Source organism: Bradyrhizobium sp. dw_411, from assembly GCF_018449695.1.
In the GTDB taxonomy this organism is placed as follows: domain Bacteria; phylum Pseudomonadota; class Alphaproteobacteria; order Rhizobiales; family Xanthobacteraceae; genus Bradyrhizobium.
Window position 1 is genome coordinate 230,686 of sequence record NZ_JAAVUY010000003.1, and the last position, 57,671, is coordinate 288,356.

Genomic DNA, 57,671 nt, shown 5'->3' on the forward strand with positions numbered 1-57,671 from the left:
CTGGCGTCGAAGGCTTCGAGCCGATACTGAGCGCGACGACAAAAAGCCTCGGCAACCAGGTCGAGATCCGGATCCGCGACAACGGCACGGGGATCCCGCTGGAGGTGAAGGAGAAGATGTTCAATCCCTTCTTCACCACCAAACCCGCGGGCGAGGGCACCGGACTTGGGCTGTCGATGAGCCACGACATCGTCGTGAAACAACATGGCGGCAAGATCGACGTTGATACGACACTTGGCGCATTTACCGAATTCATTATTACGCTGCCGCGAACGGCGGCTCAGTCGCAAGCTGGAGGCAAAAATTGAGCGTTTATATCCTCGTCGTGGATGACGAGCCCGATGTCGAAGAGCTGTTTCGTCAGCAATTCCGCAGAGACCTCAAGTCCGGGCGCTTTACGATGGAGTTTGCTCCCTCGGCGCCTGACGCCCTGATCCGGGCAGCCGAGATCAAGGACCCGTCGCTGATCCTGATCCTGTCCGACATCAACATGCCGGGCATGAGCGGGCTCGAAATGCTGCCGAAGGTGCGCGCGGAGCGGCCTGACGTCCCCGTCATCATGATAACAGCCTATGGCGACGCCGAAACGCGGCGTAAGGCGATCGAGCAAGGCGCGGTAGGCCTGCTGACTAAACCGATCGATTTCGCGCTCCTGCGTCACGAGATCGACACTCGTCTTGGACAGGCCGCATGACCGCCACCATCCTTGTCGTCGATGATGAGCCAGATCTGGAGGCTCTGGTCTTGCAGAAATTCCGCAAGCAAATTCGTGACGGCGCGGTGTCGTTCATGTTTGCGCATGATGGAATCGAGGCGCTGCAGTCGATATTAGACCATCCACATGTCGACATGGTGGTTTCCGACATCAACATGCCGCGGATGGACGGCCTGTCATTGCTGCAGAAACTGCAGGAGGCCGAGGACAAGAAGTCCACCATCATTGTTTCCGCCTATGGCGATATGAGCAATATCCGCACCGCGATGAACCGCGGCGCGTTCGATTTTCTGACCAAGCCGATCGATTTCGGCGATCTGGAAATGACGATCGACAAGACCATTCGTCACGTCGAGACGATGCGCGAGGCGCGCCGCCGCCAGCTCGAGGCCGAGCGTGCGCATGCGTCGCTTTCGCGGTACTTCTCGCCGCAGATCGCCTTGCGGCTGGCTGCCGCCAGCGAGAGCAACGGCATGGAGGTGCATCGCCGCGAGGTCGCGACCATCTTCACTGACATCACCGGTTTCACGTCACTGGTGGAAACCGCGACACCCGAAGTGCTCGGTGCGCTGCTCAACGAATATGTAGGTGGCATGACCGATATCGTCTTCACGCATGAGGGCACGGTCGCAAAGATTATCGGCGATGCGATCCAGATTCTCTTTAACGCTCCAGGCGAGCAGCCGGACTATGCGACGCGTGCCGTCGCCTGCGCCCATGATCTGGATATCTGGGCCGAAGAATTCCGCGAACGCTGGAAAGCCAAGGGCGTGAATTTCGGGATAACCCGCATCGGCGTTCACGCCGGCCCTGCGCTGGTCGGCAATTTCGGCGGCAGCCGCTTTTTCGACTACACCGCCTATGGCGATACCATCAACACGGCGGCGCGGCTGGAAGCCGCCAACAAATATCTCGGCACCCGTATTTGCGTCAGTGCCGCGGTCGCGGAGGGCGCCAGCGAGTTCCGCGGCCGGCCGGTCGGCGATCTCCTGTTGCGCGGACGCAGCGAACCGTTGCGGGCTTACGAGCCGCTGGAGGAGACGACGTTCAAGGGACCGGCGACGACGCAATATTCCGAGGCCTTCGCCAAGCTCGAGGCCGGCGACGCCGCGGCGATGCCGGCCTTTGCGGCGCTGGTGGGGTCGCATGCGAGCGATGCGCTGGCCGGATTCCACCTGCGGCGGCTCTTGAACGGCGCCAAGAGCGTCCGTATTCAATTGGAGTGATTGCGCGCCGCGTGGGCCTGCGATTGATGCCGGGTGGCGTGACGGTCAGCCGGCTGTTGCGGCCCGGCGTTCTTCGGCATCCTTGGCCTTCAGCAACGCGATCGCTTCGCGGACATTCGGATCGAGGTCCGCGCCACCGGAGTCGAGGTGAGCGTAGATCCCGGCGAGCATCCGGGGATCCCAGAACTTCTTGATATGGTCGGCAACGCCTGCGACCGCTTGGTCGTGGCCCTGGCTCTGGAAAAACTTTCCGATTTGATTGGCCATATAGACCAGGCGGCCATCATGCGACGACATGGATGACTCCATCGGCGGCGTCGCCGAAGTTAATTCGCTCGGGGTGGGTGAAGACTTCGAATCCGTCGGCCCGCGCGATGGCAGCGAGCGTGATGCCGGCCTTGTCCGCCATGCTCACCGCCAGCGCGGTCGGCGCAGAAACCGCCACCATCATGGGAGCGCCCATGGCGGCGGTCTTCTGCACCATCTCGACCGAGACCCGGCTGGTCAGCAGCACCATGCCTTCGCCCGCGGATATGCTGTCCTGCGCCACCGCGCCGGCCAGCTTGTCGAGCGCATTGTGGCGGCCGACGTCCTCGCGCAGCGCGACAATCCCGCGTGCCGGCGTCCAGAACGCCGCGGCATGGACCGCGCGGGTCTCGATGTTGAGCGTTTGCAGCGGCGGGAGGCTCTGCATCGCCGTCATGATATCCTGCGACGAGAACGACCGGCCGGGTGCCACGATGGCGGCCGGGCGAACGGCTTCCGTGATGGAATCGATCCCGCACAGGCCGCAACCGGTGGGGCCTGCGATATGCCGGCGGCGCTCGTTGAGCCGGTCCGCCCTGGATTGCCCGAGCCACATGCGCAGCTCAACGCCGTCGTCGAGTTCCACGACCTCAAAGGATTCGATGTCTTCGGCCGAGCCCACGATGCCCTCGCTGAGGCTGAATCCGATCGCGAAATCCCTGAGATCCTGCGGCGTGGCCATCATGACGGCATAGGTGCCGCCATTATAGGTCAGGGCGACCGCGGTCTCCTCCGGGATCGCCCTGGAGCCCTCGCTGAGGCGGCTATCGCGCCAGACCTTACGATCGACCGTGCGAACCGGATGAGGCATCGCTACTCCGCAGCTTCCACAACAGGCGCAATACGCCGGGAATGGCGCGCCTGTTCGTCATACGCCTTCTGCCATTCGGACGGACCGTTCGATGGCGAGATCTGCACCGCCGTGACCTTGTATTCCGGGCAATTGGTGGCCCAGTCGGAAAAGTCGGTGGTGATGACGTTAGCCTGTGTGTCGGGATGATGGAAGGTGGTGTAAACTACGCCCGGCGCGACCCGGTCGGTGAGCAGGGCGCGCAGCGTGGTTTCGCCGGCGCGGCTCTGCAGCCGCACCCAGTCCCCATCGCGCACGCCGCGTTGCTCGGCATCGTGTGGATGAATTTCCAGCCGGTCCTCGCTATGCCAGACGACATTCTCGGTGCGGCGGGTCTGGGCACCGACATTGTACTGGCTGAGAATGCGCCCGGTGGTCAGCAGCAATGGATAGCGCGGCCCGGTTCGCTCGTCGGTCGGAACATATTCGGTGATGACGAACTTGCCCTTGCCGCGGACGAAGCCGTCGATATGCATGATCGGCGTGCCGAGCGGCGCCTTGTCGTTGCAGGGCCACTGCACCGAACCGACTTCCTCAAGCTTGGCGTAGGAAACACCGGTAAAGGTAGGCGTCAGTGCGGCGATCTCATCCATGATCTCCGAGGGATGATTGTAGTGCATCTCCAGGCCCATCGCCTTGGCGAGCCGGATGGTGACTTCCCAGTCGGCCAGTCCGTTGCGCGGGCTCATCACCTTGCGCACGCGCTGGATGCGGCGTTCGGCATTGGTGAAGGTGCCGTCCTTTTCGAGGAAGGTCGAGCCGGGCAGGAAGACGTGCGCGTAATTCGCGGTCTCGTTGAGGAAGAGATCGTGGACGATGACGCATTCCATCGCCGACAGCGCCGCCACGACGTGCTTGGTGTTGGGGTCGGACTGCAGGATATCTTCGCCCTGCACATAGATGCCCATGAAGGTGCCCTCGATCGCGGCATCGAACATGTTGGGAATGCGCAGCCCAGGTTCCTTGTTGAGCTTGACGTTCCACATCGCTTCGAACTGGTCGCGCACCGCTTCGCCGGAGATGTGGCGATAGCCCGGCAATTCATGGGGGAATGAGCCCATGTCGCAGGAGCCCTGCACGTTGTTCTGGCCGCGCAGCGGGTTCACGCCGACGCCAGGACGGCCGATATTACCAGTCGCCATCGCGAGGTTGGCGATCGCAATCACCGTGGTCGAGCCCTGGCTGTGCTCGGTGACGCCGAGCCCGTAATAGATCGCGCCATTGCCGCCGGTGGCGAACAGCCGTGCTGCCGCGCGCAATTCCCGGGGATCGACACCAGTCATGATCGCGGTCGACTCGGGGCTGTTTTTCGGCTGCGCGACGAACGTCGCCCAATCCTCGAACTCGCTCCAGTCGCAGCGTTCGCGCACAAAGGCCTCATCGACAAGGCCTTCGGTCACGATGACATGGGCCATGGCGGTCAGCACGGCGACGTTGGTGCCCGGCATCAGCGGCAGATGTTGTTCTGCCTTGATGTGGGGCGATTCCACCATCTCGGTGCGCCGCGGATCGATCACGATCAGCTTGGCACCCTGACGCAGCCGCTTCTTCATGCGCGAGGCGAACACGGGATGCGCCGATGCGGGGTTGGCGCCGATGACCATCACGACGTCGGAATACTCCACCGAGTCGAAATCCTGGGTGCCGGCCGAGGTGCCGAATGTCGTCGACAGGCCATAGCCGGTCGGCGAATGGCAGACGCGGGCACAGGTGTCGACGTTGTTGTTGCCGAAGCCGGCGCGGATCAGCTTCTGCACCAGATAGGTCTCTTCGTTGGTGCAGCGCGACGAGGTGATGCCGCCGATGGAATCGCGGCCGTATTTCGTCTGGATCCGCTTGAACTCGGAGGCTGCGTGGTTGAACGCCTCGTCCCACGACACTTCGCGCCAGGGATCGGAGATCTTTTCGCGGATCATCGGGTTGAGGATGCGCTCCTTGTGATTGGTATATCCCCAGGCGAAGCGGCCCTTGACGCAGGAATGGCCGCGATTGGCCTTGCCATCCTTGTAGGGCACCATGCGCACGACTTCCTCGCCGCGCATTTCCGCCTTGAAGGTGCAGCCGACGCCGCAATAGGCGCAGGTGGTCACGGCCGAATGTTCGGGCTGGCCGATTTCGATCACGGACTTTTCGGTCAGCGTTGCGGTCGGGCAGGCCTGCACGCAGGCGCCGCAGGACACGCATTCGGAGCCGAGGAAGCTTTCGCTCATGCCGGGCGAAACGCGGCTGTCAAAGCCGCGACCGGAAATCGTCAGCGCGAAGGTGCCTTGGACTTCCTCGCAGGCGCGCACGCAGCGCGAGCAGACGATGCATTTCGACGGATCGTAGGTGAAATAGGGATTGGATTCGTCTTTCGGCATCCAGGCGTCGTTCGCGGCACCATTGGATTTCGCGAAGACGTGATTCTCGCCCTCATAGCCGTAACGCACATCGCGCAGACCAACCGCGCCGGCCATGTCCTGCAATTCGCAGTCGCCATTGGCGGCACAAGTCAGGCAATCCAGCGGATGGTCAGAGATGTAGAGCTCCATCACGCCCTTGCGGATTTTCTTCAGCCGCTCGGTCTGCGTGTGCACCACGAGGCCCTGCATTGCGGGTGTGGTGCAGGACGCCGGCGTGCCCGCGCGGCCTTCGATCTCGATCAGGCACAGGCGGCAGGATCCGAAAGCATCCACCATGTCGGTGGCGCAGAGTTTCGGAATCTGCGTGCCGGCTTCCATCGCCGCGCGCATGATCGAGGTGCCCTCGGGCACCGTCACGCTCTGGCCGTCGATGGTCAGGGTTATGGTCTTCTCGGATTTGGAGAGCGGCGTTCCGAAATCGGTTTCCTGGATCAGCGACATGGCGATCTCCTTTATTCTATTCCGCCGCCTGCAGGCCGGTCGGGGCCGGGCCAAAATCTTCCCGGAAGTGTTTCAGCGCGCTCGATACGGGGTAGGGCGTGAAGCCGCCCAGCGCGCAGAGCGAGCCGAATTTCATGGTGTTGCAGAGGTCTTCGATGACGGCGATGTTTTCCTTGACCCGTTCGCCGGCGCGGATCTTGTCGATGGTCTCGACGCCGCGGGTCGAGCCGATCCGGCAGGGTGTGCACTTGCCGCAGGACTCGATCGCGCAGAATTCCATCGCGAAGCGCGCCTGCTTCGACATATCGACGCTGTCGTCGAAGATCACGACGCCGGCATGGCCGATCAACCCGTCTCGCGCCGCGAAAGCCTCGTAATCGAAGGGGGTGTCGAACAATGCGCGGGGGAAATAGGCTCCCAATGGTCCGCCGACCTGCACGGCACGAACCGGACGTCCGGTAAAGGTACCGCCGGCAATGTCGTCCACCAACTCGCCCAGCGTGATGCCGAAGGCGGTCTCGAACAGGCCGCCGTACTTCACGTTTCCTGCAAGCTGGATCGGCATGGTGCCGCGCGAGCGGCCCATGCCGTAGTCGGCATAGGCTTTCGCGCCGCCGGCCAGGACGAAGGGGATCGCCGCGAACGACAGCACGTTGTTGATCACGGTCGGCTTGCCGAACAGACCCCTATGTGCGGGCAGCGGCGGCTTGGCGCGAACCAGACCACGTCGGCCTTCGAGGCTTTCGAGCAGCGAGGTCTCTTCGCCGCAGACATAGGCGCCGGCGCCGACGCGGACTTCGAGATCGAAGCTGTGTGTCGAACCGCCAATGCGCGCGCCAAGATAGCCGGCGCGCTTTGCGGCCGCGATTGCCGCGTTCATCGCTTCGACGGCGTGCGGATATTCCGAGCGGATGTAGATGTAACCTTTGGTGGCACCGACCGTGATGCCCGCGATGGTCATGCCCTCGATCACCACCAGGGGATCGCCTTCCATGATCATGCGATCGGCGAAGGTGCCGCTGTCACCTTCGTCGGCGTTGCAGACGATGTATTTCTGTTCGCCACTGGTCGTGGCAACGGTCTTCCACTTGATGCCGGTCGGAAAACCGGCGCCGCCACGGCCGCGCAGTCCGGAGGTGGTGACATCGGTGAGAATTTCGTCCGAGGTCAGCGTCAGCGCGCGCTCGAGCCCCTTGTAGCCGTCATGGGCGCGGTAATCCTCGACCGAGCGGGGATCGATGACACCACACCTGGCAAAGGTCAGACGGGTCTGTCGCTTCAGCCAGGGAATTTCGTCGGTGAGACCGAGCCGCAGTGGATGTGCGCCGTCAACAACCATCGCATCGAATACGGAATTCGCATCGGATTCGGTGACCGGGCCGAAGGCAACGCGTCCTTGCGGCATCGCAACTTCGATCAGCGGCTCCAGCCAATACATGCCCCGCGAGCCCGTTCGCACGATTTCGATGTCGACGCCGCGCTTGTTCGCCGCCTGTGCGAGCGCAGCCGCGACTTCATCGGCGCCAACCGCAACCGCACCGGCATCGCGTGAAACGTAAATGCGCACACTCATCGCTGTGCCTCCGCGACCAGCGCGTCGATGCGCGCTTCGTCCAGCCGTCCGACGACGCGGCCATCCAGCATCGCCGAGGGCGCCGTGGCGCACAGGCCGAGGCAATAGATCGGCTCCAGCGTCACCCGTTCGTCGGCGGTGGTGTGACCCATGGTAACACCGAGCTTAGCTTCCGCGCGCGCCGCGAGTGCATCGCCGCCGGCCGCCTGACAGGCTTCGGCGCGGCACAGTTTCAGTACATGGCGGCCCGCGGGCTGATGACGGAAATCATGATAGAACGTGAACACGCCATGGACCTCGGCGCGGGACAAATTGCGCGCCTGGGCGATCATCGGAATCGCCGGCTCCGGCACATAGCCAAAGGCTTCCTGCAGGGCATGCAGCATCACCAGCGTCGCACCTTCGAGGTGGTTGTGCTCCGCTATGATTTCCTCGCCGCGCTTGGCATCCCATGGTTCGTAAACTGGCGCCATCTGCCTTCTCTGTCAGTGACTTATTACAAGACAAATGAGTATTGGAATGGGTCCAAATATCAATAAAGCTGTCTCATGCTGCGATACGGAAATGCGATTAATGTGAAAATCAAATCGCTTGATACGAAAGTACGATGAAGCGAGGCCAGCCCGGCGGTTTTTTGGTTATTTGTTGCCGCATGACCGTGGTATTTACCTTGGATGGCGAGGTTTTCTTGATCGACAAGCTTGAACTGCTACTGGCGCTGGCCAAGGAACGCCATTTCGGGCGGGCCGCCGAAGCCTGTGGCGTTACCCAGCCGACGATGTCGACCAGCCTTAAGCAGCTAGAGGAAATCCTCGGAGTCATGCTGGTGCAACGTGGCTCCCGCTTTCAAGGTTTTACGCCGGAAGGAGAGCGCACGCTCGACTGGGCACGGCGCATTGTCGGCGATGCCCGCGCGATGCGGCAGGAGATCAATACGCTTAAGGAAGGCCTGTCCGGAGAGATCGCTATCGCGGCGATTCCGACCGCGCTCGGGATGGTTGAATCGCTCACCACTCCGTTTCGGGCTCGCCATCCGAATGTGCGTTTCCGCATCGTGTCCAGCACTTCGATCGCGGTGCTCGGCTTGCTGGAAAATCTGGAGGTCGATGCCGGCCTGACCTATCTGGAGAACGAGCCGCTCGGCAAAGTGCGCTCGATCCCGCTCTACAACGAAAGCTATCGGTTGCTGACCTCGCCGGACGGCATGTTCGGCGATCGCGATCAGGTGACGTGGAAGGAAGTCGGGCAGGTGCCGTTGTGCTTGCTGACATCGGACATGCAGAACCGCCGGATCATCGATCGCGCGCTTCGATCCGCGGGTGTTGAGGCGACGCCGACGCTGACGTCCAACTCGATCATCGTGCTTTATACCCACGTCAAGACAGGGCGTTGGGCCAGCGTGATGCCGTCACAACTTGCGCGGACGCTGGGCCTGTCGGACGCCGTCCGGACCATCCCTATTGTCGATCCGACAGTTACTTACAGCGTCGGATTGGTGGTCCCGCAGCGCGATCCGTTGACGCCGCTGATTGCAGCCCTTGCGCAAATCGCGCGGGAAGTGGCTCCAACGCTGGAGTCTTAATCGCGTGGCTTATGATGCCAGTGCGTTTTCCTGCAGCAGGCTGAAATCGATCTTGCCGGAAAGTGTCCGAGGCAGTGTGGTAACCTTGGCTTCGGGATTTCGCGCATCGCGGGGCAGGGAGACGCAGACCACGGTTCCGGTGCCGAGTTTCGAGCGCAGTCGCATCGATCCGCCGTGCAGATTGGTCAATGATCGTGCGATCGCCAGCCCAAGCCCGGAGCCGTGATAGGTTTTGGTGAGCTGGCTCTCGACCTGTTCGAACGGTCTGCCGAGCCGCCGCAACGAGTTCGGCGCAATCCCGATGCCGGTATCGGCGATCATCAGCACGATCGAATCCTTGAGCAATCGGCTGCGGACGACGATCTTGCCGCCGTCGGGCGTGAATTTGACCGCGTTGGAGAGCAGGTTGACGATGATCTGCTTGGTGGCGCGGCGATCGGCGACCACCGGAATGATCCGCTCGATATCCGCATCGAGCAGCAGGTTCTTGTCGTCGGCGCGCCCGGACACCACGCGCAGCGATTCCGCCAGCGTCTTCGACAGGTCGAGCGGCTCCATGTCGAGCTTCATGCGGCCGGCTTCGATCTTCGACATGTCGAGGATGTCGTTGATCACTTCGAGCAGATAGTGACCGCTGGTGAGGATGTCGTGACAATATTCCTGGTATTTTTCCGAGCCGAGCGTGCCGAACATCCCGCTCTCCATGATCTCGGAGAATCCAATGATGGCATTGAGGGGTGTGCGCAGCTCGTGGCTCATATTGGCGAGGAATTTGGATTTGGTCTGGTTGGCTTCCTCGGCCCGGGTTTTTTCTTCGGAATATTTTTCCGCGAGATCGGCGAGTTCGATGGCCTGCCGTTCGAGCGCGCTCTGCGAGCGTTTCAGGTCGATCACGGTGGCGCGCAGGCGCAGATCGTTGTCGACCAGCTTCTGTTCATGCTCCTTGATGCGGGTGATGTCGGTGCCGACCGAGACATAGCCGCCGTCCTTGGTGCGGCGTTCGCTGATATGAAGCCATTTGCCGTCATCGAGTTGCGCCTCGAAGGTACGCGCGCCCGGCGCCTGGGCGCCGGCTTCATGCAGCCGGGTGCGAACTTCCGGCATGCTGCCGACTTCGATCACGGTTTCATATGAGGTGCCGGGTGTCACGGCCGAATCCGGCAGCTTGTGCAGCCGCTGGAAGTGCGAGTTGCACAGCACCAGGCGATCTCCGGCGTCCCACAATACGAAGGCTTCCGGGATGGTCTCGATCGCATCGCGCAGCCGCAGGTCGGCTTCAACCGTCTTCTCGGCCAGGCTCTTCTGCTCGGTGATATCGACGGCGATGCCGATCAGGTGCAGGCCGGCATCGGCCGCGCCCTGGCTGAGTTCGCAGCGAACTCGCAGCCAGATCCAGTGGCCATCGGTGTGCTGCATGCGGAAGGTCTGGTCGATGTGATTGATCTTCGCGGAAATCAACTGATCGGCGATCTCGAACAAATCGATATCGTCCGATTTCACCAGCGCGTTGACTTCGCCGAACGTCAGCAGGTCGCTGCGGGTGTCGAGGCCGAGCATCGTGAACATCGATTGCGACCAGAAGATGCGTCCGCGCGACAGATCCCAATCCCATAATCCGCAGCGGCCGCGATTAAGCGCGGTATCGATACGGCCACGCACGGCGTCATTGATAAGATCGCCTTCGCGCGCCCGGGTCGATTGCCAGTGGAACGCAAAGCCCAGGATCAGCACGACAAAGCCGGTCGTGGCCGAGAGCGTCACCGAGAGGGCGGCGTCCGATCGCCAGAGTGTATCGAGTTTTTCCTGGATGATGATGACCTGGCCGGGCAGTGATTTGACGATATGCGCAACCGCAAGCGCGCCGCTGCCGCTTGGCAGGGTGATCTCGGTTACACTGGCGGGCTGTCCGGGAGCGCTCAGCGAATGCGCCGCGCTGACGGCATCGAGAATGCGGCTGGTGTCGCCAAGCGCATCCTCGATCGGAACGCGGGCGAGAATGCGCTGGTCGGCGCCGGTGATGATAACGTGCCGGCCGGCGGCGATGGCCCAGGATGGGATGAGGCTGGGCAACAGAAGTTGCAGGCGCTCGAACGTCGCCGCGCGATCCTGCCGGACCGAAGCGATGCGATCGATACGTTCGGCGAGCAGATCGGCAACGGCCGCGAGATCGCGCTTGATCGCGGCCTGCTTTTGCCGACTCTGGTCGACCACCTGCACGAAAGCGCCGAGGCAAATAGTAATCAGGAACGCGATGATCAGGGTAGGCACGGCCCGGCGGAGCGCAGGCTCCGCTATGAGCAGCCTATGATAGGCCGGTTTTGCGATCGATTGCGCCAATCCCTTGATCGAATCGGATTGGACGCACGCGTTCGCCGCGTGTGCACGCGCCATGCCTTTAGCCCCCTTGGAAAACTTGTATGCACCCCGTCCAGAAGAGCCCCAGCCGCTTCCGAATCAAGAGTGATTTGAATCCAGTTTTCGCAGGCTGTCGAGAGTCAACGATTCGTTAATGCAAATAAATCTTGTCCACGGAGAATCAGAACTCCGAAATGCCCGCGAAAATACCGTTGAAGTGAGTCCGAAACGAGAACGCGCGCGGTGAAGCGGATTCAGACTGCGCCCGGGGGCTCGGCGTGACTGATCACGCGCTTCACGGTCGGAAATGCGCGCCGCAATGCGCGCTCGATCTCATCGACGCTCTCGTGAACCTTGATCACGCTCATCGATGGCGCGGCGCGGCAATGGAAATTAACGATTTCGCCGGCGTCGGTGTCGCGCACCCGGACATTGTGGATGTCATGGATCGCGCCGTCGGCAGCAAAGCGCACCAGCGCCGTCCGTATGGTTTCGACACGGTCGGGCGCGGCATCGGTGCCGAGCGGCAATTCCGGTTCCAGCGGCTCGATATGGGTGTCGACTTCGACATCGTCGCCGAATTCCTCGCGGATGTTGCGCTCCAGCTCATGGGCGATGTCATGGGCGGCCAGCAGCGCCATCTCGCCATCGACTTCGAGGTCGATGCTGACGGTGAGCTTGCCGCCGAGATCGTGCACGGTGACATGATGGATGGCGAGACCGGAATTGCGGGCGATCACCATGATGCGTTCGCGTACACTCTCATTGTCGCGGGCGACCGGCACGGCCGTGAATGTCAGGTCGGCATCGTCGAGCGCCTTGGTGATCGCTTCCTGTGCCTTGCGCTTGATCTCGTCGACGCGGTCGATCGGGTAGGTGCGCGGCACCTGCACAATGGCGTCAATGAAGTGGGTTGAACCCACCATCCGTACCCGCAGCCGTTCGATGTCGACCACGCCAGGCACCGCCCTGATCACGGCATCGGCTTTTTCCGTTACGCCTTCCGGGGCACGATCGACCAGGGTCTCGACGGTGGAACGTGCCATCCGCATGCCCAGCGCCGCGATCATCACCGCCACGCCGATCGCAGCGGCGGCATCGCCCCAAGGATAGCCCAACCCTGAAAGAATTAGTCCGATGATAACGGCGACCGAGCCCAGCACGTCTGAAGCGAAATGCAGCGCGTCGGCGGCCAGGGCCTGGCTTTTGGTGTCGTGCGCGGCCCGGTGCAGCGCCCGGGCGCGCCAGAAATTCACGGCAATATCGACCAGCAGCACGATGAACGGAATCGCCGACAGGGCAGGCGGCGACGCACCTTCGCGCAGGCGGCTGTAGGATTCGACCAGAATGCCGCCGGCCAGCACATAGAGCATCGCGATGATGCCGAGCGCCGACACGCTCTCCAGCTTGCCGTGGCCGTAATGATGTTCCTCATCTGCCGGTTTGTCGGAAACCCGCACCACCAACCAGGTGATAATTGTCGCGACCACATCGACCGAGGAGTGCAGCGCTTCGGAGATCAGCGCGAGACTGCCGATGGCAATACCGACCACGAATTTGGCCGCGGCCATCCCGGCACTGGCAAAGATCGAGATGGCTGCGACACGGGATTTAACGGCGTTATCAGGATGACTCATGGGCGCGGTTTAGCAGCCCATCATGCAACATTAAAGACGCGCGTGAGGCGCAATCGCCACTCACTTGCAACAGTGATTGTTGCGAATTGTTCTGACTAAAAAGAAGCTGATTTTTTGAGATCTGCGGACGCTGCGCAAAGGCACAGCGTCACGCTGTCGATCTGGCTTGGCGGTATTGGCGATGTCTATCCCGGCTGCGGAGCTCTGTGTTCCGCGCCGGGATACCTCCAGCCTACAGCGTCACGACGATCTTGCCGAGATGCTTGTTGGCTTCCATGTGTTCGAACGCCTTGCCGATATCGTCGAATGCAAAAACCTTGTCGATCGGCATCTGCAGCTTGCGCGATTCCACCGCCGGCCAGATATCCTTGCGGACCTCGTCGAAAATCTCGCGGATTTCCTCGATCGAGCGGGTGCGGAAGGTGACGCCGATATAGCTGATCCGGCGCGCGGCATGCAGGTCGAAGTTGAAATCGGCATGGGTGCCGCCGAGCCTGCCGACATTGACGATGCGGCCCTTGACCTTGGTTGCCTTGAGATTTTGGTTCGCGACACTGCCGGAGACCTGATCGACGATCAGGTCGACGCCTTCGCCACCGGTCGCCTGCAACACCTGATCGACCCAGCCAGGATCGCTGGAGTCTACCGCCTGATCGGCGCCGAATTCCTTCAGCCTGCCGCGGCGCGTCGCATCGGTGGAAGAGCCCACCACAAGTTTTGCGCCCTTGAGCTTGGCGATTTGCATGGCCATCAGGCCGACGCCGGAACTGGCGCCTTGAATCATGACGGTCTGGCCGGGCTGTAACGCGCCGTTAGTCACGACCGCGTTGTGCATGGTCGAGATTGCAATGGGGAGTGTGCAGGCTTCCTCGAAATTCATGTTCGAGGGCGTGCGGAACAATCGGCCGTGATCGGCCAGAGTATATTCGGCAAAGGCAGCGCTGCCCGACCCCATTACCTTGTCGCCGATCTTGACACCCCTAGCGTCGGGACCGACCTCGGCGACTTCGCCCGCCCATTCCATCCCGAGCACGGTGCCGGCGCCGCCGGCGCTGCCATGGGCGTGCCCCTTGGTCATGCCGAGATCGGCGCGATTGAGACCGCAGGCATGCACGCGGATCAAAACCTGCGTGCCTTTTGGCGAGGGCTTGGCGATATCGGCGATTGCGGCGCCATTGGCGCTGTAGACATAGGCCTTCATGCGATCATTCTCGGTTGTCTGGGGGGAATAGCGGTCTGTTCGGCAGGATGCCGCCGCGACCGGTAAATGTCCACCGGGCGCGGCGCCGATCAGGGCGACAGGGTCATGCAAAAGCGGGCGCGTTCGCCTTTGCCGGCGGGCTGGCATCGCGCAATCCGGCGATCTGCGCGCGCTGAACGATCAAGGCCAGCACGGTGTCGAGCGCCGGGGTAGGGGTCTGCGTCAATCGGCCCATTTCCTGAACCACGGAGACCAGCGGGTCGATTTCCATCGGGCGCCCCCGTTCCAGATCCTGCAGCATCGAGGTCTTGTGCGCGCCGACCTTGCGCGCGCCTTCGATCCGCCGCTCGATATCGACCCGGAACCTGACGTCGAATTTTTCGGCGATGGTCTGGGTTTCCTGCATGATGGCTTTCGACAGCGCACGCGTTGCCGGATCGGAGCAGATCACATCGAGTGTGGCGTGGGTCAGTGCGCTGATCGGATTGAGGCAGACATTGCCCCAAAGCTTGAGCCAGATTTCGTCATGAATGCGCTCCAGCACCGGCGCCTGCATGCCGGCCTCCGTGAACAGCGCGGAAAGCCGCTCCACGTCGGGACTCTTCTCGCCCGAGGGTTCACCGATCGGGAAGCGGTTGCCATAGACATGGCGGATCACGCCGGGCGCTTCGATCTCGGTGGCGGGATAGACGATGCAGCCGATGGCGCGCTGCGGGCCCAGTTCGTGCCATTGCCGGCCGCCGGGGTCGATGCTCTCCAGCGTCGAGCCTTCGTAGCGGCCGCCATGCTTGTAGAAATACCAATAGGGAATGCCATTGACCGCCGTGACGATGCGGGTGTGCGGCCCGAGCAATGGCTGCATCGTTTCAATCACGCCGGTGATGGAATGGGCCTTCAGGCAGATGATGACGAAATCCTGATGCCCGAGTTCGGCGGGATTGTCGGTGCAACGCGGATGCACCACGCGCTCCTCGTCGTCGATCAGGAGTTTGAGCCCGTTGGCGCGCATGGCGGCGAGATGCGCACCCCGTGCGACCAGGCTGACATCGGCGCCTGCGCGCGCGAACTGTACCCCGAGATATCCGCCGATCGCGCCGGCGCCGTAGATGCAGATTTTCATGGCGTCCCTCAATGGTTGATCACTGAAAATGTCAGCCGTCCTCACGCGCGGGCTTTTGAGCGTCACTCAAAGCCCGCGTGATTGCGGTTGAAGCGGAGAGGGTGGTCAGGCGGGAACGGATCGTTCCGTCGCGGTCGCTTCGTCGTCGAACGCGGTTGAAATGTCGCGGATGCTGATGACGCCGATCAGGCTGTAATTGTCGATCACGGGCAAATGCCGGATGTGGTGCTTGTTCATGAGATGACGAACATGTTCCAGCGTGTCGGTCGCTGCACAGGAAACCAGTTGCCCCACTGAGATCAACTGCGAAATCTTCAGATTGACGCCGGCGGCGCCGTGCTCGGCGATAGCGCGCACCACGTCGCGTTCGGTGAACATGCCCGCCGCGGTGTTACCCTCGGTGCGAACGACATCCTTCACCACCAGCGCACTGATATTGCTGGCGCGCATCAATTGAGCGGCGATGGCCACGGTCTCATTCATTCGAACGGTCGCGACGCGGGCAGTCTTCTTGCGCAGGATGTCTTCGACTTTCATTGCCTCCTCCTTCATGTCAGCCGCAGGGAAATTTCTGTCGTCCAAGACTGGTATACATTATTCCAATTGTCAATTTAATATCACAAGTAATTTCCGACATAAAGCGGCAGTAATGCTGACGTTTTACGACTATGCACGTCCGCGTGCCTTGACTGAGTGGCAGCAAAAATCGTTTATTGGTATTTTGTATTCCAATGGAAGAGGGCAAAAAAAGAGGCGTACCGGGGCACGCCTCTTTCCTGGATTTTTGCTGACGAAGGTCAGGCGGCTCTGACGTCTCGCGCTCTGGCGTCCGACGTCGCTTCATTGCCGAGGATGAACGCGCGCCGCATCGGCTTGATGACGAACAAGGCCAGCAGCGCCGCGGTGGCGTTGAGCGCAACGGCGATCACGAACACGGCCTGCCAGCCGTAATGCGAGGCGACCAGGCTTGCCAGCGGCACCAGCAGCGAGGCGGTGCCTTTTGCCGTATACAACATGCCGTTGTTGGTGGTTGCGAATTTCGAGCCGAACGTGTCGCCGCTGGTCGCCGGAAACAGGCTGTAGATCTCGCCGAACACGCCGAAATAAACCGCGGTCGCCAGCACGAAGACGATCGGTATGTGACCGTATGCCGAGAGCGTCAGCAGCATGATGGCGGCGGTTCCGAACGCGATGAACATCGTGTGTTCGCGTCCGATCGTGTCGGAGACCCAGCCGAAAAACGGCCGGCCGAAGCCGTCGAAAATACGGTCGAGCGAAATCGCAAAGGTCAGCGCGGCCATCTGGAAGCCGGCGATGCTGACCGGTTCATTGTCGATCTTGAAGTCGTGAGCGATCGGCGCAATCTGCGCCGCCGTCATCAGGCCGCCAGCCGCGACCATCACGAACACCAGATACATCATCCAGAAGATCGGGCTGCGCAGGACCTGCGGCGGCGTGAAGTCGATTTTGGTCTGGGGAAGATTGAGCTGCTTCTTCTTCGGCGGCATTGCCTGTGACGGTTTGCGCAGGAGGAAGGCAAGCAGGCAGACGATGGCGCCTTGTCCGATGCCAAAGGTGAAGAACGCGCTCTGGTAGCCGCTCGCCGCAATCATGTTCGCGATCGGCACCACGGTAATAGCCGCGCCCGCGCCGAAGCCGGCGGCGGTAGCGCCGGCGGCCAGGCCGCGGCGGTCGGGAAACCATTTGAGGGCATTGCCAACGCAGGTGCCGTACACCGAACCGGCGCCGATCCCGGCGATGATCGCGGAGATATAGAGCAGCACCAGCGAGTCGGCGTAGGAATTCATGACCCAGGCGATGCTGATCATGATGCCGCCAAACATCACGACGACGCTCGGGCCATATTTATCGACAAACCATGCCTCGACCGGCACCAGCCAGGTTTCGGTCACTACGAAAAGCGTAAAGGCGAGCTGGATCGCGGCGCGGCCCCAGTGATATTTCGCGTCGATCGGATCGACGAACAGCGTCCAGCCATATTGCAGGTTGGCGATCATCGCCATGCAGACGATGCCCATCGCCAATTGCAGCCAGCGGAAGTGCTTGCCTTCCGCCATTGGGGTCGCCGTGGTTTGTGGTGTGGCGGTCATGGTCCCTCCCGTGGCACGCCCTCTGTTTTTATATGGGAGCGTTGCCGTCTGCGCATATTGGTATGTGATATGCCAGAGCGCAAGTCATATTATGGCTGGGGACCTTGCGCGTTCAATATGCCGCAGTCTAGGGCGCAGGATAGGTCTTGCGCGACAAAATGCAGGCAAAAAAAGACCCCAGAAAACCGGGGTCGAGGCTGGGAGGATTGGTCTAGGGCAGTGTCGGGCGGCCGGTTAGATAACGGTCGCAACGCTTGTCAGAGCCCGAAATAGGGAGTGTCGCCGTTGCGGATAGCGATGCGGGCGCTGGCCATCAACAGGCGGTCAATGGTCGCCATCAGGCGGCCGAACAAAGTGGGGGAAGGCACGAGGCCGAAGGCGGCGGTCTTGGACATATCGGTTCTCTTTGCGGGTCAGCAGATCAAGTGTTGTCCATAACTTAGGTATACCAGATGCCAACAGCAATGCATTTGTTTGCATGGCAGCATAACCAATACCGCAATGCAACATAATGGTTTCTTAAGCGACGCGCCCTCAAGCCAAAGCCTTAAAGCCAAGCCTTAAACAAAAAGGCCGCCGGAAACCGGCGGCCTTAGAACTTAAAAGCAGTCTGGAAACGTCGCTTATTCGGCGGCGACTTTGCGCGGCGGGTCGAGTGCGCCGGAATCATGGATCTCGGCCACCTGATGGTCGCTGAAGCCGAGAACCTGACGCAGGATTTCGTCGGTGTGCTCGCCGAGCAACGGGGAACGCTTCACCTCGGTCGGGCTGTCCGACAGCTTGATGGGATTGCCGACCGACAGATATTTGCCGCGCTCGGGATGATCGACTTCGACCACGGTGCCGGTCGCGCGCAGCGACTGGTCTTCCGCCAGTTCTTTCATCGACAGGATCGGACCGCAGGGAATGTCGTCCTTGTTGAGAATGTCCATCGCCTCGAACTTGGTCTTGGTCATGGTCCACTGTTCGATGCGCGCGAAGATCTGGTTCAGGCGCGACAGCCGGGCCGGAGGCTTGGCGTAATCCGGATGGGTCTTCCAGCCGGGTTCGCCGATGATATCGCAAATCTTCTCCCAGACCGGCGCCTGGGTGATGAAGTAGATGTAGGCGTTCGGATCGGTTTCCCAGCCCTTGCATTTGAGGATGCGGCCCGGTTGTCCGCCGCCGGAATCGTTGCCTGCGCGCGGCACGGCATCGCCAAACGGAATGCCTTCACCGAACTGGCTGTATTCCTTGAGCGGGCCATGGGCGAGGCGCTGCTGATCGCGCAGCTTGACGCGCGCAAGGTTCAAGACACCATCCTGCATCGCGGCGGTGACTTTTTGTCCCTGGCCCGTGACCGTGCGCTGATAGAGCGCGGTGACGATGCCGAGCGCCAGATGCAATCCGGTGCCGCTGTCGCCGATCTGCGCGCCGGTGACCAGCGGCAGGCCGTCGCGGAAACCGGTGGTGGACGCGGCGCCGCCGGTGCACTGCGCGACATTCTCATACACCTTGCAGTCCTCGTAGGGACCGGGGCCGAAGCCCTTGATCGACGCGACGATCATCTTCGGGTTGATGGCGTGAATCTTTTCCCAGGGGAATCCCATGCGGTCGAGCACGCCGGGACCGAAATTTTCCACCAGCACATCGCAGCTCTTGATCAGCGCGGTGAGAACTTCCTTGCCCTTTGGATTCTTGGTGTCGAGCGTGATCGAGCGCTTGTTGTGGTTGAGCATGGTGAAATACAGGCTGTCGACATTGGGGACATCCTGCAACTGGCCGCGCGTAATGTCGCCGACGCCGGGTCGCTCGACCTTGATCACGTCGGCGCCGAACCATGCCAGCAATTGCGTGCAGGTCGGGCCTGACTGGACGTGGGTGAAATCGAGAATGCGAACGCCCTTCAGCGCCTGGGTCATCGTGTTGCTCCGTATCGTGTCTGCTCCTGCATCAGCAGGAAGGAAATGAGGGCGAGGCCGTGACCCCGCCTGGACGTGACTATTTCTTCTTCAGCTTGCTTTGCGGATTGAGGTTGCCGATGCGGCCGCTCTCGCTGCCGGCTGCGGGATCGAGCACAGCGTTGATCAGCGTGGGCTTGCCGGAGTCCATCGCGGTGTTCACCGCGCGCTTCAGCTCGTCCGGTGTCGTGGCATTGACGCCGACGCCGCCGAAGGCTTCCATCATCTTGTCGTAGCGCGAGCCCTTGACGAATACGGTCGGCGCGACATCCGAACCGCCCGATGGATTGACGTCGGTGCCGCGATAGATGCCGTTATTGTTGAAGATGACGACGCAGACCGGCAGATTGTAACGGCAGATGGTTTCGACCTCCATCCCGGAGAAGCCAAAGGCGCTGTCGCCTTCGACCGCGAGCACGGGCTTGCCGGTCTCGATCGCGGCGGCGATGGCGAAGCCCATGCCGATGCCCATCACGCCCCAGGTGCCGACGTCGAGACGCTTGCGCGGCTGGTACATATCGATGATGCCGCGCGCGAGATCGAGCGTGTTGGCGCCTTCATTGACCAGAATCGCGTCCGGCCGCTCCTTGATGATGGTGCGCAGCGCACCGAGCGCGCCGTGATAATCCATCGGCGAGTTGTTGTTCATCAGCCGCGGCGCCATCTTTGCGATATTGTCGTCCTTCTTGGTCCGCACCGCATTGGTCCAGTCGGCCGGCGGCGCAGGCCACTTGCCGTCGATGCCTTCCAGCAGCGCTGAAACGCAGGAGCCGATATCGCCCACTACAGGCGCGACGATCTCGACGTTCGAATCCATTTCCTTGGGCTCGATGTCGATCTGGATAAACTTCTTCGGTGCGTCGCCCCAGGACTTGCCCTTGCCATGCGACAGCAGCCAGTTGAGGCGCGCGCCGATCAGCATCACGACGTCGGAATCTTTCAGCACCGTGGAACGCGCAGCACCCGCGCAGAGCGGATGCGTATCCGGCAGCAAGCCTTTGGCCATGCTCATCGGCAGGAACGGAATGCCGCTCTTCTCGACCAGCGCGCGGATTTCAGCGTCGGCCTGCGCATAGGCGGCGCCCTTGCCGAGGATGATCAGCGGACGCTTGGCGCTCTTGAGCACATCGAGCGCGCGCTTGACCGCGGCCGGGGCGGGGATCTGGGCAGGCGCTGCGTCGATCACCTTGACCAGCGACTTCTGACCGGCTTCCGCATCCATCAACTGGCCGAAAAGCTTCGCGGGCAGATCGAGGTAGACGCCGCCCGGACGTCCCGACACCGCGGCGCGGATCGCGCGGGCCAGACCGATGCCGATGTCGGCGGCATGCAGCACACGGAACGCCGCCTTGCAGAGCGGCTTGGCGATCGCGAGCTGATCCATTTCTTCGTAATCGCCCTGTTGCAGGTCGACGATCTCACGCTCGGACGAGCCTGAGATCAGGATCATCGGAAAGCAGTTGGTCGTGGCATTGGCGAGTGCGGTGAGGCCGTTGAGGAAGCCGGGCGCAGAAACCGTCAGGCAGACGCCGGGTTTCTTGGTGAGAAAGCCCGCGATCGCGGCGGCGTTGCCGGCGTTTTGCTCGTGCCGGAACGAGATGACGCGAATGCCCGCGGCCTGGGCCATGCGGCCGAAGTCGGTGATCGGAATGCCGGGCACGCCATAGATCGTGGTCAGGCCGTTGAGCTTGAGCGCATCGATGATGAGATTGAAGCCATCGGTCTGCTCGCGCTCGGCGTCAGCCTTGTTCACGTCAATGCTCTGTACTGCTGCGGACATTCCGCTTCTCCCTGATCTTCTCGATGCGGACGAGTTCGTCGTCTTCTCGGTTGGCGTCCCGCAAAGGACTGTTGTTGATTGTTGCGACTAAAAGAGTTCCTGGCCGTGCGCTTCCACATAGGCGGCGAGGCCGAGGGTGTGGTCGCGGGCGCGTTTTTCAGCAAGCTCGGTATCGCGCATTTCGAGCGCTTCGATCATCGCGATATGTTCGGGCAGCGACGTTGCGGTGCGGTCGACGCGTCCGATCGTCAGCTGCCGGTAGCCGCGCACATGCAACAGAATGTCGTTGGTCATATCGACCAGAACAGGCGATTCGCTGAGCGAGATCAGCGCCTGGTGAAAGGCGATGTTGGCTTTCGAGTATTCCTCGACGTGATCCTGCGGCAGGCGATCCTTGCCGAAATCCTTGAAGAAATCGCGCAGCGCGGAGATGTCCTTTTTGCGCGCAATGGTCGTGATCAAGCGCGCAGCCATGCTCTCAAGCGCGGCCCATGCGCGGATCATATCGACGATCTCGCTCTTGGTCCGGCGCACCACGACGATGCCGCGGCGTGGCACGGTTTTGACGAAGCCGTCCTGCTCCAGCATCGCGATCGCTTCGCGGATCGGGGTCCGGCTGACGCCGAGACGTTCGGACAACGCGCGCTCGTCGAGCATCACCGGCTCGGGCGTCGCGTAGATGTCCATCTTCAGGATGGCTTCCTTCAAGGCCTCGTAAGCCTTGTTCTTGAAACTCGTCTCCGGCACGATCCGGACGATTGCAATATCTGCCTCGGCCATGGTGGGCGGCGCCTTGGTTTGTTTCCGTTGGGGTAGGGCTGGTCTCCTCAGCGGGGGAGCCCTTATCAAAACAATAACTGAATTATTTTTGGCATACCAAATGCCAGCGTGTCAAGTTACCTATGATTTCAATACTTCGACACCTTGACAAGATCGTTTCTGGCATACCAAATGCCATCGTGAGCTAATCCGTCGGTGGCCGGAAAAGGGCCGCAGTGGACGCTAATCCGCGTCTGCCGTCACCGTGAACCAATCGAATGTGCGCTGGCAAGTGCGGTCCTGATGCCCGCATGTGCTGCCGGCGAACCAAAAATAGACCCTCAAGGAGGAACTGATGTCGAATTCCAAAGATGCGGTCCGCAAAATACTCGATGCGGTTAAAGCGGACAAACGCACCAGCCTGACAGCTCCGGAAGGCAAGCTGGTATGCGATGCCTATGGTATCCCCGTTCCCAAAGAGGGCGTTGCGAGATCAGCCGAGGAAGCCGCCAAGATCGCGAGCGCGATGGGCTTCCCGGTGGTCATGAAGATTGTTTCGCCTGATATCCTGCACAAGACCGAAGCCGGCGGTGTGGTGGTCGGCGTCAAGACCGCCGCCGATGTCGCGACCAACTACGCGACCATTCTGGCCAACGCCAAGAAGTACAAGGCCGACGCCAAGATCGAAGGCATCCAGATCCAGCAGATGCTGCTGGGCGGCACCGAAGTCATCATCGGCTCGATCACCGACGGATCGTTCGGCAAGCTGGTGGCTTTCGGCCTCGGCGGCGTGCTGGTGGAAGTGCTGAAAGATATCACCTTCCGCCTCGCGCCCGCGACCAAGGACGACGCTCTGTCGATGCTCGACGGCATCCAGGCCCATGACATGTTGAAGGGCGTGCGCGGCGGCGACGCCGCCAATCGCGACGCGCTGGCTGACATCATCGTGAAGGTGTCGCAGCTCGTCAGCGACTTCCAGGAAATCGTCGAACTCGATCTCAATCCGGTGTTCGCGACCAAGAAAGACGCGATCGCGGCCGACGTGCGTATCGTTGTCGACTTCGACTACAAGCCCCGTCCGGCGCCGCGCCCGACCGAGGAAATCGTCACCGCGATGAACCGCATCATGCAGCCCAAGGCGGTTGCCGTGATCGGCGCCTCGACCGAAGACGGCAAGATCGGCAACTCCGTGATGAAGAACCTCATCAACGGCGGCTACAAGGGCGACATCTATCCGATCCATCCGAAGGCTGCCGAGATCCTCGGCTACAAGGCCTACAAGAGCGTCAAGGACGTTCCCGGCGTGATCGACACCGCGGTGTTTGCGATCCCGGCAAAGTTCGTCGCGGGCGCGCTGATCGAATGCGGCGAGAAGAAAATTCCCGGTGCGGTCCTGATTCCCTCGGGCTTTGCCGAAGCCGGCGCGCCGGAATTGCAGGCCGAGATCGTCGAGATCGGCAAGAAATACAATGTCCGCCTGATGGGGCCGAACATCTACGGTTTCTATTATACGCCCGCCAATCTCTGCGCGACCTTCTGCACGGCCTATGACGTCAAGGGCTCGGCGGCATTGTCGTCGCAGTCCGGCGGTATCGGCATGGCCATCATCGGCTTCTCGCGCTCCGCCAAGATGGGCGTCTCCGCGATTGTCGGCCTCGGCAACAAGTCCGATATCGATGAGGACGATCTGCTGGCGTTCTTCGAGCAGGATCCGAATACGGCCATCATTGCGCAGCATTGCGAAGACTTGAAAGATGGCCGCGCGTTTGCCGAAGCCGCCAAGCGCGTCTCCAAGAAGAAGCCGGTGGTGGTGCTCAAGGCGGGCCGTACGTCCGCCGGCGCCAAGGCCGCGTCGTCGCATACCGGTGCGCTCGCCGGCAACGACAAGATCTATGAGGATGTGCTCAAGCAGTCCGGCGTGATCCGCGCCCGATCGCTGCGTCAATTGCTCGAATTCGCACGCGGCGTGCCAGTCTTGCCGACACCAAAAGGCGAGAACATCCTGATCATCACCGGTGCGGGCGGTTCCGGCGTGCTGCTGTCGGACTCGGTAGTCGACAACGACATGTCGCTGATGGCGATGCCGCCGGATCTCGACGCGGCATTCCGCAAGTTCATCCCGCCGTTCGGTGCGGCCGGCAACCCGGTCGATATCACCGGTGGCGAACCGCCGATCACCTATGTCAACACCGTCAAGCTCGGCCTGTCGGATGAGCGTATCCATGCGCTGATCCTCGGCTACTGGCACACGATCGTGACGCCGCCGATGGTGTTCGCGCGCAATATGGTTGAAGTGAAGAAGGAGATGGAGGCCAAGGGCTTCGTGAAACCGATCGTGGCCTCGCTTGCGGGCGACGTCGAGGTCGAGGAAGCCGCCGAATATCTCTACCAGAACGGTATCCCGTCCTATGCCTATTCGACCGAATTGCCGGTCGAAGTGCTGGGCGCCAAGTACAAGTGGGCGCGCGGCGCGGGCCTTCTGTAAAATCCCGATACCGGACGTCGCCCCAAGGGGCGGCGTCCATCGTTCTGACTAAGCGACACTTCAATAACCCAGCAGCGAACGCATCTTCACGTCCTCCGATAAAAGCAGGCCGCAATGAAGCGAAGCGTGATCCGGCGCAAAGTCGTCGAGCCGAGAGCTGTCACGGATGGTGAACCCGATGGCCGGGATGGCGGCGTACAATCCGTTGACCGCGCGCTGTCCATCATCGAGACCCTCGCCGAAGACGATGAGGGATATCGCCTGAGCGATCTCGCCGTTCGCACGGGCTTGTCGACTTCGACGGTCCATCGCCTGCTCGCAACTTTGGAAAAACGGCGCTTCGTCCAGTTCGATCGTGACGGATCGAAATGGCATGTCGGCGCCCAGAGTTTTTCGGTCGGCGCGACATTCGCCCGGCGCCGCAATTTCACGGCGCAGGCGATGCCCTATCTGCGCAAACTGCGCGACCAGACCCGTGAAACCGCGAATCTGGCCGTGGTCGACGATGAGGCGATCATCGTGCTGACGCGGATCGAAAGCCGCGAGATCATGCGCTCGCTGACAAAGGTCGGCGGCAGGGTTGCGATGGTGGCGTCCGGCGTCGGCAAAGCGGTGCTTGCCACCTATTCGGACGAGGACGTCAACGGCATCATCTGCCGGCAGGGCATGCCGCGCCTGACCGAGAAGTCGATCGTGCGGCCAAGCGAATTGTTCCGTGAACTCCAGATCATTCGCCGGCAGGGTTATGCCGTCGACGACGAGGAAGCGCGCATGGGGCTGCGCTGTGTCGCCGCGGTCGTCTACAGCGATTGCAGCGAACCCCTGGCGACGATTTCCGTGTCCGGGATGACCAGCCGGATCACCGACGAGCGGTTGCCCGTTCTCGGCTGTATCGTGCGCACGGTTGCGGCCGAACTGACGCTTGTGCTGGGTGGCGTGATGCCGCCTGCGCATCAAGACTGATTCAACCGACGGAACCTGGCAAAGCTCTGCTTCCTGCCCCAATTTGCTCCTGCCCAATGGGTAAGCAGGCCTGCCGTCATATTTGAGCTTGCTCCCGCCCGCGCGGAGAGCAAGCATCGGTACAAACCGATCGTCCCAGCAGCGAGAAGTCCCATGACCAGATTGACGCGTTTTGCGGTCGCGCCCTTGCACACGATGACCCGCCGTCTCGCCGATGTCGCATCGGGCCGCCTTGCGCCCGATCTTGTCGTCACCGGCGCACGGGTGCTTTCGACTTACTCCGAACGTATCCTTGGGGGTCGCGAGGTCTGGATCACAGGGGGGCGTGTCGCGGCGGTGAAACCGGCGGGGGCCGCGCGAAAAATCTGGAATAGTGTCCCGGTCTATGATGCCGCCGGTGGCATCGTAGCACCAGGTCTTGTCGATCCGCACATCCACATCGAATCCTCGATGGTGACGGCTTGCGCCTATGCGGAGGCCGCGCTGCTCAACGGCACCACCACGATCTTCTGCGACAGCCATGAGATTGGCAACGTGATGGATGTCGCCGGCGTCGAGGCGATGCTGGAAGATGCGCGCGAGGCGCCGCTTTCGATTTTCCTGACCGTGCCGTCCACGGTTCCTGCCACATCCGCAGCCATGGAAACCGCGGGTGGCGATCTCACGCCCGACAAGATCGCGGGGCTGTTCGACCGCTGGCCGGAGGCTGTCGCGCTTGGCGAGAAGATGGATTTTGTCCCCGTCACCATGGGAGACGAGCGCAGCCACGCTATTCTGGCCGCCGCACTCAAGCGCGGCCGCCCGGTGTCAGGTCATGTCTATGGCCGTGAGTTCGTCGCGGCCTATGCCGCAAGCGGTGTCACCGACACCCATGAGGCGATCGATCGCGATATCGCTGACGATCTGCTCGATGCCGGCGTCTGGGTGTTCCTGCGCGGCGGACCGCCGACTACGCCCTGGCACAGCCTGCCGCAGGCGATCCGCACCATCACCGAACTCGGTGCCTCCCATAAGCGCACGGCCGTGTGCACCGACGATCGCGATGCCGACGATCTCTTTCTGTTCGGTCTCGACTGGGTGGTGCGCGAGGCGGTGAAAGCGGGGATGTCGCCGGAGCAGGCGTGGTCGATGGGCTCGCTGCACGGCGCCACGCGCTTTGGCATGGACAATGATATCGGCGGGCTCGGCGGTGGCCGCCGCGCTGACCTTGTGCTGATGGACGACAATCTGAAGCCGCAATGCACCTGGTATGGCGGTGAACTCGTGGTCGAGCATGGCGAGATCACGCCGCGCCTCGATCAGGCGCTGTCGCAGCGTTACCAATACCCGAAGGCCGCCTACGCCACCGTGAAACTGCCGGCGCAAGTCAAGCTGACGCCCGCGATGCCAGCCCAAGCCTGCACCGTCAACGCGATCAAGACCGCGCTGCCCGGTATCACGCTGATCCATGAGAAAATCAAAATCGAGCCTGCCAAGGACTGGCTGACATTATTCGAACGCCATGATCTCTGCTTTGTGACGGTGGTTGAGCGTCACGGCAAGTCGAACGGCAATGTGGCCTACGGCCTCCTTAGTGCTTTCGGCCTCAAGCGCGGCGCGGTCGCCTCCAGCGTCGGACATGACAGCCATAACATCATCATCGCGGGAACCAACGAGGCGGACATGCAGGTCGCACTCGTCGCGATCAAAGAAAAGCAGGGCGGCGTTTGCGTCGTTGCCGACGGCAAGGTGAGGGCGCTGGTGCCGCTGCCGATTGCGGGGTTGCTCTCAGACAAGCGCATTACCGAAGTCGCCGAAGAAGTCAGGCAGCTCAAGATCGAATGGGTCGAGGCCGGGTGCACCATTCCCTATATGGGATTCAACCTGATCCCGCTGTCGGTGATCCCGGAAATCCGCATCACCGACAAGGGTCTCGTGTTGGTCCCGCAGATGGAACTGGCGCCGCTGTTCGAATAGCGCAGATACGAAGGCGCATCGTTTTCAACGGAATCCCGAGACAACCTATTGAGCGCGCCGCGTTTTCCGTAACCCTGCCGCATCGTGGGAAATAAATTCAAATCGATTGAGATGCCAAGTCATTTCCCCTGATGATCGCACCGCGACGAACAGGGGAATACAGATGGCGAAGATGCGAGCAATCGATGCTGCCGTGCGTATTCTGGAACGGGAAGGCGTGGTCTGCGCCTTCGGCGTACCCGGCGCGGCAATCAATCCGCTGTACTCGGCCCTGAAGAAGCGCGGTTCGATCAACCACATCCTGGCGCGTCATGTCGAAGGCGCCTCGCACATGGCGGAGGGCTATACCCGCGCGAAATCAGGCAATATCGGCGTCTGTATCGGCACGTCAGGCCCCGCCGGCACCGACATGATCACGGGGCTTTATTCGGCGATCGCCGATTCCATTCCGATCCTCTGCATTACCGGACAGGCGCCGCGCGCGCGCCTCTATAAGGAGGATTTTCAGGCCGTCGATATCGAATCGATCGCCAAGCCCGTGGCGAAGTGGGCAGTCACCGTTCGTGAGCCCGCGCTGGTGCCGCGGGTCTTCAGCCAGGCGTTTCATATCATGCGATCAGGACGCCCCGGTCCGGTGCTGATCGATCTGCCGGTCGATGTGCAACTGGCCGAAATCGAATTCGACGACGAGACCTATGAGCCGCTTGCGGTCTACAAGCCCGCCGCGACGCGCCGGCAGATCGAAAAGGCGCTGACGATGCTCAATGCTGCCGAGCGTCCGTTGATCGTGGCCGGCGGCGGCGTCATCAATGCCGATGCGTCCGACTTGCTGGTGGCCTTCGCCGAGATCGTCAATGTTCCCGTGGTGCCGACGCTGATGGGGTGGGGCGCCATTCCGGATGATCATGTGCTGATGGCTGGCATGGTTGGGTTGCAGACCAGCCATCGCTATGGCAACGCGACCATGCTGGAGTCAGATTTCGTGCTTGGGATCGGCAACCGCTGGGCCAACCGACACACCGGTTCGATCGAGACCTACACCAAGGACAGAACCTTCGTGCATGTCGATATCGAGCCCACCCAAATCGGACGCGTCTTCAACCCCGATCTTGGCATCGTGTCCGATGCCAAGGCCGCGCTCGAATTATTCGTCAGCGTCGCGGAGGAATGGCGCAAGTCCGGCAAGTTGAAACAACGGCAGGCGTGGCCGGCGGCGTGCCTGGATCGCAAACGGTCGATGCTGCGCAAGAGCCATTTCGACAACGTGCCGATCAAGCCGCAGCGCGTCTATGAGGAAATGAGCAAGGCGTTCGGGCGCGACACGTGCTTCGTCAGCGTGATCGGTCTATCGCAAATCGCCGGCGCGCAGTTCCTTGGCGTCTATCGTCCGCGCAACTGGATCAATGCCGGGCAGGCCGGCCCGCTGGGCTGGACGCTTCCCGCCGCGCTCGGTATACGCGCCGCCGATCCCGATCGCGAGATCGTGGCACTCTCAGGCGATTATGATTTCCAGTTCCTGATCGAGGAGCTTGCGGTCGGCGCCCAGTTCAAGCTGCCCTATATTCATGTCGTCGTGAACAATGCCTATCTCGGTCTGATCCGCCAGGCGCAGCGCGGATTCGATATGGATTACCACGTGCAATTGTCGTTCGAGAATATCAACGCACCTGGCCTGGAAAGCTATGGCGTCGACCACGTCGCGGTTGCCGAAGGTTTGGGCTGCAAGGCCATCCGCGTCACCGACCCCCGGGATGCGCAGGCCGCGTTTACAACGGCGCGCGAATGGATGGCGCAATACAGCGTGCCGGTGGTGGTTGAGTTCATCCTGGAGCGCGTCACCAACATCGCGATGGGGACCGAGATCGATAACATCGTCGAATTCGAGGAGGTCCTCGATCTGCCGCTCGATGATTTGCCGACAGCCGAAACCTCGCGATCGCGCGATAAATTGCTGCCGGCCTGAAGTTCTACACGCCGGCAGTTACATCGCTTCCCGCACGCCGAGGCCTAGCATGAAGCGCTCGCGGATCTGCACGGGATCACGGCGGGTGGCCCCGGTGCCGGGTCTGTCGTCGATCCGCACCCCGATCAGCGTCGGGCCGGAAGCCGTCAGCGCTTGATCGACCAGGCGTTCGAAATCCTCTTCATCCGCCGCCCAGGCGCTGTTGGCTAATCCGGAACCGATCGCGATCGCGATGATGTCGGCTGAAGCCGCCGCCGGCGTCGGTTGCGCACCGGTGATCTGGTAGACGCCGTTGTCCATCACGATCATGGTGAGGTTCTTCGGCTTGAGCGTCGCGATGGTCGACAGACACCCCAATTGCATCAGGATCGAGCCGTCGCCTTCCAGCGCGAAGACGTGTCGCTTCGGCTGGGCCAGCGCCACGCCGAGTGCGATCGGGAAGGCGAGACCCATACTGCCCAGCATGTAGAAATTCTGCGGGCGCTGGCCGGTGGCCCAGAGGTCGAAATTGGTATTGCCGATGCCGCCGACGACGGCTTCCTCGTTCTTCAGTTTGGCGACCAGCCGCGAGGTCAGGTCGAACCGGTTCATTATCTTGGTGTTGCGGGCGGGGGTGTTGGTTGGCTGGTTCATGTGGCCGCTCACTTCTCGAACACTTTGCCGCCGGTCAACAGCGGCGACAGGATCAGCGCCACCGGCGCTTGCGTGGTGATCGCCTGCTTGATCGATCGATCGACGATGAACTCGAATTCATCGAGCCGCGTTGCGGTGTGATGCTCCATCGCCAGCGAGTCCAGCACCGGCCGCATGGTGCGGCAGACCAGCGCCTGCCCGTAATTGAATTCGCCGAGGGTGCCGCGTTCGGATACGAACATGATCAGCGGAATCTGATAGGGTATCGCCAGCGATGCCAGCACATTGGCGAGCGTGGCAAATCCGGAGGTCTGCATTAGCACCGCGCCCTTCAGGCCGGCCATCCAGGCGCCGGAAACGATGCCGACGGCTTCTTCTTCCCGCGCCGTGGGGAATGTCGTGAAGAACGGATCGGCATGGATATTCTTGATCAGCGTCGTCAGCACGCGGTCGGGAACGTAGGGCACCAGCCGGATATCGTTGCGCTTGAGCGTTTGCAGCACGATCTCATGCCAGCTCCTTTCGTGTGGAGTCCTGTCATGCGAAGCCTTGTCATGAGAGGTCTGGGACGATGTTTGTCCCTCGGCGGCCGCCATCGAATTCTCCCTTCGCTTCACCGGGATCTTGGTCTGCAAAAATCGTCGCGACCGTCCTGTTGAGGCGCCGAAACTTGACGCGATCGGCGGGATTGTCAACATGTCCCGATCGGTACCGTGATCTGCGCGAGTGCAAGATGTTCCCGGTGTTGAAGTGTGCGATAAGACGTCGGATAAAAAGAAGTAATGAGACGATCGGGAGGGATGCCTTGAAGGGGTGGTTCCGGATTGCTGTCGCCGCAATGGCATTGTTCGTTGTTTGCGGTGTCGCGTCTGCGCAGTCGCCGTTTCCGTCCAGGCCGGTGCATATTTTTGTGCCATACCCCGCCGGCGGCGCCGTGGATGTCCTCGCCCGCACGCTCGGCGACGCAGTCTCCCGACAATGGGGTCAAGGAGTTGTGGTGGAGAACCGGCCGGGGGCAGGCGGCCTGGTCGCCTCGCAGGCCCTGGTGGGATCGGTGCCCGATGGCTATACGCTCATTTTGGTCGCGAGCGGTCACGCCACCAATCCTTTTTTGTATCCGAAAATTCCCTATGACACCTTCAAGGGCTTCACGCCGATTTCGCTGGTAGCGTCGTCGCCCAATATCCTGCTGGTGCGCGCCGATTCTCCGTTCAAGACGCTCGGCGATATGATCGCGGCGGCGCGGGCGAAACCTGGCAGCCTGTCTTTTGGCCATGCCGGGACTGGCACATCCACCCATCTGGCCGGCGAGCTTTTGAAGAGCCTCGCGCACATCGATGTGAGTGCGATCTCCTACAAAGGCGGCGCGCCCGCGATCAACGATCTCCTCGGCGGGCAAATCCCAATGTCGTTCAACAACGGGCCGGAATCGGTAGCGCAAATAGCGGCCGGCACCGTGCGGGCGCTTGCGGTAACAACAATGAAGCGCGTGCCGTTTCTGCCCGACGTGCCCAGCATGGCGGAGACCGTGCCTGGCTACGACACCGAAGTGTGGTGGGGGCTGCTCGGACCCGCTGGCATGCCGTCTGAGTTGGTCGAGAAACTCTCGCGTGATTTCGTAGCCGCGCTCAACACCGATGCGGTCAAGGATCGCCTCGGCAAGCTCGGTGCATCGCCGATCGGCAGTTCGCCCGGGCAATTCGGTGCCAAGATCCATGCCGATTACGAAAAATGGGGTCCAATCATCAAGGCCGCCGGCATAACGGCCGAGTGATCAGGTCGCCGATGACAGCAGTCCCGCCAAACTCTCTCATTTCCCGAACTGAAAGTCGTACCAACGATGTCCGTCAACAACAAGCGCGTGTTCTACGTCAAATACCTGCCGAACGAGATTTACACGGAAATTCTAAAAACCCGGCCCGATGTGCGGCTCGATCGGCTCGAAAACGACAGCACCGATGAAATCTCCGCACCGATCCTCGCCGCGGCGCATGCCTATCAGATCGGCGCGGCGCGGGACGAACTGGCAAAACATTTTCACGTCGATCAGGATTTGCTGCGGCGCGCGCCGAACCTGCTGATCGTCTCCAGCAACGGCGCGGGCTTCGACCCCGTCGATGTCGAGGCCTGCACGGCTGCGGGTGTGCTGGTCGTCAATCAGTCCGGCGGCAATGCCAATTCCGTGGCGGAACATGCTTTGGGAATGCTGCTGACGCTGTCGAAGCGAATTCTCGAAGCGGATCGCGCGCTGCGGCGCGATCTGAACGTGAACCGCAATGCCTTGATGGGGACAGAGGCGCAGGGCAAGACCATTGGCATCGTCGGGCTTGGCAATGTCGGCCGCCGCATTGCCGAACTCTGCAAGGGTCTGCTCCATATGAAGGTGCTGGCCTACGATCCCTATCTTACGGCAAGCGAAATGGCGGCCCGCGGCGGCGAAAAGGTCGAACTCGATGACCTGCTTCGCCACTCGGATTACGTGTCGATTTCCTGTCCGCTGAACAAGGACAATCGCGGCATGATCGGCGCACGCGAATTCGCGCTGATGCAGCCGCATGCGTATTTCATCACGACCGCGCGCGGATTCATCCACGATGAGGCTGCGCTGGCCGATGCACTGCGCAACAAGCGCATCGCCGGCGCCGGCCTCGACGTCTGGGCCAAGGAGCCGCCGCCGGCGGATCATCCGCTACTGCAGTTCGACAATGTCCTAGCCAGCCCGCATACCGCAGGGGTGACCAAAGAAGCGCGGATCAATATGGGCCGCATCGCCGCCGAGCAGCTTCTCGACGCGCTCGACGGCAAGCGGCCGCCGCGCCTGATCAATCCCGAAGTCTGGCCGCTTTACGTCACGCGGTTCGAGCGGACGTTTGGATTTACCCCGGGATAGCGGTTGGGAAGCGCACGAAGTTCGCTATTTCCGCGGAGAAAATTTCGATCGCGGCTGGTCTATTTTAAGCAAGAAAACCACTGTTGCGCCCATGCTGGACGGTAGCCGTGTTGCTATTTTCGTGGCGTCCTCGACACCTCGGCGGAGTGGGGTCATCTCTCTGTCATGAGCCGCTTCTGGCCACCGGCCGTGTCGGTTCACGCTGAGGGAATTACGCTATGCAACAGTTGAGTTCTTTGCTGCGGTCGACCCGATCCCGGATCGGGCGCCGCCTGTCGCTGATCGTTGCGATCGCGGCAGCGAGCCTGCCTGGCGCCGGCGCCTAAATCTCACAAACGATAATCTTTCTCACGCCGCCGGAACTGTCAGCCGCTCGATGGTCTGGATGTGCCGCGCGAGCAGGCTGCAGGCCTGATCGAGATTGCGCGCTCGCAGTGCCTGCAAAATCAGACGATGGTCCTGATTGGAACGTGGCCGCCAGCCGGCGTTGCGCGCCATCGCGAATACGAGGCGCGAATTGGCCAGTTGCAAACCATCGAGGCTGGCGAGCAGTCGCGGCATCGCGCACGGCGCCACCAGCGCTTGGTGAAAGGCGCGGTTGGCGGTCTCGAAGTCGCCAAGCGTCTCGGCATTGTCGCCTTCGATCAGCGCAAGCTCGATCTTGGCCAGATGCGCCGGCGTCAGCTTTGGCGCGGCATTGCGCAGCGCGACCACTTCTAGCGCGGCGCGCATCTCGGCGATTTCCCTGACTGAATTGGCATCGAGCGGCGCCACCCGCACACCCCGGCGCGGTACGCCGACGACAAGATGTTGGGCTTCCAACTGCCGAAAGGCTTCGCGCACCGGGACGTGGCTTGAACTGAATTCCCGCGCGACATGATCCTGCCGCAGCGGGGCATCGGGCGCGAGTGCGCCGCTGATGATCCGCTCGCCGATCATCTCGGCAATGCGGTCGGCGGTCGTTCTGTTATCGTCGTCTGTAATCATAGATTATCTATCGTAAAAACGGGTGCACTCGCACGCCGCGTCGGGTAGCATCGATTCAATCGTGCATATTATAGATAATGCATAGCTTTATCTATAATAATAAACAGGAGAGATATCTGATGGTTGATGCTGCGGAGATGACACGAAATACCAGCCAGACCATCGACTCCATCCGGCACGACTGGGATCGCGCGGAAGCAGAAGCGCTTTATGAGCTGCCTTTTGCCGACCTGATGTTTCAGGCGCAGAGCATTCACCGCCGCAATTTCGATCCGAACCACGTCGAGACGGCGAGCCTGCTCAGCATCAAGACCGGCGGTTGCCCCGAGGATTGCGGCTACTGCTCGCAGAGCGCGCATTACGACACCGGCCTGAAAGCGACCAAGCTGATGAAGCAGGCCGATGTGGTCGCTACCGCGCAGCGCGCCAAGGAGGCCGGCGCGAGCCGCTTCTGCATGGCGGCGGCATGGCGCAATCCGAAAGATCGTGATCTCGATCAGGTCTGCGACATGGTCAGTGCGGTCAAGGGACTCGGCATGGAGACCTGCGTGACGCTGGGCATGCTGACACCGGCGCAGGCCACGCGATTGCATGATGCCGGGCTCGACTTCTACAATCACAACGTCGACACCTCGCCCGAATTCTACGACAAGATCATCACCACGCGCACGCTGCAGGATCGTATCGATACGCTGGCGCATGTCCGCGACGCCGGCATCAAGGTCTGCTGCGGCGGCATCGTCGGCATGGGCGAAGCGGTCGACGACCGTCTCGGCATGATGGTGCTGCTCGCCAATCTTCCTGCGCATCCCGAGAGCGTACCGATCAACCTGTGGAACGAAGTCAAGGGCGTGCCGGTCAACGAAACCGCGGATCGTCCCGATCCGATCGCGCTGGCGCGTCTGGTCGCCGTCACCCGCATCCTGATGCCGCGCAGCGTGGTGCGATTGTCTGCCGGGCGGCAATACATGACCGACGAATTGCAGGCATTGTGTTTTCTGGCCGGCGCCAACTCGATCTTCATCGGTGACGTGCTGCTCACGACCAAGAACCCGCAGCGCGACCGCGATACCAATTTGCTGGATCGGCTCGGCGTCAAATCCCGCCTCAATGAGGTGAAATCGGCCCACGCTCAGCACGCGCACGACTAACGCCTGCCTGAAGGCGGACCATGAATCATACCCAACCAGACAAGGCCGTGAGTTACGTCACGGCCTTGCAGGCCCTGAAGGACGATGACCGGCTGCGCAGCCTCAAGCCGCGTGCCGGCATCGATTTCGCGTCGAACGATTATCTGGCGCTGGCCAGCTCGCCGCGAATGAAGAGGGCTGTCACGGCAGCGCTGGAGGCCGGCACGCCGATCGGCGCCGGTGGATCGCGGCTGTTGCGCGGAAATTGCGAAGAGCACGAAACGCTCGAAGCCGACGCCGCCAAATTCTTTGGCGCGGAAACTTCGATGTTCTTCGGCAATGGCTATGTCGCGAATTTCGCGGTGCTGACGACATTGCCGCAGCGCGGCGATCTGCTGGTGCTGGATTCGCTGGTGCATGCCAGCATTCACGAAGGCGCACGTGCCGGTCGGGCCGATGTCCGTGAAAATCAGCACAACGAGCCGCAGTCGGTCGAAGATACGATTCGCGACTGGCGCAGCCAGGGCGGAACCGGGCGTGTCTGGATCGTGGCCGAAAGCCTCTACAGCATGGACGGCGATTTCGCGCCGCTTGAATCGCTGATCGCAATCGCCGATCGGCACGATGCCTTTCTCATGATCGACGAGGCGCACGCCACCGGCGTCTATGGCGAACAGGGGCGGGGATTGACCGCTCGCTATGAGGGCCGCGAAAACCTGGTGGTGATTCACACCTGCGGCAAGGCGCTCGGCGCGGCCGGCGCGCTTGTCACCTTAACACGGGTGTTACGCGATTTCATGGTCAATCGCTGCCGTCCGTTTATTTTCTCGACCGCGCCGTCGCCGCTGATGGCGGTTGCGGTGAGCGAGGCGCTGTTGATCCTGCAACAGGAACCGAAGCACCAGCAACGCCTGACCGACTTGATGGCGTTTACGCATCGCCGGATTGGCGAACGTGGCGGCTGGCGCGCCTCGGGTTCGCAAATCCTGCCCTATATTGTCGGTGACAATGCGCGGGCGATGACGCTGGCTTCCGCGCTGCAGGCGCGCGGGTTCGATATCCGCGGTATTCGGCCGCCGACAGTGCCGGCGGGCACCGCACGGCTGCGCATTTCCCTGACCAACAATGTCAGTGAAGACGACGTGCGCGCGCTGCTCGATGCGCTGGCCGAAGAGACCGGGGACCGGGATAGATGAATCAGCAGATCGTGGTGGCTGGCACGGACACCGAGATCGGAAAGACCGTCTTCTCTGCGGGGCTCGCCGCGTTGCTCGGCGCCAATTACTGGAAACCGGTTCAGGCCGGTCTCGAAGGCGAGACCGATTCACAGCTTGTCGCAAAGTTGGGCGGGCTTTCCGCCGATCGCATCGTGCCGGAGCGTTACAGTCTCAGGACTCCCGCGTCGCCGCACCATGCCGCGGCTATCGATGGTGTGCGGATCGAGATGGACTCGCTCGATGTGCCGGATACTGGCGGGCGCCCGCTTGTAATCGAAGGCAGTGGCGGGCTTCTGGTGCCGCTCGATGATACCACGCTCTATATCGACGTCTTTGCACGGTGGCGGCTGCCGGTCGTGCTATGCGCGCGCACGGCGCTGGGCACCATCAATCACTCGCTGTTGTCGATCGAGGCGCTGCGGCATCGCAATCTCGATATCATCGGGATCGCCTTCATTGGTGATGCTAATCCCGAAAGCGAGCGCATCATTTGCGAGATCGGGCGGGTGCGGCGGCTCGGGCGATTGCCGCGGCTGTCGCCGCTGACGGCGAGTACGCTGCGCACCGCGTTCGAGACTTCATTCGACGCAAGCGATTTTCAGCCATGACATCGGGCCAAAGGAAATCGCCGATCTGGCATCCGTTCACGCAGCACGCGTTGCAGGACGAGATGACGAAAATTGTACGCGGGGAGGGTGCGTATCTCTACAGTGCCGACGGCCGCCGCATCATCGATGCCATCGCATCCTGGTGGGTGGTCACCCACGGCCATTGCCATCCGCCGATCGTACGCGCGATCCAGCAACAGGCCGAGCGGCTCAACCAGATCATCTTCGCCGGCCACACGCATGAGCCGGCTGAAGAAGTCGCTACCGCGATGTTGAAGCTTGCGCCTCCCGGGCTGGATTACGTCTTTTTCTCCGACAGCGGCTCGACCAGCGTCGAAGTCGCACTGAAAATGGCGCTGGGCTACTGGCACAATATCGGCAAGCCGAGATCGCGTATTATCGTGATGCAGCACTCCTATCATGGCGACACCATCGGCGCGATGTCGGTCGGCGCGCGCGGCGTGTTCACTGCCACCTATAGCCCGCTGCTGTTCGACGTCATTACCGTTCCGTTTCCTTCTGCCGGCCAGGAACAAGCGACGCTCGATGCGCTGGAGGCCGCGGTTCGCGATGAAAATTCCGCCGCGTTTATCGTGGAGCCGCTGATCCTGGGCGCGGGCGGGATGCTGATGTATCCTTCCTGGGTACTCAAGGAGATGAAGCGGATCTGCGAGGCATCGAATGTCCTGTTCATCGCCGACGAGGTCATGACCGGCTGGGGCCGCACCGGGACCCTGTTCGCCTGCGAACAGGCGGAGGTGTCGCCCGATATCGCCTGCTATTCAAAAGGGCTCACGGGCGGTTCGCTGCCGCTGGCGGTGACGCTCTGCCGCGCCGATATTTTCGACACGCATTTTTCGAAAGATCGCACCCGCACGTTTTTTCATTCGAGTTCCTATACGGCCAACCCGATCGCCTGCGCCGCCGCGAAGGCGAATCTCGATCTATGGCTAGACCCCGAAACCCGGGCGCGTGTCGCTTCCGTCGCGGCGATGCAGGAACAGGCGATCGCGCCATTTCGCGCCGACATCAGGTTCAAGGACGTTCGCCGCACCGGCACGATCACCGCGCTTGAACTCGAAACGCGCGACAGCGGTTATCTCGCCGGCATCGGTCCAAAACTTCAGGCGTTCTTCAACGAACGAAATTTACTGCTGCGGCCGCTCGGCAACACCATCTATGTGATGCCGCCTTATTGCGTCACGACCGAAGACCTTGATGAGATCTACGGCGCGATTGGCGATGCGGCCGATGCCGTGCGTCGCGACCACGCGATATGACTGTCGCTTCCGATGTAATCGTCGTGCCTTACGGCGTCGATTCCTGGCCGATCGAAGAACTCGTCGTCAATCGCTCTGGTGATGGCGCGATCAGGGTTGATGCATCTTTTCCCTGCGCGGCGATCGACAAGGGCGATAGAAAGCCGCTGCGATTGAATTCGGAGGTCTTCAACGTAACCTCGAACTTCAACGCGCCGCAAGGCGCCACGCCACTGACCGTTCTCAGTGATCATCTCAAAGGTCTTTGCCGCACCTGGGACAGGCTCTCGTTGCGGTTTCTGGATCGTTATTTCGAGCACATTGCCGAGATGCTTGGGGTTCATCGCGAGGTGATCGCGACGAAATTGGCGCCGTTTGCCGGGCTCTATGGCGCGGAGGATTGGGCGTTTTCGGCGCCGAAGCCGCTGCCGCGCGCGCATCTGTATGCTCCGTATGACAAAGGCGCTTCGTGGGTCACGAAAGACTTCGTCCAAGTCGATTTTGCGTTCTGGCTCGGCAATCGCATGGTTGCGGTCTTGTCGAAGCCCGGGACTCTCACGCCCGCGCGGGCCAATGAACGTCTGGCGCGGCTCGAACAGGCCGATGTGACAACGATTCATTTTACGGCGCAGGATCTCGAGAAAGAACCGGCGGCCCTGTTCGATTGCATCATCGGGGATTTTGGCGCCCTGATCGAAAGCGCAGGTGTTGTGCCGATCAGTCCGTTCCGTCCGCGGATTTCCCTCGAATAGCGAAGTTAGGCCTTCGGCGTCAGATGCGCGTACAGGCTGTTTCGCAATGCCTCCGACGGAATATTGCGGGTGATGAACACGATTTTGCTGCGGTGGTCGTCCGAAGGCCAGCGACGTAGCCGTGAAATCGGATGCAGCAGATGTTGCACGGCGTGCACTACGATCGGTCCCGGCTGATCGATCACGTTCAAAATGCCCTTGATCCGAAGCAGATCCTTGCCGCGAAGCGAGAGCAGCGACCCCAGCCAGGATTCGAGATTTGACCACGTGATGGCTTCGTCGACGACAACACTGAAGGCTCTGATGTCGTCGCCGTGGCGGTTCACGTCGTTGTGGTGTGCATGATCGTGGCCCGCATGATCATGTGCGTCGAATTGCTCCAGCGCCAGCCAACGATCGAGTTTCTCCGGCGCCGTTTGGGGGGCGGCAGGCGCGTGTTCGAAAAGTTGCTGTGGCGCGATCGCTCCGTTGACCACGTCGAGGATCGACGCGGACGGATTGATCTTGTGCAGCTTCTGCTGGAGTCGGTCGATCATGTCCGGCTGAGCCAGATCGGTTTTCGTCAGGACGATGATATCGGCGAGCGCCGCTTGCTGAACGGCTTCGCCGAAACTGTCGAGTTGACCCTGGCCATTGACGGCATCGACCGTCGTCACAACCGCTCGGACATGGAAGCGCGGGGCGAGCAGTGCATGGGTTGCCAGCGTTTGCAGAATGGGGCCGGGTTCAGCTATGCCGGTTGTCTCGATCGCAACCCGGGAAAAGGCCGGTACCAGTTTCTGCTCCCGCTTCGCCAGCAGGTCCGTCAAGGTGTCCACGAGATCGCCGCGGACCGTGCAGCAGATGCAACCGCTTTGCAGCACCAGGGTGTTCTCGATCGACGTCTCGACAAGGAGATGGTCAAGTGAAATTTCGCCGAATTCGTTGATGACGACGGCGGTGTCCGCCATATCGGGACTGGACAGCAGATGATTGAGCAGCGTGGTCTTGCCGCTGCCCAGAAAACCGGTGATGACCGTGACAGGCATTCTGGCGCTGTCACGGTTCTCGGCCATGCTCAAAAAGTGGTCTCCAGGATATATAGCCCGCCGCCAAATCGATCCACCGCGTAGACGATACCATGCTCATCGACAAACACATCGTTGATCTGAGCCGCGCCGACCCGCGAGCCGGCGGGTGCGGGTGGGACGAACGCCGCCACTTCCTTTGGCTGCAGTGGATTGGACGTGTCGAAGGCGCGCACGCCGCCGTTGAAGAAGGTTGCGAATATCAGCGTGTCGGACCGAAACGACGTTTCGCCCGGTCGGTTTTCATGCAGATTATGCGAACCGAACCGGCCGCCCTTGCGGGCGTAGATATCCAGTGGCGGCATCGGCAGCGTGCTGATCGGCACCAGATTGGTCTCGTTACGGGCATCCAGCACCCAGGTCAGTTTCGGCCAATCCGCGCCGTCGTCCATCACGCATTCGTCGGCCACGATCAGCAATTCCCGGCTGAACAGCGGCAGTACGGTATGGGTGAAACCGGGATAGGGCGGATGCGGGCAGAAGCTCGATACCACCTTGGGCGCACTCATGTTTGAAATGTCGAGGACAAAGCCGCCGCCGTCGAGATAGCCGACGTAAGCGCGGTCGGGCCGTTCGGGAAAAACATTGGTGTTATGGGCGCGGAATCCCGAGTCGATCGGTAACCGTTTTGGCGCGGGTGCATCGTCGCCTTCGCGGGTGCCCGGCATCCACCAGCGGCCAACTTCCTCAGGTTTGGTCAGGTTGCCGACGTCGACAATCCGGTAGGGTTGATCGTCGAGCTGATTGCGTGGCGTGAAGTCGGCCGCGCCACCGGCGAAATGCACGTAGCGTCCATCGACAAACCAGACCTGATGCACGCCGCGTGAATGCGGCCCCGAACAGTCGAAGAAACTGATCGACTTCGGATTTTCCGGCACGCTGACGTCGAACAGTTCGAAACCGGCAGGCTTCAAGCCGGGCTCCAGCACCTGATAGGCGACCGCCATCACGTCGCCGCAGACTTCCAGCGAATTCGAACGCACACGGTTGTGCGGAAGCTCGGTCTGGATCACGACTTTCGGTTTTCGCGGATCGGTGACATCCACGCCTGTAAAGTTCTTCGGCGGTCCCTCATGCGCCAGCCACATGATGCGGCGGCCGTCGCGGGTCTTCTGGATCGACATGCCTTCGCCGATTCCGCCAAAACCCTGCAGCGTGTCGTGCGCGATCAGTCGAAATCCGTGGATATCATCGGGTGTCATGCGGGACCGTTCGGTTTGGGATGAAATTACGGACGATAAGCCCACATATCGAGGACAATGTCGCAGCCCGGTATCGGCATCGCGGGGCAGCGCACCGCGCCGAAAGGAAGCGGGATGCCCGGCAATTTCTCGGTCCACGCGGTCAGCACCGGATGGATTACGTTGAGGTCGCCGACGAAGTGGCTGGCCCGGACGACCTGATCGAGCGACGTACCGCCGGCTTTGCAGATCTCCCCGGCCGCGGCGAGAATTGCTTTCATCTGCAGACCGGCGGGAACGCCGAGGTGCTTCAGACCGGCGGCGGCGTGGATTTCGGGCAACACGCCGTTTTCATCCGCCGCATACAGCGCCGACAGGCAGAGAAGATCGCCGGCGCGAACCGCCGCCGGGCCAAGCCGCATCGCCGAGGATGCCTCGTGCTCGATGATCTCCTTCTTGATCGCGCCGGCATCGCGGACACCGAGAATATTGATTTCGATGATCGACTCCAGCAGCGCCAGGCCCTTGGTCGCCACCACCGTGAGCGCGCAGGGATGGTCGCCGAAATGGGCGTTCCAGACATCCATGAATTCGGGAAGGTCTTCTATTTTCGTGAGGTAAACTTGGGCCTTGATCGCGTTCTTCAACGAGCTGCCGCCGGCTTCCAGCGCAGGCTTCAGCCGCGAGGTGATCAGGAATTCGGTCTGCAGACGAATATCCGTTCCGTTCCAGATCGCATTGGGAGGGCGATAGGCGGCCGGCTCGATGCCGGTCATCGCTTCGTTGTTCGGCATCTGGCCGGCGACGAAAACATAGTCGCCGCTGACAAGCGTGGCCGCAAATCCGGAATGCTTTGGAATCGGAACGCCCTCGGGCCGTCCGATCTTGGGTTCGCGGCCTTCCCCGGGAAGCACTGCAAGCCATGAGACATTCATGCCCGCGCCTTCAACCAGGAGTTCTTCCATCAGCACCGAGGTGCTCGGCGGGACAAAATCCTTCAGCGCGGTCTTGCGCGCGCGCTGGTATCCGTTGACCGAGGCACCGGTCGGGTAAAACTGATCGACGCGGACGATGTGGCGCATATCGCCGCCTTCGGCCTCGATCAATCGCTGGAAGCGATTGATCAGATAACCGCCCTCGCGCAGATGCCGGGGCGCTCCGCCGAGCGGCAAGCCGGGCTTGCCGGCAACCGAGGGTGCGAGACCATGTTGGAAATCGGTCGCTTCATGTCCGGTGAAGAACAGCCACGCGCCAGCCCTGACGCCTTGCGCAAACTCGAAGCCGGTGCCGGCCAGGCGGGTACGTTCCAGATACTTCAAGCTCGTCATCGATTCCTCCCGATCAGGCCACTGATTTATTCCAGCGACATCCCAACGCCAACTCCATCAAATGCTAATCAGAGAGCTGCGACAATGACGTGCGGCGCATATCGTGCATGCGTATCCAGCTCGATTAAACAACGATAACTTCAATTGTCACGGCTCACAATGCACGCGTGCCATGACACTTGCTTGACTGCATGACTTGCTCGGATATCATCCGTCTTATCATCGATCGATAAGTGATTGAGGTCCAACGAGGGGCTACGATGTTGCAGCTGAGTGGCGTATGCAAGACGTACGGCCCGGAATCCGGCGGTTACGTCGCTCTCAGGGATATCGATGTTGCAATCGCGGACGGCGAGTTCTTTTGTCTGCTTGGACCCTCAGGTTGTGGTAAATCGACATTGCTGAACATCATGGCGGGGTTCGAGCCCGCCAGCGTTGGTTCTGCCACTTTCGACAACGATCCGATCGTAGGCGCCGGACGCGATCGCATGATGTTTTTTCAGGATGCCGGCTCGGCGCTTCTTCCCTGGCTCACGGTCGAAGAGAACATGCGCTTCGCGTTACGCGTGCGCAGAATTCCCAAAACGTCGTGGCCCGACGTCATCGACAAATATTTGACGGCGGTTGATCTAGCACAGCATCGCGACAAATTTCCCTCGCAACTGTCCGGCGGCATGCGGCAGCGGCTTCAAATCGCCCGCGCGCTTGCGGTCGAGCCGAAAGTCCTGCTGATGGACGAGCCTTTCGCCGCCCTCGATGCGCTGACCCGGCGGCGCATGCATGCGACCTTGCTCGATATCTGGCAGAACACCGGCAAGACCATCGTCTTCGTCACCCACGATATCGGCGAGGCATTGATACTGGCCGACACCATCGCCGTCATGTCGGTGGGGCCGGAATCGAAAATCATGCAGCTGTTTCGTCTTGATCTTCCGAGGCCGCGTGATTTGGCCGATTCCGAGTTGCGCAAGACCGCCGCCAACATCGAAGCGTTGCTGGCGCCGGAAATTGACCGCTCGGAAGCGCGGATCGCTTGATGGCCTCCACCGGGATCAAGACTGCGCCCGCATCGATCGTCAGCGTTTATCAAATGCGGATGGCGTCGATTTGGCGCCGGCACCGATCCCTTGGTCTGACGATCATGTCGCTGATTTTGGGTTTTGCCGGCTGGCAACTGCTCTCGACCTTTGTCTTCAGTCCGTTTCTCGTTCCCCCGCCGGTACGGGTGATCAGGACCGCGATCCCGATGCTCCTGAGCGGAGAAATACTCCACGACGTCCTCATCAGCCTGTCCCGGGTGTTCGTCGGCTTCATTACCGGATCGATCGCGGCGATCCTGCTCGGCGTTATTCTCGGGCGGATATCGACCCTTCACGATCTGGTCGATCCAATCATCGAGCTGCTGCGCTATCTGTCGCCGACGGCGATGATTCCGATCGCGGTGATCTGGTTCGGCATCGGCGAAATGTCGAAATACTTCCTGATCTTCTGGGGCACCTTCTTCATCATGCTGGTGAACACCATTGCGGGTGTCTTGCGCACACCCATCGCCAGGCAACGCGCGGCGCAATGCCTTGGCGCGTCGCAGCTCGAGATTTTCGCCTATATCGTCGTGCCTTCCGCGGTGCCTTACATCGTGACGGGCATGCGCGTGGCGATGGCGTCGGCGTTCATGTCGATCATCCCGGCGGAAATTCTCGCCGCCGATTCAGGGATCGGCTACCTGTTGCAGAATTCATCGATGCTGCTGCAGACGGACCGTATTTTCGTCGCGCTGCTGACGATCTCCGTGCTCGGATTCCTGTGCGACCGTGCATTGCGCCTGATCGTCGATCTAACGCTGACGCGTTTCACGCTACCGGCTTGAGGCGATTTTTCAGGGATGCGGCGGTTCGAAGGAGAGGGAATATGCAAAACAACAGATTTTTGAAACCGTTCTGTTTCACATTGGCGGCGGCTATTTTCACCGCCCTTGTGGCTGCCGGTCAAGGGCAAGCGCAGAGCCCGCAGAAGCTGACGGTCTACGCCCAGCCTTCGGTCAACAATGACTCGCTCTGGATGGCGATGGCCAACAATGAATACACCAAGGAAGGCCTCGATATCACCTACCGGCTGTTTCCGTCGGGCACCACCGCATTCCAGAGCTTCAACACCGGGCAAGGCGATATCGTTCTGGCCGGCGATCTGCCGAGCGTGCAGTATTTCTTCAGGGCGGATGGCGCCTATCGTGTCATTGCCGTCATCGAGCGTGACGCCAAGGGCTATGTGGGTGTCGCCCGCAAGGATATCAAAACGCCGCAGGATCTGATCGGCAAGACCGTCGCTACCCGTGTCGGCTCCACGGGATCCTGGTTCATATCCGAATATCTGACGAAGAATGGCGTCGACCCGTCCAAGGTCACGGTGAAGAACCTCGACACCCAGATATTGCCGACCGCGCTGTGCCAGGGCGACATCGCCGCCTTCTTCATCTGGCAGCCGGTGGGTTCGCGTACGCTCGAGATCTGCCCCAACGATTCTCACTACCTGACGGATGCGACCGGCTATATCCAGGGCTACCTGATCGCGGGCGCGCGGACGGAACTTCTCAACTCCGCGGAAGGCAAGGACAAGGTGATCCGCTTCCTTCGCGCAACAATGAAGGGGCGCGACGTCGCCGAGAAGGATTTCGCTGCTGTCGCCAATTATGCAAAGGCCAAGCTCGACCTCAGCGAGAAGGCGACAAGGGAACAGTGGGACACGAATATCCGGCCGCTGGCGCTGGACAAGGTTTTCTTTGAAGACTTCTGCAGCCTCAGCAAATGGGCGATGAAGGACAAGGTGACCAGTCAGCCGCTGGATTTTTCGAAATTCACCTGGCGCGATGGCCTGCTGGCCATCGATCCAAAACTCGCCCCGGAAGGTCCGCCACCCTGCTAAAAAACGTCAGCGGGGATTCTGCGCGATCGAATGCAGCAGTACAGGATAGCGTGCAAAGACCTGGCTGATGCGGGCCGCGGCGATCCGCAAATCGTTCAGGCGGCGGTCGATCAGTTGATCGACCGGCAGCTTGCCGGAATATCCCGATGTGTTGACCGCGGCGACCACCCGGCCGGCCTGATCGGTGATGGGAACGGCGAGCGCGGTGATGCCGTAATCGAGCTCATCGACCACGGCGTTATAGCCGAGCCGCCGTGTTTGGGCGAGAATCTGACGGAGCCGGCCGATGTCGGTCACAGTGTGCTCGGTTAATTTGAGCGGCTTGAGTTCGGCGAGATATGTCTCGATCTGGTCGTCCCGCAGGCGGGCAAGCAACACGCGGCCCATCGACGTTGCATAAGCGGGGTAGGTGACGCCGATACCCGCGGTGCGGCGGGCGGCGCGTTGCTCGGAACAGTGCGCGATATAGAGAACGTTCGAGCCGTCGAGAACGCTGACCGAAGAGGCATCGCCGAACAAATCGACCAGCCGGCGCAGTTCCGGCATCAACGCCTCGTCGACGCCCGCTGCGCGAACATAGGCGGCGCCAAGGGTGAGCACATGCGCGGCGAGGACGAATTTCTTGTTGACGAAGCGAAGGTAGCCGAGCGCTTCAAGCGTATGCAGGCTGCGCCGGGCCGTGGCCGGCGACATCCGGGTGCGGCTTGCGACCTCCGAGAGCGTCATTTCGGAATAGGCTTCGTCGAACGCACCGAGCACGGCCAGGCCGCGCGCGAGCGCTTCGACAAATTCGACCTTGTTGCGTTGGGGAGCCGCTGGCTTGCGGCGGCTTACCCGCGAAATCGTCCCGGCTTTCTTGATGATGGTGCCCCGTCCTTTGATCACAGAAATCCAGCTTCCCGGCACTGCTGTCCTTGACAAGCCGGCGCCGGTTGCTATGCCTATCTTACATATCGAAATTTTTTTCGCTAGACGAAAAATAACAGAATGACGAAGAGCTGGAGATAAAGTCGTGAAAATCGGTCCCGCTACCCAGCCGACCACGGGCATTTCCGGGTCCAACCCGGAAACCATCGTGATCCGCGGTCACGATCTCGTCCATGATCTGATCGGACGGATCTCGTTCACAGATCACGTCTGGCTGCTGGTCTGCGGGACGTTGCCGAACGACGTCCAGCGCCGGATTCTCGATGCGACGCTGGTCGCGATTGCCGAGCATGGGCTGGTGCCGAGTGTCCAGGCGGCGCGCATGACGCTCGCCGCTGCGCCGGAAGCGTTGCAGGGCGCGGTGGCCGCGGGCTTGCTCGGCTGCGGGTCGGTCATTCTCGGCGCCTCGGAAGCCGCCGGACGTCTGTTCAGCGAGGTGGTCGCGCTGCATGAAAAAGCAGGCGGAACGCTCGAACAGGCGGCTGGCGAAGTCGTCACCCGTTATCGCAGCGAAAAGCGCGCGATCCCGGGCTATGGTCATCCGCTGCACAAGGGTTTCGATCCGCGCGCCAGGCGATTGATCGAGCTTTCCCGCGAACTCGCTGTGTTCGGCCGTCATTCGAAAGCCGCGCTGGCGGTTGAAAGCGTGCTGCCGTCAGTGATCGGCAAGCCGCTGGTGATGAATATCTCGAGCGCCATTCCCTGCGTGCTGCTGGACGCCGGTTACCCCTTGCTGGCGCTGCGCGGCGTCCCGATCCTGGCGCGCACCGCGGGCCTGATCGGCCATCTGCTCGAGGAGCAGACCCATCCGATCGGCTTTGCGATGTCACACGCGGCGGCCTCCGCCATCAGCTATGACGGCCCGGCGCCTGAGGGCTTCGTCGCCAACGAGAATTGAAGGAGACGGGCGGCATGTACGGCGTTCTCAACGGTGTGCGCATTGTGGAGCAGGGGACCTTCATCACCGGTCCCTGCGCCGGCATGATGCTTGGCGATCTCGGCGCTGACGTCATCAAGGTCGAGAGCACGGGGGCCGGCGATCCCTATCGCAGCTTCAAGAACGGATTCTACAGCGCGCATTTCCAGGCCTATAACCGCAACAAGCGCGGCATATCGCTGGACATGAAACGCGATGCCGACCGCGATCTGTTCTACGACATGATCCGGCAGGCCGACGTCTATGTACAGAATTTCCGTCCGGGCGCCGCGGCGCGGCTCGGCGCCGACGCGAAGACCTTGCAGTCGATCAATCCGCGGCTGGTCTATTGCTCCATCAGCGGCTTCGGACCCGACGGTCCCTATGCCAAGCGGCCGGTGTATGATTCCGTGGCACAGGCTACCAGCGGTTTTCTTGGCGTCGCGATCGACCCGGACGAGCCCCGCTTTATCGGACCGGCACTCGCCGATGCGATCACCGGGATCTACGCTGCGCTCGGGATTGCGGGCGCGTTGGTCGAGCGATCGAGGACCGGCAAGGGCCGGCTGATCGAAATCTCGATGCTGGAAGCGATGATGCATTTTTCGGTTGAGCCGTTCACGGGTTATTTCGCGCTGGGTGAAATCCCGAAAGGCACCGACCGGCCGCGGCTCGCCCAGGCCTTCATCGTCCGCTGCGCCGACGGCCGCCTGTTCGCCTTTCATCTGTCGTCGCTGGATAAATTCTGGGACGCGCTGATCGAGGCGACCGGCGCCAGGCATCTGGCGGAGGATCCGCGCTTTTCGATCCGGTTACGTCGTATCGACAATTACCGGGAATTGTCCGAGGCGCTCGGGGTGGTTTTCGCCGCCCATGATCGCGATTACTGGGTCGCGCGATTTGCGGGATTCGATGTGCCGTTCGGGCCGGTCAACTCGATCCCGGAGGTGGCCGACGATCCCCAGGTCGCGCATCTCGGCATGATCGTTCCGGTGGAAGAGCGCAGCGAGGGCGCCCGTCAGTCGGTACGGCCGGCTTTTACTTTTGACGGCGAGCGCGCTACGAAGGTTGATGCCGCTCCGACGATCGACGAGGATGGGCAAGCCATCCGCGAGGCGTTGGCGCGCAATCGCGAGGCTTGGCCGGAACGGATCAGGCCGGATACGCTGGCAAAGAGTGCATGAGAGCCGGATAACCGGCGATAGTGAGGGGGAGGCGAATGGCGACGTTAGCGGCAGTTCTTGCCACAACACATCATCCTTTTTACCTGAAGGCGACGACCATGCCGCCTGAGCAGCAGATGCCGCAGGCGCCGGAGTGGAAGCGCAAGGTTGAGGCGTATCGCGAGACGCTGACGCGCGCCAAGCCCGATATTCTGGTGATGGTCGGTGCCGACCATTTTCATCAGTTCTTTCTCGACAATTATCCGACCTTCCTGATCGGCAAGGCGCCGCGCTACGACGCGACGTTCTACAATGAAGAGCGCGAATTCGGGATCCCCAAATATGTGCTGGAGGGGCACGTAGAGCTGTCGAATTTCATGCATCAGGGGCTGCTCGATCGCGGCTTCGACTTTTCCTTCAGCCACGAGCTGAAGATCGATCACTCGATCATCTGCCCGATCATCACGACGCGCCCGCAAGCCGATCTGCCGGTGGTCCCGATCTACACCAACATCTTCGCGCCGCCGCTGCCGTCGCCCAAGCGCTTCTGGGACCTCGGCCGCGCGATTCGCGAGATCATCGACGCCTATCCTTCAGACCAGCGCATCGCCGCGATCGGTTCCGGGCATCTGTCGCTCGAACTCGGCGGCCCGCGTCAGTTCCAGGAGCATGGACCCGATCCGGAATTTGACCGCCGGGCGATCGAATGGCTGTCGAGCGGCAATATCGAAGCCATTCTCGAAAACGTGACGGTGGAAAATCTGGGCACGCATGGCAACGCGACGCACGGCTTCATGGATCTCATCTTGATGATGGGCATCGCCGGTCCGATCAAGGCAAGCTACGTCGACAATCTCGATCTCTTCCACACCATGGAAGCCTATCTCACCTGGTATCCGCAGGGAGTTGCGGCATGAGCAAGTATTACGTCAACAAGTTCCTCTTCACGGTCGACCGCGATCCGGAATTGCTGCGCCGGTACAAGGAAGATCCGCGCTCGCTGGTTCTCACCTGGGAGCAGTCGATCGGGCCGAAGCTCAACGACGCCGAAACCTCGACGGTCAATTTCCTCACCGACAAGGAACGCGAAGTCCTGATCAACCATGATTATGTCGCGCTGTTCGAAATGGGCGCGCATTTCTTCCTGTGTCTGACGATTTATATCGCGCTGTACGACGAGGAATATACCAAAAAGCACGGCCCGCTCTCGTTCCAGCGCGAATACGGCGCAAAACTCCAGCACTGGCTGGGACGCGAGTATCCGTCGGTCGCTATCTAGCGGCCGCGTGCCGGATCAAAAGCAAAAACGCAGGCGAAACTGCCGCGATTTATCAAGTGACTTTATCAGGGAAGAACGAGTCGATGAGTGCGCAGAATCTTAAGTCCGAACAATCCGCGGCAATGACACGCTGGTGGCAGCTTGCCCTTGCGATGATCGCGATGATGGCGGCGTCCAGCCCGCAATATGTGTGGGCCCTGTTCGTGCCGCCGCTGCAGGCGAAACTCGGCGTCACGCTGTCGGCGCTTCAGGTTACGTTCGCGCTGTTCAGCATCTGCCAATGCGGCCTGGGGCCGATGCACGGATACTTCGCCGAGAAGTTCACGCCGCGGCAGTTTGCGGCGATGGGCGGGGCTTTGGTGGGCGCAAGCTGGATTCTGTCGTCTTACGTGGTTGAGCTTCCGTGGCTGTACATCACCTATGGTGTGCTCAGCGGTATCGGCACCGGCATGATCTATGTGGCCACCGTTGAACTTGTGAGTCTCTGGTTTCCGCAGCGGCGAGGTTTTGCCATCGGAATGGTGGCTGGCAGCTACGGCTTCGGCGCGGTCATCACCACCTTTCCGATCGATGCCTCTATCCGGGCTTCCGGGTACCAGCAAACATTGCTGATCTATGGGCTGGTGCTTGGAATTGTCTCGATCCTCGTCGCGCTCGGCATGCGTCATCCTCCGATCGATCCGGCTCGGCAGCAGCGCGAAGATCTGGCTGAGACTAAATTTGCGAAACGTAATTATACGTCGGCCGAAATGCTGCGCACGCCGATCTTCTGGCTGATGTTTGTAATGATGAGCATGATGGCGACGGGTGGCCTGATGGTGATTTCGCAAATCGGTGCCTTCGCGCGCGATTTCGGTATCGGCAAGGACACCCTGGTCCTCGGTATGGCGGCGCTTCCACTGGCCCTCACCATCGACCGGGTTGCGAACGGATTGACCCGGCCATTTTTCGGCTGGGTGTCGGACAGAATTGGCCGCGAGCATACCATGACGGTCGCGTTCCTGCTCGAAGGTGTAGCGATCCTCTTCATGCTGATTTTCGGCCGCAATCCGGTGTGGTTTGTAATGTTGTCCGGGTTCATCTTCTTCGGCTGGGGTGAGATCTATTCGTTGTTCCCCGCGATTCAGGGCGACCTGTTCGGGCAAAAGCATGCGGCGAATAATTTCGGCTTTCTGCTGGTGGCGACGGCAGTAGGCTCGATCCTTGGCGGGCCGCTCGCGGCACTTCTGTTCGAACAGAGCCATTCCTGGACTCTCGTCTTCTCCATCGTCAGTGGTCTCGATATTCTGACCGCGATTCTCGCGCTTGTCGTGCTCAAGCCCATGCGCCGGCGGTTCCTGGAAGGAGATGCCCTCCAATCCGATCTGGCCGCGTCGTTGCTCTGACGAGAATACGCCGCCCGCTTTAACGGTTACGGTATGAGCCATGCGTTCCGGTCCGGGTATGCGGGGAGACGATGTTGCAACGGCAGGCCGGGCGTTTTGCGATTGCAGCGGATGAAGATCAGAGCCGTCTTTACTGGAAGGTGATCCTGCGGATCATCCCCTTCATCTTCGTCTGCTACGTCCTGAACTATATCGACCGCGTCAATGTCAGCTTCGCCAAATTGCAGTTTCAGAGCGATCTGAACCTGACCGATGCGAGCTATGGACTGGGCGTCGGCCTGTTTTATGTCGGCTACATCCTGTTCGAGGTGCCGAGCAATCTGCTGCTGCAGAAAATCGGGGCGCGCAAAACCATCACCAGGATCATGTGTCTGTGGGGCCTTATCTCCGGCGCGACGGCGTTTGTCTCGCGGCCGGAGGAGTTTTATGCAGCGCGTATCCTGCTGGGGGCCGCCGAAGCCGGATTCTTCCCCGGTATTATTCTCTATCTCACCTTCTGGTTTCCGAACCGGATGCGCGGCCGGGTGATGTCGTTCTTCGTGCTTGCGACTGCAGTCTCAGGGATGGTTGGCGGACCGGTCTCGGGCCTGATCATGCAGCACATGGGCGGGATCTACGGCTTCAAAAGCTGGCAATGGCTCTTCCTGATAGAAGGCATGCTGCCGGTCATGATGGGTATCGCGGCGTTCTTCGTGCTGGACGACCGCCCGCGCGACGCGAAATGGCTGTCGGACAGTGAGAAGGATTTGCTCACGGCTAACCTGTCGATCGAGCGTCGGACCGAAAGCCATTCCGGCTTTCAAGCCTTTCTGGCGGCACTCCGAAGGCCTGTCCTGTGGATGGCGACCTTCGGCTATTTCTCGGTGACCTGGGCCGGAATGGTTCTCAATTTCTGGACGCCGACGATTATCCAGCGCTCCGGCATATCCAGCCTATTCCAGGTCGGCCTGCTGTCGGCCGTTCCCTACGCGGTCGGGGCTATCGGTATGCTCGCGCTGTGCCGAAACTCGGATCGCATGCTGGAGCGGCATTGGCATTTCTTTGCCGCGGTTTTCATGTCGGCCTGTGCCGCGCTCGCCGTTGCCTGGTGCTCCCAGAACTCTGCGCTCTCGATCGCCTGCCTTGCCGTGCTGGCCGCCGGTTATCTCTCGGCCGTCGCGCTGTTCTGGACCATTCCGACCAGCTTCCTTTCCGAACAGGAGTCGGCAGGCAGCATCGCCTTCATCAGCAGCGTCGGCCAGATTGGAAGCCTGATGGCCCCCACGCTGTTCGGATATGTATCTCAGCGAACCGGTAGTTTTACGGTAGGCGCCAGTGTCGTCGCCGCCGTCCTGATTGCCGGTGGCTGCGCGGTTTTGAGCCTGAAATTCCAGCATCTGAACTGGAATTGACGCGGTGCCGGGACACCCGCGGACGTGGTTAGCCAATTGTGTTCGCGTTAGGGGCTACTTCATTAATTTGAGCTATTGACCGGAGGGTCTGGCGCCATTCCGGCGACTCTTATTCCTCAATAGGTGCTCAATGCTTGGCAATCTGCGAATCTCCTCCAAGCTTCTGATGATGGTTGGTCTTTCGGTCCTCGGCATCGCCGCGGTAGCCGGCGTCGGCCTCTCAGCGCTCTGGAACAACCTGCTTGAAGATCGCAGGAGCAAACTGCAGGACGTCGCCCTGATGGCGCGTCAGGCCATCGAAAGCAACTATCAGGCCTCGCAAAAGGCGGGTCTGTCCGAAGCTGAAACCCTGGAACGCGCCAAGACGCTGCTGCGTTCATTTCGCTTTGGCAACGATAAGTCGGATTACATTTACGCCTTCAATACGAAGGGTATCTTGCAGGTCAATCCCAACCCGAAGGCTGAGGGAACGAACATGCTCGATACGCCGGATCCTGACGGCGTCTATTTTATCCGCGACCAGATTGCCCAGGCCGCCAAGGGCGGTGGCATCATGAGATATCGCTTTGCCCGCCCCGGCGGCGGCGAGCCGATTCCGAAGATGTCCTACATCACCGAGTTCAAACCCTTTGACTGGGTCATGGGGGCCGGCATCTACATTGACGACGTCTATTCGATCTTTTGGGCTCAGGCGCTTCAGGTCGGCATGCTGGTCGGTCTCGCCTTGTTGTTGACGGGCGGCATGTTCCTGCTGCTCGGCCGCAGCATCGTGAACCCGATCACCGCGATGACGGCTGCGATGCGCAAGATCGCCGGCGGCGACATGTCGACGGCTATCCCCGCCCAGGAACGGCGCGATGAAGTCGGCGCCATGGCGCAGTCGGTGCAGGTATTCAAGGACAACATGATCGAGGCGATCCGGCTGCGCGGCGAACAGGACGTGTTGAAGGCGCAGGCGGACACAGAACGGAAACTCCTGCTCACCAGAATGGCCGACGACTTCGAGAGCGGCGTCCGCACTTCCCTTGACACGCTGGCCGGTGCCGCGACGGTAATGCAGGCGACCTCCAAGAGCATGTCGGCGACGGCAGGGGAAGCCAGCCATCAGGCGACCACGGTGGCCGTTGTGGCCGAGCAGGCCTCGGCAAACGTACAGACGGTTGCCGCGGCGACCGAAGAATTGTCGTCGTCGGTTTCGGAAATCGGACGCCAGGTCACCGAATCAACCCAGATCGCCGGTCAGGCCGTTGCCGAGGCCAATCGCACCAACGTCACGGTGCAGGGCTTGTCGGCTGCGGCGCAGAAAATCGGCGATGTGGTCAAGCTCATCAGCGATATTGCAAGCCAGACCAATTTGCTTGCCTTGAATGCCACGATCGAAGCGGCGCGCGCCGGCGAAGCGGGCAGAGGCTTTGCGGTGGTTGCCAACGAAGTTAAATCGCTGGCCAGCCAGACCGCAAAGGCGACCGATGAAATATCGGCGCAAGTGAGCGCCATGCAGGGCGCGACCGCGGACGCCGTGCAGGCCATCGAGAGCATCGGCCGTACGATCGGCTCCATCAATGAGATTGCATCGGCGATCTCGATTGCGGTCGATCAGCAGGGTACCGCGACCCGCGAGATCGCTCGCAGCGTTCAGGAAGCCGCGCAGGGAACCGGCCAGGTGTCGAGCAACATCTCCGGCGTCAACAAGTCTGCCGACAAGACCGGCGCTGCGGCCACCAAGGTATTGTCCTCGGCGGAGCAGCTCAGCAGCCAGGCCGCAACATTGCGCGCCGACGTCGATCGCTTCGTCGCCAATATCCGCGCCGCCTGATCGCGCAGCACGATCGTGGCTGGCTGCCCGCCTCAAAGCGGCACAGCCGATGACATGGGGCGGCCCGCCGGTTATCGGCCGGCCGCCACGCGACCACACCCATCTCAATCTGCTCAACCTGTGCCGGAAACGCCCGGCCGGTGACGCCTGCCGGCGTCCCGGCGGGCAGATCTGTGGCTGATGATGTGACCTCTTGCCGGGGCGGCAAAGCGTCACAAATCACGGCCAAGCAGGCTGTAATGAGAACGCCGTAGGACCGCAAAAAGTTCTAGATTGTCCGCAAGAATGCTGCAATCGCAGCAACCACTGGGATTAGTTATCCCCGGAATGGGTGTATCGATGCGAGGGATGATGAAAATCGCACATTCGATGGTTTTCGTTGCGGCCCTGACCTGCCTGTCCGATGCCGTGGCGGCGCAGCCAGCACCGGATGTCGCCGTTACCGACACCGAAATTCGCATCGGCAACGTGATGCCCTATACGGGTCCGCTGGCCACCTTTGGCGCCATAGGCAAGACCGAGGCAGCTTATTTCGATATGATCAACGAGCACGGCGGGATCAACGGCCGCAAGGTGAGGTTCATCTCCAACGATGACAATTCCGATCCCGAACAGGCGTCCCAGCAGACCCGAACATTGGTCGAGAAGGACAAGGCCCTGCTGATCTTCGGATCGTTCGGGACGCCGGACAATCTCGCCATTCGTCCGTATCTGAACCAGAATAAGATTCCGCAATTGTTCGTGGCATCCGGCGACGAAGAGTGGGGCAATCCCAAGGCCTTTCCATGGACGATGGGTTGGCAGCCGCCGTTCCGTGCCGAGGGACGGATCTATGCCAATTATATCCAGGCGTTTTATCCGGAGCGGAAGATCGCCGTGCTTTGGCAGAACGATCAGTTCGGACGCGATTTGTTCAAGGGCCTGCAAGAAGGCCTCGGCGACTGGACGCGGATGATCGTCTCGGACACCACATTCGAGATGTCGGACACATCGATCGACACCCAGATCCAGTTGCTGCAGAGCTCGGGCGCGGAAATCCTCGTTTTTGACGGGTCCCCCGCCATTGCCGCGCTTGCGATCCGCAGGATGGCGGATTTCAGCTGGCATCCGGTTTTTATGCTCGACAACGCGTCCGCCTCCATCGCCAACGCGTTGAAGCCTGCCGGCCTTGAGAATTCGATCGGGGTGATCTCGACGTCTTTCCTGAAGGACGCCAGCGACCCGGCCTGGAAGGACGATCCCGCCATGAAGGACTGGTCGTCGTTCATGGACAAATACTATCCTGATGGCGACAAGGACGACAGCAACACCGTCTTTGGCTATGCCGCTGCTGAGACATTGACTCAGATGCTGAAGCAGTGCGGCAATGATCTGTCGCGCGAAAACATCATGCGGCAGGCGGCTTCGCTGAAGAATTACCAGAACTCGGTCACGCTTCCCGGCATCGCGATCAATACAGGCCCGGCGGATTTTCGTCCCATTGAACAGATGCGGCTGGTGCAATTCGACGGCACCACCTGGCAGCCGATCGGTGAAGTGATTGAAAGTGCTTTTCTGAGTGCGCCAAAAAATTGAGATCGCGCCTCGGTGCGTTGATTACGCGAGGGATGCAAGCGCATCATGGGCGCATGACACCTCTGCAAGCCGGCCGGATAGCTATCGCAGATAAAGAAACACACATTGTGCGCACCGCAGGGCGCTGACATGAAGACGGCCGATGAGATTGCGCGGGGCAGGGAATCGGTCGGCATCGGACAAGGTCCAAGCCGTGCCCTGTCGTTGGGCACGACGGTCCTCGTTCTCGGCATTGTCGCCTGTCTCCATCTGGCATTATGGGCGCTGAGGAATCCGACCACAACGGCAGCATCAGTGGAGGACCGGCTCGCGAGCGTTTCGTACAACCGGTTCGTTGGTAACCCTTCCGCCGGACGCAGCGTGCCCGAAGCGCGGATCCGCGCCGATCTCACCGCCATCGCCGGACAGGCCAGGGCGGTGCGCACCTATGCTTCAACCCAAGGCCTGGAGCGCGTTCCGGAGATTGCAGCGGAGCTCGGGCTCACGGTCACGCAAGGCATCTGGATCGGCCCGGACAAAGCCCGGAACGAGCGCGAGATCGTCTCGGCCCTTGATCTGGCGAGGCACCATCCCAACGTCACGCGCATTGTCGTGGGCAATGAAACGGTGTTCCGGCACGAACACAGCGTAGCCGAACTCATCCAGATCATTCAGCGCGTGAAACGAGAAAGCCCGGTGCCGGTGGCGACCGCGGAAAACTGGCAAATCTTCGTCCAGCATCCCGAGCTCGGCGATGCCGTCGATCAGATCTTCGCTCACATCATTCCCTATTGGGAAGGCGGCCCCAAGGAAGCCGCGGTGGAGCGGTCGTTGGAAATTTACGGGAAGCTGCAGGCCACATTCCCGCACAAGACCATCGTCGTCGGCGAATTGGGCTGGCCGAGCGCGGGCCGCAACTATGAGCAGTCCATACCCGGCGCGATCACCCAGGCTGTGATCTTGCGGGATTTCGTGGCGCGCGCGACCGCGCTCGGTATCGACTACAACATTGTCGAAGCGATCGATCAGCCGGAGAAGTTGTTCGAGGGGAATGTCGGTCCCTATTGGGGCATTCTCGATGCGTCGCTGCGGCCCAAATTCGCCTGGACGGGGTTGCTGGTCGACCCTGAATACTGGAAGGCGGCCGCGTGCGCCGTTCTTGTCGGACTGTTATTGTCGCTTTCGGTGTTGTTGCTGCCCGGAGCTACCATCGGACAGGTAACGCTGCTGGCTGGCGCGGACCATGTGATCGGCGATTGGTGCGCCAGCGTGCTCGGCTACTGGCACGCCCATTATTTCCTGCATGGGGAGTTGATCGCGTTCGGCATTGCGTTGCCGTTGCTTGCGCTGCTCGCGCCGATCCTGTTGTCGCGCGTGGGGGAATTGGCGGCGGTGACCTTCGGCCGCAAGCCCGAACGGCTGCTGGCGATATCGCCGCCGCGAACGGATGTCCTCACGCCAAAGGTCTCGATCCATATTCCTGCGTATCGCGAGCCGCCGGAGATGCTGCTGCGTACCATCGAATCCGTGGCCCGGCTCGAATATCCGAATTTTGAATGCGTCGTCGTGATCAACAACACGCCGGATCCGGCGTTCTGGCAGCCGATCGAGGCGCGCTGCCGCGAACTCGGTCCGCGCTGCAAGTTTTTGCGCGTCGAAAACCTCGAAGGTTTCAAGGCCGCGGCCCTTCGGCTTGCGTTGGCGCAGACCGCTGCCGATGCCGAGATCATCGGCGTCATCGATGCGGATTATGTGGTCGATCCCCGATGGCTCAGCGATCTCGTCCCGGCCTTTGCCGATCCCGAGGTTGGTCTGATTCAGGCGCCGCAGGATCATCGCGACAGCGATCGCAGTTTGATCCATGCTGCCATGAATGCTGAATATGCCGGATTTTTCGATATCGG

Annotated in this window: 49 protein-coding genes (2 of these 49 only partly in view); 27 read left to right on the top strand and 22 right to left on the bottom strand. The window is 61.1% G+C overall.

Features of this window, described 5'->3' with window-relative positions:
• The 3 genes in view from HB676_RS06090 to HB676_RS06100 are tightly spaced (each overlapping or abutting the next) and all read left to right on the top strand, a layout consistent with a single transcriptional unit that may run on beyond the window.
• Positions 1 to 308, top strand: the 3' end of a protein-coding gene (locus HB676_RS06090) for a GAF domain-containing protein (protein WP_213736798.1). The gene continues 2,830 nt to the left of window position 1, outside the view; the window shows 308 of its 3,138 coding nt (coding positions 2,831–3,138); its start codon lies beyond the left edge, outside the window; the stop codon is at positions 306 to 308.
• Positions 305 to 694 carry a response regulator gene (locus HB676_RS06095; RefSeq protein ID WP_213736799.1) on the top strand — a complete coding sequence of 130 codons (390 nt, stop codon included), beginning with the start codon at positions 305 to 307 and terminating at the stop codon, positions 692 to 694. Before HB676_RS06090 ends, HB676_RS06095 begins: the two co-directional genes overlap by 4 nt.
• Positions 691 to 1,941: an adenylate/guanylate cyclase domain-containing protein gene (locus HB676_RS06100; RefSeq protein WP_213736800.1), complete on the top strand. Its 1,251-nt coding sequence runs from the start codon at positions 691 to 693 to the stop codon at positions 1,939 to 1,941. The genes HB676_RS06095 and HB676_RS06100 overlap by 4 nt, the downstream gene beginning before the upstream one ends.
• A gap of 45 nt (positions 1,942 to 1,986) precedes the next feature.
• Here the strand turns inward: HB676_RS06100 and HB676_RS06105 are convergent, their stop codons facing one another.
• From HB676_RS06105 to HB676_RS06125, 5 genes are read right to left on the bottom strand one after another with little or no spacing between them, the layout of a single operon-like run.
• Complete coding sequence (locus HB676_RS06105) at positions 1,987 to 2,238, bottom strand: formate dehydrogenase subunit delta (RefSeq protein WP_213736801.1); 252 nt, start codon at positions 2,236 to 2,238, stop codon at positions 1,987 to 1,989.
• On the bottom strand, positions 2,225 to 3,058 hold the full coding sequence (gene fdhD / locus HB676_RS06110; protein WP_213736802.1) for a formate dehydrogenase accessory sulfurtransferase FdhD: 834 nt from the start codon (positions 3,056 to 3,058) through the stop codon (positions 2,225 to 2,227). Before fdhD ends, HB676_RS06105 begins: the two co-directional genes overlap by 14 nt.
• A gap of 2 nt (positions 3,059 to 3,060) precedes the next feature.
• On the bottom strand, positions 3,061 to 5,940 hold the full coding sequence (gene fdhF, locus HB676_RS06115; protein WP_213736803.1) for a formate dehydrogenase subunit alpha: 2,880 nt from the start codon (positions 5,938 to 5,940) through the stop codon (positions 3,061 to 3,063).
• Between the two features lie 16 nt (positions 5,941 to 5,956).
• Positions 5,957 to 7,513, bottom strand: a complete 1,557-nt coding sequence (locus HB676_RS06120; RefSeq protein WP_213736804.1) for an NADH-quinone oxidoreductase subunit NuoF — start codon at positions 7,511 to 7,513, stop codon at positions 5,957 to 5,959.
• Entirely contained in the window at positions 7,510 to 7,986 is a 477-nt protein-coding gene (locus tag HB676_RS06125) for a formate dehydrogenase subunit gamma (protein WP_213736805.1), read from the bottom strand. Before HB676_RS06125 ends, HB676_RS06120 begins: the two co-directional genes overlap by 4 nt.
• A gap of 215 nt (positions 7,987 to 8,201) precedes the next feature.
• Here HB676_RS06125 and HB676_RS06130 point away from each other — a divergent pair, with 215 nt between their 5' ends.
• Positions 8,202 to 9,095 carry a LysR family transcriptional regulator gene (locus HB676_RS06130; RefSeq protein WP_213736806.1) on the top strand — a complete coding sequence of 298 codons (894 nt, stop codon included), beginning with the start codon at positions 8,202 to 8,204 and terminating at the stop codon, positions 9,093 to 9,095.
• A 9-nt stretch (positions 9,096 to 9,104) separates the two neighbouring features.
• Here the strand turns inward: HB676_RS06130 and HB676_RS06135 are convergent, their stop codons facing one another.
• From HB676_RS06135 to HB676_RS06180, 10 genes are all read right to left on the bottom strand, one after another.
• Positions 9,105 to 11,486: a PAS domain-containing sensor histidine kinase gene (locus HB676_RS06135; RefSeq protein WP_213736807.1), complete on the bottom strand. Its 2,382-nt coding sequence runs from the start codon at positions 11,484 to 11,486 to the stop codon at positions 9,105 to 9,107.
• A 218-nt stretch (positions 11,487 to 11,704) separates the two neighbouring features.
• Positions 11,705 to 13,087: a cation diffusion facilitator family transporter gene (locus tag HB676_RS06140; RefSeq protein WP_213736808.1), complete on the bottom strand. Its 1,383-nt coding sequence runs from the start codon at positions 13,085 to 13,087 to the stop codon at positions 11,705 to 11,707.
• A gap of 232 nt (positions 13,088 to 13,319) precedes the next feature.
• Positions 13,320 to 14,288 carry a zinc-binding dehydrogenase gene (locus tag HB676_RS06145; protein WP_213736809.1) on the bottom strand — a complete coding sequence of 323 codons (969 nt, stop codon included), beginning with the start codon at positions 14,286 to 14,288 and terminating at the stop codon, positions 13,320 to 13,322.
• Positions 14,289 to 14,391: 103 nt separating this feature from the next.
• Positions 14,392 to 15,408, bottom strand: coding sequence for a 2-dehydropantoate 2-reductase (locus HB676_RS06150; RefSeq protein ID WP_213736810.1), 1,017 nt, complete (start codon positions 15,406 to 15,408; stop codon positions 14,392 to 14,394).
• 105 nt (positions 15,409 to 15,513) lie between these two features.
• Complete coding sequence (locus HB676_RS06155; protein ID WP_213736811.1) at positions 15,514 to 15,945, bottom strand: CBS domain-containing protein; 432 nt, start codon at positions 15,943 to 15,945, stop codon at positions 15,514 to 15,516.
• A 260-nt stretch (positions 15,946 to 16,205) separates the two neighbouring features.
• Complete coding sequence (gene oxlT / locus HB676_RS06160) at positions 16,206 to 17,519, bottom strand: oxalate/formate MFS antiporter (RefSeq protein ID WP_213736812.1); 1,314 nt, start codon at positions 17,517 to 17,519, stop codon at positions 16,206 to 16,208.
• A gap of 257 nt (positions 17,520 to 17,776) precedes the next feature.
• Positions 17,777 to 17,914 (bottom strand): hypothetical protein, encoded by a 138-nt coding sequence (locus HB676_RS06165; RefSeq protein WP_213736813.1) that lies wholly within the window; start codon positions 17,912 to 17,914, stop codon positions 17,777 to 17,779.
• Positions 17,915 to 18,142: 228 nt separating this feature from the next.
• Entirely contained in the window at positions 18,143 to 19,420 is a 1,278-nt protein-coding gene (gene frc / locus HB676_RS06170; protein ID WP_213736814.1) for a formyl-CoA transferase, read from the bottom strand.
• Positions 19,421 to 19,499: 79 nt separating this feature from the next.
• Positions 19,500 to 21,239: an oxalyl-CoA decarboxylase gene (gene oxc, locus HB676_RS06175; protein WP_213736815.1), complete on the bottom strand. Its 1,740-nt coding sequence runs from the start codon at positions 21,237 to 21,239 to the stop codon at positions 19,500 to 19,502.
• An 87-nt stretch (positions 21,240 to 21,326) separates the two neighbouring features.
• Positions 21,327 to 22,019 (bottom strand): GntR family transcriptional regulator, encoded by a 693-nt coding sequence (locus tag HB676_RS06180; protein ID WP_213736816.1) that lies wholly within the window; start codon positions 22,017 to 22,019, stop codon positions 21,327 to 21,329.
• 334 nt (positions 22,020 to 22,353) lie between these two features.
• On the opposite strand from HB676_RS06180, the gene HB676_RS06185 reads away from it, so the two are divergent.
• From HB676_RS06185 to gcl, 4 genes are all read left to right on the top strand, one after another.
• Positions 22,354 to 24,483 carry an acetate--CoA ligase family protein gene (locus HB676_RS06185; RefSeq protein ID WP_213736817.1) on the top strand — a complete coding sequence of 710 codons (2,130 nt, stop codon included), beginning with the start codon at positions 22,354 to 22,356 and terminating at the stop codon, positions 24,481 to 24,483.
• Positions 24,484 to 24,597: 114 nt separating this feature from the next.
• Positions 24,598 to 25,446, top strand: coding sequence for an IclR family transcriptional regulator C-terminal domain-containing protein (locus HB676_RS06190; protein WP_213736818.1), 849 nt, complete (start codon positions 24,598 to 24,600; stop codon positions 25,444 to 25,446).
• A 153-nt stretch (positions 25,447 to 25,599) separates the two neighbouring features.
• Entirely contained in the window at positions 25,600 to 27,402 is a 1,803-nt protein-coding gene (locus tag HB676_RS06195) for an adenine deaminase C-terminal domain-containing protein (RefSeq protein WP_213736819.1), read from the top strand.
• A 163-nt stretch (positions 27,403 to 27,565) separates the two neighbouring features.
• The gene (gene gcl / locus HB676_RS06200; RefSeq protein ID WP_213736820.1) at positions 27,566 to 29,365 is read left to right on the top strand and encodes a glyoxylate carboligase; all 1,800 of its coding nucleotides are present in this window, start codon (positions 27,566 to 27,568) and stop codon (positions 29,363 to 29,365) included.
• A gap of 18 nt (positions 29,366 to 29,383) precedes the next feature.
• Here gcl and HB676_RS06205 read toward each other — a convergent pair whose 3' ends face one another.
• Together HB676_RS06205 and HB676_RS06210 are read right to left on the bottom strand one after the other, a co-directional pair.
• Positions 29,384 to 29,998: a thiamine pyrophosphate-dependent enzyme gene (locus HB676_RS06205; protein ID WP_213736821.1), complete on the bottom strand. Its 615-nt coding sequence runs from the start codon at positions 29,996 to 29,998 to the stop codon at positions 29,384 to 29,386.
• 8 nt (positions 29,999 to 30,006) lie between these two features.
• Complete coding sequence (locus HB676_RS06210) at positions 30,007 to 30,594, bottom strand: thiamine pyrophosphate-binding protein (protein ID WP_213736822.1); 588 nt, start codon at positions 30,592 to 30,594, stop codon at positions 30,007 to 30,009.
• A 209-nt stretch (positions 30,595 to 30,803) separates the two neighbouring features.
• Here HB676_RS06210 and HB676_RS06215 point away from each other — a divergent pair, with 209 nt between their 5' ends.
• Together HB676_RS06215 and HB676_RS06220 are read left to right on the top strand one after the other, a co-directional pair.
• Positions 30,804 to 31,772, top strand: coding sequence for a tripartite tricarboxylate transporter substrate binding protein (locus tag HB676_RS06215; RefSeq protein ID WP_249780083.1), 969 nt, complete (start codon positions 30,804 to 30,806; stop codon positions 31,770 to 31,772).
• A gap of 66 nt (positions 31,773 to 31,838) precedes the next feature.
• Positions 31,839 to 32,888 carry a hydroxyacid dehydrogenase gene (locus HB676_RS06220; protein WP_213736824.1) on the top strand — a complete coding sequence of 350 codons (1,050 nt, stop codon included), beginning with the start codon at positions 31,839 to 31,841 and terminating at the stop codon, positions 32,886 to 32,888.
• Between the two features lie 348 nt (positions 32,889 to 33,236).
• On the opposite strand, the gene HB676_RS06225 is transcribed toward HB676_RS06220, so the two are convergent.
• Positions 33,237 to 33,875, bottom strand: a complete 639-nt coding sequence (locus HB676_RS06225; protein ID WP_213736825.1) for a GntR family transcriptional regulator — start codon at positions 33,873 to 33,875, stop codon at positions 33,237 to 33,239.
• Positions 33,876 to 33,994: 119 nt separating this feature from the next.
• Here HB676_RS06225 and bioB point away from each other — a divergent pair, with 119 nt between their 5' ends.
• The 5 genes from bioB to HB676_RS06250 are packed head-to-tail and all read left to right on the top strand — an operon-like array spanning position 33,995 to position 38,841.
• Positions 33,995 to 35,026 carry a biotin synthase BioB gene (bioB, locus tag HB676_RS06230; RefSeq protein WP_213736826.1) on the top strand — a complete coding sequence of 344 codons (1,032 nt, stop codon included), beginning with the start codon at positions 33,995 to 33,997 and terminating at the stop codon, positions 35,024 to 35,026.
• Positions 35,027 to 35,046: 20 nt separating this feature from the next.
• Complete coding sequence (locus HB676_RS06235) at positions 35,047 to 36,201, top strand: 8-amino-7-oxononanoate synthase (RefSeq protein WP_213736827.1); 1,155 nt, start codon at positions 35,047 to 35,049, stop codon at positions 36,199 to 36,201.
• Positions 36,198 to 36,830, top strand: coding sequence for a dethiobiotin synthase (gene bioD, locus HB676_RS06240; protein ID WP_213736828.1), 633 nt, complete (start codon positions 36,198 to 36,200; stop codon positions 36,828 to 36,830). Before HB676_RS06235 ends, bioD begins: the two co-directional genes overlap by 4 nt.
• A complete protein-coding gene (locus tag HB676_RS06245) occupies positions 36,827 to 38,110 on the top strand; it encodes an adenosylmethionine--8-amino-7-oxononanoate transaminase (protein ID WP_213736829.1) in 1,284 nt (427 codons plus the stop codon). The genes bioD and HB676_RS06245 overlap by 4 nt, the downstream gene beginning before the upstream one ends.
• Complete coding sequence (locus HB676_RS06250) at positions 38,107 to 38,841, top strand: hypothetical protein (protein ID WP_213736830.1); 735 nt, start codon at positions 38,107 to 38,109, stop codon at positions 38,839 to 38,841. The genes HB676_RS06245 and HB676_RS06250 overlap by 4 nt, the downstream gene beginning before the upstream one ends.
• A gap of 5 nt (positions 38,842 to 38,846) precedes the next feature.
• Here the strand turns inward: HB676_RS06250 and HB676_RS06255 are convergent, their stop codons facing one another.
• The 3 genes from HB676_RS06255 to HB676_RS06265 are packed head-to-tail and all read right to left on the bottom strand — an operon-like array spanning position 38,847 to position 42,417.
• The gene (locus HB676_RS06255; protein ID WP_249780084.1) at positions 38,847 to 39,896 is read right to left on the bottom strand and encodes a GTP-binding protein; all 1,050 of its coding nucleotides are present in this window, start codon (positions 39,894 to 39,896) and stop codon (positions 38,847 to 38,849) included.
• Between the two features lie 2 nt (positions 39,897 to 39,898).
• Positions 39,899 to 41,110 (bottom strand): hypothetical protein, encoded by a 1,212-nt coding sequence (locus HB676_RS06260; protein WP_213736832.1) that lies wholly within the window; start codon positions 41,108 to 41,110, stop codon positions 39,899 to 39,901.
• Between the two features lie 26 nt (positions 41,111 to 41,136).
• Complete coding sequence (locus tag HB676_RS06265) at positions 41,137 to 42,417, bottom strand: RidA family protein (RefSeq protein WP_213736833.1); 1,281 nt, start codon at positions 42,415 to 42,417, stop codon at positions 41,137 to 41,139.
• A gap of 260 nt (positions 42,418 to 42,677) precedes the next feature.
• Here HB676_RS06265 and HB676_RS06270 point away from each other — a divergent pair, with 260 nt between their 5' ends.
• The 3 genes from HB676_RS06270 to HB676_RS06280 are packed head-to-tail and all read left to right on the top strand — an operon-like array spanning position 42,678 to position 45,336.
• Complete coding sequence (locus tag HB676_RS06270; RefSeq protein WP_213736834.1) at positions 42,678 to 43,454, top strand: ABC transporter ATP-binding protein; 777 nt, start codon at positions 42,678 to 42,680, stop codon at positions 43,452 to 43,454.
• Positions 43,454 to 44,284: an ABC transporter permease gene (locus tag HB676_RS06275; RefSeq protein WP_213736835.1), complete on the top strand. Its 831-nt coding sequence runs from the start codon at positions 43,454 to 43,456 to the stop codon at positions 44,282 to 44,284. Before HB676_RS06270 ends, HB676_RS06275 begins: the two co-directional genes overlap by 1 nt.
• Before the next feature lie 41 nt (positions 44,285 to 44,325).
• Positions 44,326 to 45,336 carry an ABC transporter substrate-binding protein gene (locus HB676_RS06280; protein WP_213736836.1) on the top strand — a complete coding sequence of 337 codons (1,011 nt, stop codon included), beginning with the start codon at positions 44,326 to 44,328 and terminating at the stop codon, positions 45,334 to 45,336.
• A gap of 6 nt (positions 45,337 to 45,342) precedes the next feature.
• On the opposite strand, the gene HB676_RS06285 is transcribed toward HB676_RS06280, so the two are convergent.
• Positions 45,343 to 46,221 carry an IclR family transcriptional regulator C-terminal domain-containing protein gene (locus tag HB676_RS06285; protein WP_346347269.1) on the bottom strand — a complete coding sequence of 293 codons (879 nt, stop codon included), beginning with the start codon at positions 46,219 to 46,221 and terminating at the stop codon, positions 45,343 to 45,345.
• Between the two features lie 127 nt (positions 46,222 to 46,348).
• Between HB676_RS06285 and HB676_RS06290 the strand changes: the two genes are divergently transcribed.
• From HB676_RS06290 to HB676_RS06330, 9 genes are all read left to right on the top strand, one after another.
• A complete protein-coding gene (locus tag HB676_RS06290) occupies positions 46,349 to 47,161 on the top strand; it encodes a citryl-CoA lyase (protein ID WP_213736838.1) in 813 nt (270 codons plus the stop codon).
• Positions 47,162 to 47,175: 14 nt separating this feature from the next.
• Positions 47,176 to 48,363, top strand: a complete 1,188-nt coding sequence (locus tag HB676_RS06295) for a CoA transferase (protein ID WP_213736839.1) — start codon at positions 47,176 to 47,178, stop codon at positions 48,361 to 48,363.
• 35 nt (positions 48,364 to 48,398) lie between these two features.
• The gene (locus HB676_RS06300) at positions 48,399 to 49,259 is read left to right on the top strand and encodes an extradiol ring-cleavage dioxygenase (protein ID WP_213736840.1); all 861 of its coding nucleotides are present in this window, start codon (positions 48,399 to 48,401) and stop codon (positions 49,257 to 49,259) included.
• Positions 49,256 to 49,621, top strand: a complete 366-nt coding sequence (locus HB676_RS06305) for a hypothetical protein (protein ID WP_213736841.1) — start codon at positions 49,256 to 49,258, stop codon at positions 49,619 to 49,621. Before HB676_RS06300 ends, HB676_RS06305 begins: the two co-directional genes overlap by 4 nt.
• Positions 49,622 to 49,704: 83 nt before the next feature.
• Positions 49,705 to 51,006 (top strand): oxalate/formate MFS antiporter, encoded by a 1,302-nt coding sequence (gene oxlT, locus HB676_RS06310; RefSeq protein ID WP_213736842.1) that lies wholly within the window; start codon positions 49,705 to 49,707, stop codon positions 51,004 to 51,006.
• Positions 51,007 to 51,077: 71 nt separating this feature from the next.
• Positions 51,078 to 52,397, top strand: coding sequence for an MFS transporter (locus HB676_RS06315; RefSeq protein ID WP_213736843.1), 1,320 nt, complete (start codon positions 51,078 to 51,080; stop codon positions 52,395 to 52,397).
• Between the two features lie 166 nt (positions 52,398 to 52,563).
• Complete coding sequence (locus tag HB676_RS06320) at positions 52,564 to 54,213, top strand: cache domain-containing protein (protein WP_213736844.1); 1,650 nt, start codon at positions 52,564 to 52,566, stop codon at positions 54,211 to 54,213.
• A 351-nt stretch (positions 54,214 to 54,564) separates the two neighbouring features.
• Positions 54,565 to 55,788 (top strand): ABC transporter substrate-binding protein, encoded by a 1,224-nt coding sequence (locus HB676_RS06325; RefSeq protein WP_213736845.1) that lies wholly within the window; start codon positions 54,565 to 54,567, stop codon positions 55,786 to 55,788.
• 129 nt (positions 55,789 to 55,917) lie between these two features.
• Positions 55,918 to 57,671 carry the 5' portion of a glycosyltransferase gene (locus tag HB676_RS06330; protein WP_213736846.1) on the top strand. Its footprint extends 883 nt past the window's final position, so only the first 1,754 of its 2,637 coding nucleotides appear in the window; the start codon lies at positions 55,918 to 55,920; the stop codon falls past the right edge of the window.

Coding starts and splice junctions, on each gene's coding strand:
- bioB (WP_213736826.1), top strand. CDS start 33,995: ATGGTTGATGCTGCGGAGATGACACGAAATACCAGCCAGACCATCGAC.
- HB676_RS06265 (WP_213736833.1), bottom strand. CDS start 42,417: ATGACGAGCTTGAAGTATCTGGAACGTACCCGCCTGGCCGGCACCGGC.
- HB676_RS06270 (WP_213736834.1), top strand. CDS start 42,678: ATGTTGCAGCTGAGTGGCGTATGCAAGACGTACGGCCCGGAATCCGGC.
- HB676_RS06250 (WP_213736830.1), top strand. CDS start 38,107: ATGACTGTCGCTTCCGATGTAATCGTCGTGCCTTACGGCGTCGATTCC.
- frc (WP_213736814.1), bottom strand. CDS start 19,420: ATGACCCAGGCGCTGAAGGGCGTTCGCATTCTCGATTTCACCCACGTC.
- HB676_RS06150 (WP_213736810.1), bottom strand. CDS start 15,408: ATGAAAATCTGCATCTACGGCGCCGGCGCGATCGGCGGATATCTCGGG.
- HB676_RS06190 (WP_213736818.1), top strand. CDS start 24,598: ATGAAGCGAAGCGTGATCCGGCGCAAAGTCGTCGAGCCGAGAGCTGTC.
- HB676_RS06235 (WP_213736827.1), top strand. CDS start 35,047: ATGAATCATACCCAACCAGACAAGGCCGTGAGTTACGTCACGGCCTTG.
- HB676_RS06125 (WP_213736805.1), bottom strand. CDS start 7,986: ATGGCGCCAGTTTACGAACCATGGGATGCCAAGCGCGGCGAGGAAATC.
- HB676_RS06180 (WP_213736816.1), bottom strand. CDS start 22,019: ATGGCCGAGGCAGATATTGCAATCGTCCGGATCGTGCCGGAGACGAGT.
- HB676_RS06210 (WP_213736822.1), bottom strand. CDS start 30,594: ATGGCGGCCGCCGAGGGACAAACATCGTCCCAGACCTCTCATGACAAG.
- HB676_RS06245 (WP_213736829.1), top strand. CDS start 36,827: ATGACATCGGGCCAAAGGAAATCGCCGATCTGGCATCCGTTCACGCAG.
- HB676_RS06255 (WP_249780084.1), bottom strand. CDS start 39,896: ATGGCCGAGAACCGTGACAGCGCCAGAATGCCTGTCACGGTCATCACC.
- HB676_RS06145 (WP_213736809.1), bottom strand. CDS start 14,288: ATGAAGGCCTATGTCTACAGCGCCAATGGCGCCGCAATCGCCGATATC.
- HB676_RS06205 (WP_213736821.1), bottom strand. CDS start 29,998: ATGAACCAGCCAACCAACACCCCCGCCCGCAACACCAAGATAATGAAC.
- HB676_RS06260 (WP_213736832.1), bottom strand. CDS start 41,110: ATGACACCCGATGATATCCACGGATTTCGACTGATCGCGCACGACACG.
- oxc (WP_213736815.1), bottom strand. CDS start 21,239: ATGTCCGCAGCAGTACAGAGCATTGACGTGAACAAGGCTGACGCCGAG.
- HB676_RS06300 (WP_213736840.1), top strand. CDS start 48,399: ATGGCGACGTTAGCGGCAGTTCTTGCCACAACACATCATCCTTTTTAC.
- HB676_RS06305 (WP_213736841.1), top strand. CDS start 49,256: ATGAGCAAGTATTACGTCAACAAGTTCCTCTTCACGGTCGACCGCGAT.
- HB676_RS06105 (WP_213736801.1), bottom strand. CDS start 2,238: ATGTCGTCGCATGATGGCCGCCTGGTCTATATGGCCAATCAAATCGGA.
- HB676_RS06155 (WP_213736811.1), bottom strand. CDS start 15,945: ATGAAAGTCGAAGACATCCTGCGCAAGAAGACTGCCCGCGTCGCGACC.
- bioD (WP_213736828.1), top strand. CDS start 36,198: ATGAATCAGCAGATCGTGGTGGCTGGCACGGACACCGAGATCGGAAAG.
- oxlT (WP_213736812.1), bottom strand. CDS start 17,519: ATGACCGCCACACCACAAACCACGGCGACCCCAATGGCGGAAGGCAAG.
- HB676_RS06195 (WP_213736819.1), top strand. CDS start 25,600: ATGACCAGATTGACGCGTTTTGCGGTCGCGCCCTTGCACACGATGACC.
- HB676_RS06135 (WP_213736807.1), bottom strand. CDS start 11,486: ATGGCGCGTGCACACGCGGCGAACGCGTGCGTCCAATCCGATTCGATC.
- HB676_RS06315 (WP_213736843.1), top strand. CDS start 51,078: ATGTTGCAACGGCAGGCCGGGCGTTTTGCGATTGCAGCGGATGAAGAT.
- oxlT (WP_213736842.1), top strand. CDS start 49,705: ATGAGTGCGCAGAATCTTAAGTCCGAACAATCCGCGGCAATGACACGC.
- gcl (WP_213736820.1), top strand. CDS start 27,566: ATGGCGAAGATGCGAGCAATCGATGCTGCCGTGCGTATTCTGGAACGG.
- HB676_RS06225 (WP_213736825.1), bottom strand. CDS start 33,875: ATGATTACAGACGACGATAACAGAACGACCGCCGACCGCATTGCCGAG.
- HB676_RS06325 (WP_213736845.1), top strand. CDS start 54,565: ATGAAAATCGCACATTCGATGGTTTTCGTTGCGGCCCTGACCTGCCTG.
- HB676_RS06220 (WP_213736824.1), top strand. CDS start 31,839: ATGTCCGTCAACAACAAGCGCGTGTTCTACGTCAAATACCTGCCGAAC.
- HB676_RS06120 (WP_213736804.1), bottom strand. CDS start 7,513: ATGAGTGTGCGCATTTACGTTTCACGCGATGCCGGTGCGGTTGCGGTT.
- HB676_RS06185 (WP_213736817.1), top strand. CDS start 22,354: ATGTCGAATTCCAAAGATGCGGTCCGCAAAATACTCGATGCGGTTAAA.
- fdhF (WP_213736803.1), bottom strand. CDS start 5,940: ATGTCGCTGATCCAGGAAACCGATTTCGGAACGCCGCTCTCCAAATCC.
- HB676_RS06295 (WP_213736839.1), top strand. CDS start 47,176: ATGTACGGCGTTCTCAACGGTGTGCGCATTGTGGAGCAGGGGACCTTC.
- HB676_RS06320 (WP_213736844.1), top strand. CDS start 52,564: ATGATGGTTGGTCTTTCGGTCCTCGGCATCGCCGCGGTAGCCGGCGTC.
- fdhD (WP_213736802.1), bottom strand. CDS start 3,058: ATGCCTCATCCGGTTCGCACGGTCGATCGTAAGGTCTGGCGCGATAGC.
- HB676_RS06280 (WP_213736836.1), top strand. CDS start 44,326: ATGCAAAACAACAGATTTTTGAAACCGTTCTGTTTCACATTGGCGGCG.
- HB676_RS06165 (WP_213736813.1), bottom strand. CDS start 17,914: ATGTCCAAGACCGCCGCCTTCGGCCTCGTGCCTTCCCCCACTTTGTTC.
- HB676_RS06100 (WP_213736800.1), top strand. CDS start 691: ATGACCGCCACCATCCTTGTCGTCGATGATGAGCCAGATCTGGAGGCT.
- HB676_RS06275 (WP_213736835.1), top strand. CDS start 43,454: ATGGCCTCCACCGGGATCAAGACTGCGCCCGCATCGATCGTCAGCGTT.
- HB676_RS06140 (WP_213736808.1), bottom strand. CDS start 13,087: ATGAGTCATCCTGATAACGCCGTTAAATCCCGTGTCGCAGCCATCTCG.